Annotated in this window: 53 protein-coding genes, 1 tRNA gene and 1 pseudogene (2 of these 55 running past the window's edge); 36 read left to right on the top strand and 19 right to left on the bottom strand. The window is 72.4% G+C overall.

Annotated features, from left to right (window positions below; all coding sequences use genetic code 11):
* On the bottom strand, nucleotides 1–150 hold the 5' end (the start) of the coding sequence (locus tag Athai_RS00800; RefSeq protein ID WP_203959677.1) for a hypothetical protein. Its footprint begins 540 nt before the window's first position; only the first 150 of its 690 coding nucleotides appear in the window; it begins with the start codon at nucleotides 148–150; the stop codon falls past the left edge of the window.
* A gap of 231 nt (nucleotides 151–381) precedes the next feature.
* Here Athai_RS00800 and Athai_RS00795 point away from each other — a divergent pair, with 231 nt between their 5' ends.
* The 6 genes from Athai_RS00795 to Athai_RS00770 all read left to right on the top strand — a co-directional run bounded on the left by Athai_RS00795 (nucleotide 382) and on the right by Athai_RS00770 (nucleotide 8,571).
* Nucleotides 382–726, top strand: a complete 345-nt coding sequence (locus tag Athai_RS00795) for a hypothetical protein (RefSeq protein ID WP_239156628.1) — start codon at nucleotides 382–384, stop codon at nucleotides 724–726.
* A gap of 7 nt (nucleotides 727–733) precedes the next feature.
* Nucleotides 734–1,096, top strand: a complete 363-nt coding sequence (locus Athai_RS00790; protein ID WP_030446944.1) for a hypothetical protein — start codon at nucleotides 734–736, stop codon at nucleotides 1,094–1,096.
* A gap of 1,090 nt (nucleotides 1,097–2,186) precedes the next feature.
* Nucleotides 2,187–4,766: an ATP-binding protein gene (locus tag Athai_RS00785; RefSeq protein WP_420829754.1), complete on the top strand. Its 2,580-nt coding sequence runs from the start codon at nucleotides 2,187–2,189 to the stop codon at nucleotides 4,764–4,766.
* Nucleotides 4,767–4,769: 3 nt separating this feature from the next.
* On the top strand, nucleotides 4,770–6,830 hold the full coding sequence (locus tag Athai_RS00780) for an MFS transporter (protein WP_203959676.1): 2,061 nt from the start codon (nucleotides 4,770–4,772) through the stop codon (nucleotides 6,828–6,830).
* A gap of 26 nt (nucleotides 6,831–6,856) precedes the next feature.
* Nucleotides 6,857–7,405, top strand: coding sequence for a hypothetical protein (locus Athai_RS00775; protein WP_203959675.1), 549 nt, complete (start codon nucleotides 6,857–6,859; stop codon nucleotides 7,403–7,405).
* Nucleotides 7,402–8,571: a M23 family metallopeptidase gene (locus Athai_RS00770; protein ID WP_203959674.1), complete on the top strand. Its 1,170-nt coding sequence runs from the start codon at nucleotides 7,402–7,404 to the stop codon at nucleotides 8,569–8,571. Before Athai_RS00775 ends, Athai_RS00770 begins: the two co-directional genes overlap by 4 nt.
* 81 nt (nucleotides 8,572–8,652) lie before the next feature.
* Here the strand turns inward: Athai_RS00770 and Athai_RS00765 are convergent, their stop codons facing one another.
* A complete protein-coding gene (locus Athai_RS00765) occupies nucleotides 8,653–9,180 on the bottom strand; it encodes a GNAT family N-acetyltransferase (RefSeq protein WP_203959673.1) in 528 nt (175 codons plus the stop codon).
* Nucleotides 9,181–9,256: 76 nt separating this feature from the next.
* Between Athai_RS00765 and Athai_RS00760 the strand changes: the two genes are divergently transcribed.
* From Athai_RS00760 to Athai_RS00735, 6 genes are all read left to right on the top strand, one after another.
* Entirely contained in the window at nucleotides 9,257–9,991 is a 735-nt protein-coding gene (locus Athai_RS00760) for a hypothetical protein (protein WP_203959672.1), read from the top strand.
* A gap of 165 nt (nucleotides 9,992–10,156) precedes the next feature.
* Nucleotides 10,157–10,744 carry a hypothetical protein gene (locus Athai_RS00755; RefSeq protein ID WP_203959671.1) on the top strand — a complete coding sequence of 196 codons (588 nt, stop codon included), beginning with the start codon at nucleotides 10,157–10,159 and terminating at the stop codon, nucleotides 10,742–10,744.
* A gap of 2 nt (nucleotides 10,745–10,746) precedes the next feature.
* Nucleotides 10,747–11,280, top strand: coding sequence for a hypothetical protein (locus tag Athai_RS00750; RefSeq protein ID WP_203959670.1), 534 nt, complete (start codon nucleotides 10,747–10,749; stop codon nucleotides 11,278–11,280).
* A gap of 56 nt (nucleotides 11,281–11,336) precedes the next feature.
* On the top strand, nucleotides 11,337–11,702 hold the full coding sequence (locus Athai_RS00745) for a YbaB/EbfC family nucleoid-associated protein (protein WP_203959669.1): 366 nt from the start codon (nucleotides 11,337–11,339) through the stop codon (nucleotides 11,700–11,702).
* Nucleotides 11,699–12,889, top strand: a complete 1,191-nt coding sequence (locus tag Athai_RS00740) for a hypothetical protein (RefSeq protein ID WP_203959668.1) — start codon at nucleotides 11,699–11,701, stop codon at nucleotides 12,887–12,889. Before Athai_RS00745 ends, Athai_RS00740 begins: the two co-directional genes overlap by 4 nt.
* Before the next feature lie 111 nt (nucleotides 12,890–13,000).
* A complete protein-coding gene (locus Athai_RS00735) occupies nucleotides 13,001–14,185 on the top strand; it encodes a hypothetical protein (protein ID WP_203959667.1) in 1,185 nt (394 codons plus the stop codon).
* A gap of 71 nt (nucleotides 14,186–14,256) precedes the next feature.
* Here the strand turns inward: Athai_RS00735 and folE are convergent, their stop codons facing one another.
* The 4 genes and pseudogenes from folE to Athai_RS00715 all read right to left on the bottom strand — a co-directional run bounded on the left by folE (nucleotide 14,257) and on the right by Athai_RS00715 (nucleotide 18,239).
* A complete protein-coding gene (gene folE / locus Athai_RS00730; RefSeq protein ID WP_239156627.1) occupies nucleotides 14,257–14,907 on the bottom strand; it encodes a GTP cyclohydrolase I FolE in 651 nt (216 codons plus the stop codon).
* A gap of 202 nt (nucleotides 14,908–15,109) precedes the next feature.
* Nucleotides 15,110–17,131, bottom strand: a pseudogene (gene ftsH / locus Athai_RS00725) (ATP-dependent zinc metalloprotease FtsH); the annotation flags it as partial.
* 333 nt (nucleotides 17,132–17,464) lie between these two features.
* Nucleotides 17,465–18,031: a hypoxanthine phosphoribosyltransferase gene (gene hpt / locus Athai_RS00720; RefSeq protein ID WP_203959665.1), complete on the bottom strand. Its 567-nt coding sequence runs from the start codon at nucleotides 18,029–18,031 to the stop codon at nucleotides 17,465–17,467.
* Nucleotides 18,032–18,095: 64 nt separating this feature from the next.
* The gene (locus tag Athai_RS00715; protein ID WP_203959664.1) at nucleotides 18,096–18,239 is read right to left on the bottom strand and encodes a hypothetical protein; all 144 of its coding nucleotides are present in this window, start codon (nucleotides 18,237–18,239) and stop codon (nucleotides 18,096–18,098) included.
* Nucleotides 18,240–18,399: 160 nt separating this feature from the next.
* On the opposite strand from Athai_RS00715, the gene Athai_RS00710 reads away from it, so the two are divergent.
* The 5 genes from Athai_RS00710 to Athai_RS00690 all read left to right on the top strand — a co-directional run bounded on the left by Athai_RS00710 (nucleotide 18,400) and on the right by Athai_RS00690 (nucleotide 22,080).
* Complete coding sequence (locus Athai_RS00710) at nucleotides 18,400–19,374, top strand: GlxA family transcriptional regulator (RefSeq protein WP_203959663.1); 975 nt, start codon at nucleotides 18,400–18,402, stop codon at nucleotides 19,372–19,374.
* Nucleotides 19,375–19,514: 140 nt separating this feature from the next.
* Nucleotides 19,515–19,835, top strand: coding sequence for a WXG100 family type VII secretion target (locus Athai_RS00705; protein ID WP_203959662.1), 321 nt, complete (start codon nucleotides 19,515–19,517; stop codon nucleotides 19,833–19,835).
* Nucleotides 19,832–20,593, top strand: coding sequence for a hypothetical protein (locus Athai_RS00700; RefSeq protein WP_203959661.1), 762 nt, complete (start codon nucleotides 19,832–19,834; stop codon nucleotides 20,591–20,593). The genes Athai_RS00705 and Athai_RS00700 overlap by 4 nt, the downstream gene beginning before the upstream one ends.
* Nucleotides 20,577–20,945 (top strand): YbaB/EbfC family nucleoid-associated protein, encoded by a 369-nt coding sequence (locus Athai_RS00695; protein ID WP_203959660.1) that lies wholly within the window; start codon nucleotides 20,577–20,579, stop codon nucleotides 20,943–20,945. Before Athai_RS00700 ends, Athai_RS00695 begins: the two co-directional genes overlap by 17 nt.
* A 283-nt stretch (nucleotides 20,946–21,228) precedes the next feature.
* Entirely contained in the window at nucleotides 21,229–22,080 is an 852-nt protein-coding gene (locus Athai_RS00690; protein WP_203959659.1) for a PSP1 domain-containing protein, read from the top strand.
* Between the two features lie 49 nt (nucleotides 22,081–22,129).
* Here Athai_RS00690 and Athai_RS00685 read toward each other — a convergent pair whose 3' ends face one another.
* A complete protein-coding gene (locus Athai_RS00685) occupies nucleotides 22,130–22,360 on the bottom strand; it encodes a DUF1737 domain-containing protein (RefSeq protein WP_203959658.1) in 231 nt (76 codons plus the stop codon).
* Nucleotides 22,361–22,530: 170 nt separating this feature from the next.
* Nucleotides 22,531–23,217 carry an SGNH/GDSL hydrolase family protein gene (locus tag Athai_RS00680; protein ID WP_203959657.1) on the bottom strand — a complete coding sequence of 229 codons (687 nt, stop codon included), beginning with the start codon at nucleotides 23,215–23,217 and terminating at the stop codon, nucleotides 22,531–22,533.
* A gap of 251 nt (nucleotides 23,218–23,468) precedes the next feature.
* Between Athai_RS00680 and Athai_RS00675 the strand changes: the two genes are divergently transcribed.
* Nucleotides 23,469–24,236 (top strand): hypothetical protein, encoded by a 768-nt coding sequence (locus tag Athai_RS00675; RefSeq protein WP_203959656.1) that lies wholly within the window; start codon nucleotides 23,469–23,471, stop codon nucleotides 24,234–24,236.
* Nucleotides 24,237–24,341: 105 nt separating this feature from the next.
* Here the strand turns inward: Athai_RS00675 and Athai_RS00670 are convergent, their stop codons facing one another.
* Nucleotides 24,342–25,334, bottom strand: coding sequence for a sugar-binding transcriptional regulator (locus tag Athai_RS00670; protein WP_203959655.1), 993 nt, complete (start codon nucleotides 25,332–25,334; stop codon nucleotides 24,342–24,344).
* A 105-nt stretch (nucleotides 25,335–25,439) separates the two neighbouring features.
* On the opposite strand from Athai_RS00670, the gene Athai_RS00665 reads away from it, so the two are divergent.
* The 6 genes from Athai_RS00665 (at nucleotide 25,440) to Athai_RS00640 (ending at nucleotide 31,367) form a co-directional block, all read left to right on the top strand.
* Nucleotides 25,440–26,483: a carbohydrate ABC transporter permease gene (locus Athai_RS00665; RefSeq protein WP_203959654.1), complete on the top strand. Its 1,044-nt coding sequence runs from the start codon at nucleotides 25,440–25,442 to the stop codon at nucleotides 26,481–26,483.
* A 74-nt stretch (nucleotides 26,484–26,557) separates the two neighbouring features.
* Nucleotides 26,558–27,340 (top strand): carbohydrate ABC transporter permease, encoded by a 783-nt coding sequence (locus Athai_RS00660; RefSeq protein WP_203959653.1) that lies wholly within the window; start codon nucleotides 26,558–26,560, stop codon nucleotides 27,338–27,340.
* A 38-nt stretch (nucleotides 27,341–27,378) separates the two neighbouring features.
* Nucleotides 27,379–28,752 carry an ABC transporter substrate-binding protein gene (locus Athai_RS00655; RefSeq protein ID WP_203959652.1) on the top strand — a complete coding sequence of 458 codons (1,374 nt, stop codon included), beginning with the start codon at nucleotides 27,379–27,381 and terminating at the stop codon, nucleotides 28,750–28,752.
* On the top strand, nucleotides 28,749–29,444 hold the full coding sequence (locus Athai_RS00650; RefSeq protein ID WP_203959651.1) for a glycerophosphodiester phosphodiesterase: 696 nt from the start codon (nucleotides 28,749–28,751) through the stop codon (nucleotides 29,442–29,444). Before Athai_RS00655 ends, Athai_RS00650 begins: the two co-directional genes overlap by 4 nt.
* Entirely contained in the window at nucleotides 29,441–30,136 is a 696-nt protein-coding gene (locus Athai_RS00645) for an HAD family hydrolase (RefSeq protein WP_203959650.1), read from the top strand. Before Athai_RS00650 ends, Athai_RS00645 begins: the two co-directional genes overlap by 4 nt.
* Nucleotides 30,137–30,299: 163 nt before the next feature.
* Complete coding sequence (locus Athai_RS00640; protein WP_203959649.1) at nucleotides 30,300–31,367, top strand: hypothetical protein; 1,068 nt, start codon at nucleotides 30,300–30,302, stop codon at nucleotides 31,365–31,367.
* Between the two features lie 98 nt (nucleotides 31,368–31,465).
* Here the strand turns inward: Athai_RS00640 and Athai_RS00635 are convergent.
* Nucleotides 31,466–31,539 (bottom strand) — tRNA-Thr (locus Athai_RS00635).
* Nucleotides 31,540–31,645: 106 nt separating this feature from the next.
* Between Athai_RS00635 and Athai_RS00630 the strand changes: the two genes are divergently transcribed.
* Entirely contained in the window at nucleotides 31,646–32,605 is a 960-nt protein-coding gene (locus Athai_RS00630; RefSeq protein WP_203959648.1) for a bifunctional helix-turn-helix transcriptional regulator/GNAT family N-acetyltransferase, read from the top strand.
* Nucleotides 32,602–32,793 (top strand): hypothetical protein, encoded by a 192-nt coding sequence (locus tag Athai_RS00625; RefSeq protein ID WP_203959647.1) that lies wholly within the window; start codon nucleotides 32,602–32,604, stop codon nucleotides 32,791–32,793. Before Athai_RS00630 ends, Athai_RS00625 begins: the two co-directional genes overlap by 4 nt.
* Nucleotides 32,794–32,893: 100 nt before the next feature.
* On the opposite strand, the gene Athai_RS00620 is transcribed toward Athai_RS00625, so the two are convergent.
* Nucleotides 32,894–34,189 carry an MFS transporter gene (locus Athai_RS00620; RefSeq protein ID WP_239156626.1) on the bottom strand — a complete coding sequence of 432 codons (1,296 nt, stop codon included), beginning with the start codon at nucleotides 34,187–34,189 and terminating at the stop codon, nucleotides 32,894–32,896.
* A gap of 168 nt (nucleotides 34,190–34,357) precedes the next feature.
* Between Athai_RS00620 and Athai_RS00615 the strand changes: the two genes are divergently transcribed.
* Complete coding sequence (locus Athai_RS00615) at nucleotides 34,358–35,995, top strand: long-chain fatty acid--CoA ligase (protein ID WP_203959645.1); 1,638 nt, start codon at nucleotides 34,358–34,360, stop codon at nucleotides 35,993–35,995.
* Nucleotides 35,996–36,135: 140 nt separating this feature from the next.
* Complete coding sequence (locus Athai_RS00610) at nucleotides 36,136–36,786, top strand: hypothetical protein (RefSeq protein WP_203959644.1); 651 nt, start codon at nucleotides 36,136–36,138, stop codon at nucleotides 36,784–36,786.
* Nucleotides 36,787–36,856: 70 nt separating this feature from the next.
* On the opposite strand, the gene Athai_RS00605 is transcribed toward Athai_RS00610, so the two are convergent.
* Nucleotides 36,857–37,390 (bottom strand): inorganic diphosphatase, encoded by a 534-nt coding sequence (locus tag Athai_RS00605; protein ID WP_203959643.1) that lies wholly within the window; start codon nucleotides 37,388–37,390, stop codon nucleotides 36,857–36,859.
* 2,093 nt (nucleotides 37,391–39,483) lie between these two features.
* Between Athai_RS00605 and dacB the strand changes: the two genes are divergently transcribed.
* The 5 genes from dacB (at nucleotide 39,484) to Athai_RS34655 (ending at nucleotide 45,257) form a co-directional block, all read left to right on the top strand.
* On the top strand, nucleotides 39,484–41,334 hold the full coding sequence (gene dacB, locus Athai_RS00600) for a D-alanyl-D-alanine carboxypeptidase/D-alanyl-D-alanine endopeptidase (RefSeq protein ID WP_203959642.1): 1,851 nt from the start codon (nucleotides 39,484–39,486) through the stop codon (nucleotides 41,332–41,334).
* Between the two features lie 188 nt (nucleotides 41,335–41,522).
* Nucleotides 41,523–42,590 (top strand): zinc-dependent metalloprotease, encoded by a 1,068-nt coding sequence (locus Athai_RS00595; protein WP_203959641.1) that lies wholly within the window; start codon nucleotides 41,523–41,525, stop codon nucleotides 42,588–42,590.
* Between the two features lie 6 nt (nucleotides 42,591–42,596).
* Entirely contained in the window at nucleotides 42,597–43,568 is a 972-nt protein-coding gene (tilS, locus tag Athai_RS00590; RefSeq protein ID WP_203959640.1) for a tRNA lysidine(34) synthetase TilS, read from the top strand.
* Between the two features lie 54 nt (nucleotides 43,569–43,622).
* Complete coding sequence (locus Athai_RS00585) at nucleotides 43,623–44,264, top strand: L-threonylcarbamoyladenylate synthase (protein ID WP_203965240.1); 642 nt, start codon at nucleotides 43,623–43,625, stop codon at nucleotides 44,262–44,264.
* A gap of 138 nt (nucleotides 44,265–44,402) precedes the next feature.
* Nucleotides 44,403–45,257 carry an Rv0361 family membrane protein gene (locus Athai_RS34655; RefSeq protein ID WP_275422356.1) on the top strand — a complete coding sequence of 285 codons (855 nt, stop codon included), beginning with the start codon at nucleotides 44,403–44,405 and terminating at the stop codon, nucleotides 45,255–45,257.
* Between the two features lie 73 nt (nucleotides 45,258–45,330).
* Here the strand turns inward: Athai_RS34655 and Athai_RS00575 are convergent, their stop codons facing one another.
* The 3 genes from Athai_RS00575 to Athai_RS00565 form a co-directional block, all read right to left on the bottom strand.
* Complete coding sequence (locus Athai_RS00575; protein WP_203959639.1) at nucleotides 45,331–47,013, bottom strand: FUSC family protein; 1,683 nt, start codon at nucleotides 47,011–47,013, stop codon at nucleotides 45,331–45,333.
* Nucleotides 46,938–47,291 carry a hypothetical protein gene (locus tag Athai_RS00570; RefSeq protein WP_203959638.1) on the bottom strand — a complete coding sequence of 118 codons (354 nt, stop codon included), beginning with the start codon at nucleotides 47,289–47,291 and terminating at the stop codon, nucleotides 46,938–46,940. The genes Athai_RS00575 and Athai_RS00570 overlap by 76 nt, the downstream gene beginning before the upstream one ends.
* Before the next feature lie 125 nt (nucleotides 47,292–47,416).
* Entirely contained in the window at nucleotides 47,417–48,910 is a 1,494-nt protein-coding gene (locus Athai_RS00565) for a potassium/proton antiporter (protein WP_203959637.1), read from the bottom strand.
* A 243-nt stretch (nucleotides 48,911–49,153) separates the two neighbouring features.
* Here Athai_RS00565 and Athai_RS00560 point away from each other — a divergent pair, with 243 nt between their 5' ends.
* Nucleotides 49,154–49,816, top strand: a complete 663-nt coding sequence (locus Athai_RS00560) for an ACT domain-containing protein (protein ID WP_203959636.1) — start codon at nucleotides 49,154–49,156, stop codon at nucleotides 49,814–49,816.
* A 135-nt stretch (nucleotides 49,817–49,951) separates the two neighbouring features.
* Here Athai_RS00560 and Athai_RS00555 read toward each other — a convergent pair whose 3' ends face one another.
* On the bottom strand, nucleotides 49,952–51,619 hold the full coding sequence (locus Athai_RS00555) for a S53 family peptidase (RefSeq protein WP_203959635.1): 1,668 nt from the start codon (nucleotides 51,617–51,619) through the stop codon (nucleotides 49,952–49,954).
* 227 nt (nucleotides 51,620–51,846) lie between these two features.
* The gene (locus Athai_RS00550; RefSeq protein ID WP_239156625.1) at nucleotides 51,847–52,590 is read right to left on the bottom strand and encodes an AraC family transcriptional regulator; all 744 of its coding nucleotides are present in this window, start codon (nucleotides 52,588–52,590) and stop codon (nucleotides 51,847–51,849) included.
* A gap of 64 nt (nucleotides 52,591–52,654) precedes the next feature.
* Between Athai_RS00550 and Athai_RS00545 the strand changes: the two genes are divergently transcribed.
* Complete coding sequence (locus tag Athai_RS00545) at nucleotides 52,655–53,224, top strand: TIGR03086 family metal-binding protein (protein ID WP_203959633.1); 570 nt, start codon at nucleotides 52,655–52,657, stop codon at nucleotides 53,222–53,224.
* A gap of 170 nt (nucleotides 53,225–53,394) precedes the next feature.
* On the opposite strand, the gene Athai_RS00540 is transcribed toward Athai_RS00545, so the two are convergent.
* On the bottom strand, nucleotides 53,395–55,179 hold the full coding sequence (locus Athai_RS00540) for an MDR family MFS transporter (protein WP_275422355.1): 1,785 nt from the start codon (nucleotides 55,177–55,179) through the stop codon (nucleotides 53,395–53,397).
* Nucleotides 55,180–55,357: 178 nt separating this feature from the next.
* Here Athai_RS00540 and Athai_RS00535 point away from each other — a divergent pair, with 178 nt between their 5' ends.
* On the top strand, nucleotides 55,358–55,915 hold the full coding sequence (locus tag Athai_RS00535) for a TetR/AcrR family transcriptional regulator (protein ID WP_203959631.1): 558 nt from the start codon (nucleotides 55,358–55,360) through the stop codon (nucleotides 55,913–55,915).
* 126 nt (nucleotides 55,916–56,041) lie between these two features.
* Here the strand turns inward: Athai_RS00535 and Athai_RS00530 are convergent, their stop codons facing one another.
* Nucleotides 56,042–56,115 carry the 3' end of an MFS transporter gene (locus tag Athai_RS00530; RefSeq protein WP_203959630.1) on the bottom strand. 2,530 nt of this gene lie beyond the right edge of the window, so only the last 74 of its 2,604 coding nucleotides appear in the window; its start codon lies beyond the right edge, outside the window; its stop codon occupies nucleotides 56,042–56,044.

The raw sequence follows: 56,115 nt of genomic DNA, 5'->3' as shown, positions 1-56,115 counted from the left end.
GACCGCGGCCAGCCCACGCCCGATCCGCGGGCGGGGTGCGGAGGGCCACTTGCGCGCCGCGCGCACCACCCCGAGCTGGTGCACGCCGAGGCCGGTGAGCACGACACCGAGGACGACGAGCAACGCACCGGTCGCGAGCGTCCGGATCATGCCGCGCCTCCCTCCGGCTCCGCGCCGCGGCGTGAGCGCACTAATGTTACATGCAACTTGCCTTGTCGCATAGTTGAGTGCAATGTACAGTCAGGGACACTTTACGCGTTACTACGAGACACACCGTGATCACCTAGTACCACTAAGTGGGGATATCGAGGAAGCTGGAAGCAATGAGACTCGTGACGAACACGGAGAGCGACGGGGGACGGGTCGATGATTAGCGACCTCATGAGCGCCGGACTGGGCACGTTTCCGCTCAGCGCCGCGCTCGGCGCCCTGCCGCTGTCCGCCGCAGACGCCCACGTGCTCCACCTCGCCGGAGGCGCCCTCTCCGGCGGCCTCGCCGCCCCCAAGACCGTCGACACCAGCGGCATCATCGAGTTCCTCGCCACCAAGATCGCGCCGATCCTGCTCGCCGTGCTCGGCCTGATCTTCATCGGCCGGGCGAACAAGGGCGAGGTGTCCCGCGTGCTCACCAGCTCCGTGATCGCGATCGTCGGGCTGGTGTTCATCGGCGGCGCCGTCACCCTGCTGTTCCTCGGCGGCTACCTCGTCGACCTCATCTTCAAGTGAGGTTTCGATGCGGCTGCGGACCGACGACGACATCTACCGGGCACGCCTGCTCTACCTCGGCCCGCCCGGCTACACCCTGCCGTTCCAGCTGCCGTACGCGCAATACGGGCTCTTCGCCCTGCTCGTCCCGGTGTTCATGCTCATCCACTACGCCTTCACGCTGACCGTCGACCTGTTCCCGGCCTGGGAGATCGCGCTGTCGATGGTCGCCACCTCGCTGGTCTTTCGGTACGTGGATCCGGACCGGCCGGCCCGGCAGGTGCTGCGCACCGCGCTCACCGACTGGCGCCGCACCCGCGAACCGCACACCGAACGGCCTGAGCCGTCGCTCGTCGCCAGCCGGGTCCGCGTCCGCCAGGAGTTGACATGACCACCACCCCGTCCCGGGCCAACCAGGCCCGCCAGTCCAGGTCCGACGCCACCGCGCCGGACGAGCCGGCGCCCACCCGAGCCGACCAGGAGCGCCCGGAACGACCGCCCGGCAGTACCGGCGGTCCCGCCGGCGGCGCCACGACGGGACCAGCACCGCTCGCGGTCTTCCGCGCTCCCGGCGCCGCTCCGACACCCCCCAACCCGGCGACCCCGGGTACGCGACCGGCCCCCGCCGGTCCGGGTGGCCAAGCGGCCCCACCGACCTCCCGTCCCGCATCAGAACCGCCCAGCGGCCAGTACCCCACCGTGCCCCCGGCCGCCAGCCAGCCGAGCGGCCAGTACCCCACCGTCGCGTCGCGCACCGACCCACCCAGCGGCCAGTACCCGACCGTCCCGCCACGCACCGATCCGGCCGGCGGGCAGCGCCCGACCACCGGACAGCCCAGCGGGCAGTACCCGACGGTCCCGCCCCGGGCCGATCAGCCCAGCGGCCAGTACCCCACCGTCGCGCCACGCACCGACCCACCCAGCGGCCAGTACCCGACCGTCCCGCCACGCACCGATCCGGCCGGCGGGCAGCGCCCGACCACCGGACAGCCCAGCGGCCAGTACCCGACGGTCCCGCCCCGGGCCGATCAGCCCAGCGGCCAGTACCCGACCGTGAGACAGCGGCCGGGCCAGGGCAGCGGCGCCTACCCGACCGTGCCGGGGCCGGCACCCGGCGCGAACCCGCGGGCCGCGGCAGCCGGGACCGGCCGCACCGCGCCGACCGCAGCGGCACCGCCCGCCACCCCCGACCCGCAGCACCGGGCCCGGCGGCACCGCCCGCCACGCCCCCATCCACAGCAACGAGCCCGGCGGGAGCGCCGACCGCCGGGAACGCGCCTGCACGCCCGGCGCGTCCTGCGCAGCCGGCGCCGGCCCCGACCGGTGGCCGGCCGTCGAACGCGCCGGCCGCGACCGCGACACCGTCGGTCGGCGCGCCACCGGCCGCACCGGTACGACCGGGCAGCCGTCCGGCCGCCCCGGGCAAGCCGGCGAAGCAGCGGAAACCGGCGCAGCGCAAGCAACCCAGGGCGACCGGGCCGGTGGCCCGCAACCGCACCCCGAAGCACAAGGACCGGCCGGCGCCGGTGGAGCTGGCGATCACCGAGATCGCCGGGCACCTGACGTTCACCCCGACCAGCGTCACCGCCTGGTACTGGCTGCCCGAGATGCGGTGGGCGTTCCGGCCGGACACCGAGCGCGAGGCGATGATCGTCGCGATCGCCGAGCAGTACGCGGGGCTCGCCGGGTTCCGCTTGCACCTGCGGCGCACCACGAAGCCGTTCCCGGCCGACGCGTGGGCGCAGACGATCAACGCGAACACCCCGCACCCGCTGCCCACCCCGCCCGGCGCGCCGACCTGGTCGGACCACCTGGTCAACGCGCAGCGGCACCTGTTCCAGGTCAACCACGCCGAGGGCCAGACCTACCTGGGCATCACCTTCGCCCGGCGGACCTTCAAGGACAACCTGGCCGAGCGGCTGGGTGCGTTGCGCGGCAAGGGAACCGGCACCGCCGAGCGCAAGCGGGTGGCGCGGATGGTCGGCCAGTTCGACGAGGTGCTCGGCGCGTTCGGGATGCGCGGCCGGCGGGTGACGCCGACCGAGCTGGAGTGGCTGATCTACCGCAGCGTGGCGCTGTGCATGGACCCGCCGCAGCTGCTCTCGTCGGTACGGCAGTCGGAGTGGGAACGGTCCGACCTGCTGGCGCTGACCGAGCAGATCGAGCGGTACCGCACCCCGTACGGGTCCACGGTGAAGCTGGTGAACCGGCTGACCGGCGAGGAGCGGCACGCCTGCGTGCTGACCGTCGGCCGGATGGAACCGCTGGAGATCCCGGAACGGCACGAGCCGTGGATGCACTTCCACGAGCGGCTGCCGTGGCCGATGGAGATCTCCTCGCACGTGGACGTGCTCGGCCCCGGCGACACGTTCCGCAACCTGGAACACCGGCTGCGGATGATCCGCTCCCAGCAGAGCGACTACGTCGAGCACGGCATGGACGTACCGCCGGAACTGGAACGGCTCGCCCGCCGGGCACTGGTCGTCGGCGACGACATGACCACCGGGCTGCCGCTGGACGCGTCCCGGGTGCACGGCTGGCACCGGATCGCGATCGGCGGCAGCACCCGGGAGGAGTGCCTGGAGCGCGCCCGCGCGCTGACCAAGATGTACTCCCGGGACATGCGGATCTCGTTGCAGCACCCGAAGAACCAGGACTGGCTGGCCCGCGAGTTCATCCCGGGCGAGCCGATCGCGAACACCGGGTACGTGCGGCGGATGCCGGTCAAGCTGTTCGCCGCGGCGCTACCGCAGGGCGCGTCGAACGTCGGCGACCGGCGCGGCGACCTGATCGGCCGGACCGCCGGCACCTCCCGCCGGCCGGTCTTCCTCGACCTGCACTTCCCGATGGAGGTACGGGAACGCTCCGGCCTCGCCGTCTTCGTCTCCGAACCCGGCGGCGGCAAGTCCACCCTGGTCGGCGGCCTCGGCTACCTGGCCGCCCGGCGCGGGGTGCAGACCACGCTGCTCGACCCGTCCGGCCCGCTGGCCCGGATCTGCGACATGCCGGAGCTGAAGCCGTACTCGCGGGTGCTCAACCTGACCGGCTCCCAGGAGGGCACGCTCGCGCCGTACGGCCTGATCCCCACCCCGATGCGATCGCACTTCGCGACCGGGCCGGGCGGCGACCGGGAGTACGAGATCGGCGTGTCCAACGCCCGCGCCGAACGCCGGATGCTGGTCCAGGACATCTGCTCGATGCTGATCCCGCCGCAGGTGACCCGGGAGGCCTCCACCGCGGCGCTGCTGCGGCACGCCGCCCGGCAGGTACCGGCCGAGGAGACGTCGTCGCTGGACGACGTGGTCGCCGCGCTGCGCGGTACCGACGACGACGGCGCCGAACTGGCCAACCTGCTGATGGACGCGGCCGAGATGCCGCTGGCCCGGCTGTTCTTCGGCCGCCCGCCCGAGTCGCTGACCGACCCGGAACACCGGGACGTGCTCACCGTCATCACCATGGCCGGGCTGCGCCTGCCCGACCTGAAGATCGAACGCGAGTACTGGTCGGCCGAGGAACAGCTGGCGCTGCCGATGCTGCACACCGCGCACCGGCTCGCGGTCCGCCGCTGCTACTCCGGCGACATGAACGCCCGCAAGATGGTCGGCCTGGACGAGGCGCACTTCATGGAGGGCTGGCGGTCCGGCCGCTCGTTCCTGGTCCGGCTCGCCCGCGACTCCCGGAAGTGGAACATCGCCGGCCTGGTCGCCTCGCAGAACCCGAAGGACATCCTCGGCCTGGACGTGCAGAACCTGGTCTCCACCGTGTTCGTCGGCCGGATCGCCGAGGACCCGGAGATCGCGGCCGAGGCGCTGCGGCTGCTCCGGGTGCCACGCGGCGTCGGGTACGAGGCGATCCTCGGCACCCTGTCCACCTCGGACGCCGCCTCCGACCAGCGGCTGCCCTACCGGGAGTTCGTGATGCGCGACGTGGACGCCCGGGTGCAGCGGATGCGGGTCGACCTGGGCTACGTGCCCGAACTGCTCACCTACCTCGACACCACGCCGACCCAGGCGGCACCGGTCGAAGCCACCTCCGTACCAGCAGCCAGTCGGGAGGCGTGAGTCATGATCGCCCGGTTGGCCCGCGGCGCGGGCCTCGATCCCACCCGGCCGGCACACCGCCGGGAGCGCCTCGTCTCGCTGGTGCTGACGATCCTGGTCGCCGCCACCGCCGTACTCTTCTGGCCCGCCCAACCCGCCAGCGCCGCACCGGACCAGTGCAGTGCAGCCGATTGGCTTCGGGCGGGGAAGAACGGTCAACTGCAGCACTGCATCAACAAGCTGCCCGCAGCGTCGTCCACCATCAGTGACTGCATGGGCATTCCGACACCGAGCGCGCCGGACAGCGGTTTCGGCGGATGGTTCGCCTCGAATCCGAAGGTCAAGCCGGGCGTGACCGGGCTCTACTCGTCCTACGGCTACTCCGGCTACGACTACCCGCTCTACCACCCGGACTGCAACGGTTCGGTGCTGCCGTCCTCCGCCTCCACCACGACCACCATCGCGAACGGCGAGATGATGGTGGCCACCGGCATCGTGGGCGCCGCGGATGCCTTCCGGGAGAAGGCGTACGACCCGGGCAGCATGTGGGGCTGGGCGGACAAGCTGGTGACCAGCGCGACCAAGGCGATCTACCAGAAGGTGTTCACCGTCTTCGGTGTCGTGACGATCGCTATCGTCGGGCTCTACCTGCTGTGGCGCTCCCGGCAGGCGAACATGAGCGACGCGCTGACCACCGCCGGGTGGGCGGTACTGGTGATGGTGGTGGTCACCGCGGTCGCGGCGTGGCCGATGGTGTCCGCGCACCTTGCCGACAAGACACTGCTGACCTCGCTGGGGATCGTGCACGACGCGGTCGGCCCGCAGGCGAAGAACCTGTCGCCGGCGCAGTGCCCGAACGCTCAGCGGGACCGCCCGCCGGGCGTCCCCTACGACCCGGATCTGTGCAAGGACCACCGGGAGCCGGCGGTGCGGGCCAGCGACACCGCGACCCAGGCCGTGCTGTACAACAACTGGCTGCGGGGCACGCTCGGGTCGGCCACCAGCCCGACGGCCGAGAAGTACGGCATGGCGCTGTACGAGTCCTCCGCCCTGAGCTGGCAGGAGGCCAAGGACATCCAGCGGCATCCGAGCCAGCGGCAGACGATCCTGAAGCAGAAGGCGGAGAACTTCCAGCGGATCGCTCAGCAGATCAAGACCGAGGACCCGGACGCGTACGACTACCTGCAGGGCAAGGACGGCAGCGCCCGGGTCGGCGCCGGGTTGATCGCGATCATCAGCGCGTTGGCGTTCGCCTTCTTCGACATCGCGGCGTCCTTGCTGATCATTCTCGGGTTCCTGATCTTCCGGTGGGCGGTGGTGGCGATCCCGGTGATCGGCACGATCGCGATCCTGCGGCCGGCCAGTGCCGGGTTCAAGCGGCTGATCAACATCGTGGTGGCGGCGATCTTCAACATCGTCATCTTCGGTGCCGGCGCGTCGATCTACCTGTTCGCGGTGGATCTGATCATGAACACGGCGACGTTGCCGGGGTGGTTGCAGATCACCCTGGTCTGGCTGTGCGGCGTGGTCGGCTGGTTGCTGCTGCGGCCGTTCCGGCGGATCACCCAGCTCGGCGGCAAGTCGCCGATCGGCGAGATCGCGCACATCGGCTCGTGGCACCGGCGGTTCTTCTCGGACCTGAAGGGTGTCGCGATCGGCGCGGCGGGGGCCGCGGTGATGGGTGACATCGAGGCCCAGGACGACGAGGGGCAGGGCAAGCGCAAGCGCGGCAAGCCGGCGGAGGCGGACGGCGACGGCCAGCAGCCCGCGGCGCCCGGCGCGGTACCCGATGCGCCGAGCAACAGCCCGGATCCGGCGGGTGCGCCGCCCGGTGGTGCGCCGGACCGGTCGACGGACGCGCCCCGTACCCCGGAACCGGCGGGTGCGCCGCGCGGCGCGGGCCGGCGGGACAGCCAGGTGTGGGTGCCGGAGACCGGCCGGTACGCGGACGGCAGCGACAGCTACGACGACCTGGCGGCGAGCGTCGGTCGCGCCGATGCCCGGATCTCGGAGAGCACCGGGTCGGTGGACCGGGAACTCGCCGGCTACGAGCGCGCCGACGCCAACCGGTCCAGAAACCCGTGACCAGCAGATCCTGACGGGAGTTCCAGATGCGCCGGGTGCTCGCGTTCGTCACCAGCCGGTACGGTCTCGCCGGGCTGGTCGCGCTGCTCATCATCGTGATCGTCGTGGTCGGCCGGCTCGCCGGGGTGGTCGGCGGCGGATCCGGCAACGACGGCGGCGCACCGGTGGCCGGCGGTGCGCCGGCGGGTGCCGGCGCCACCGAGTCCGGCGCGCCGAACGACGGACCGACCGGCGCCCGCCCGACGCCGAGCCCGGTGGTCCCGGCGGGCAAGGCCGGGCCGGTGGCGGTCGCCACCTCGTTCAGCACCGCGTACCTGGACTCGAACGGGGCGGCGAAGGCCTGGCGGGCCGCGCTGCGGAGGTACGCCACCGAGAAGCTCGCGGGCGAGCTGGGCACGATGGATCCGGCCACGGTACCGGCGCAGCGACGCACCGGCGCGGCGAAGCTCGGCGCCCACGGCGCGCACTGGGCGCAGGTCGCGGTGCCGTGCGACTCCGGCACCCTGACCCTGCGGCTGCTCGGCGACGGCAACGGCTGGCTGGTCGACGGCATCGACTGGGCGCCGGCGTCATGAGCCGGCGCAGACGCGGGGCCTGGGTGGTCGCCGGGATCGCCGCCACCTGCGTCCTGCTGTGTTGCGGGCTGGGCGGCGCGGTCGCGCTGTCCGGCCTGTTCAACCAGCCGGACACCCCGGCGGTGAACCTGACCGGCTGCGGCCAGCACCTCCGCGCGTACCGGGACCTGCCCGCGGTGTCCGGCTACACCGACGCGCAACGCAGCCGGGCGTACGACATCATCAAGGCCGGCGTCGCGATGAAGGTGCCGCCGCGCGGCTGGGTGATCGCGGTGGCGACCGCGCTGCAGGAGTCGGGGCTGAAGGTCTACGCGAACGACAACCCGCTGTACCCGCTGGTCAAGGCGCACAGCATGGCCCTGCCGCACGACGCGGTCGGGCACGACCACGACTCGGTTGGGCTGTTCCAGCAGCGGCCGAAGCCGCCGGAGGGCGCCGGCGGTTGGGGGACCGTCAAGGAGCTGATGGACCCGGCCACCTCGGCGAAGAAGTTCTACCGCAAGCTGCTGTCGACCAGCGGCTGGCAGCAGGACTCGCTGACCGTGGCCGCGCAGGCGGTGCAGGGCAGCGCCTACCCGGACGCGTACGCGAAGTGGGAGGGCGACGCGACGAACCTGGTGAACGCGCTGACCGGCGGCGCGGCCCGGACCGCGGCGGACGCGTCCGGCAGCCAGTCCCCCGGTACCTGCGCGGCGAACGGGCAGATCGCCGCGTCCGGCTGGGTGCAGCCGGTCAGGGCGCCGATCAGCTCGGGGTTCGGTCCGCGCGGCGGCTTCTTCCACTACGGCGTCGACCTCGCCGCACCGCGTGGCAGCGACATCCGGGCGGCCGCCGGCGGCCTGGTGATCACCGCGGAGTGCGAGCCGAGCACCGGCAACTGCGACCAGGACGGCAGCGCCGGCACGCCGGGCTGCGGCTGGTACGTCGAGATCAGGCACGCCGACGGGGTGAACACCCGGTACTGCCACATGGTGTCCCGGCCGTTGGTGCACGTCGGGCAGACGGTGTCGGCGGGCACCGTGCTCGGCCACGTCGGGATGAGCGGCAACGCGGACGGGCCGCACCTGCACTTCGAGGTACACCTGCACAACGACATGTCGTCCAACGGCGCGATCGACCCGGTGCCGTTCATGCAGGACAAGGGTGCTCCGCTGGGGAAGTCCTGAGTCACGGGTCGAGCGGGACCGCACCCTCGGTGGCGCCGGGGATTCGCCCGCCCGCTCGACCGGAGGCCCGCCGCTGGCCGCTCAGTCGGTGGCGGCCGGGTCGATCAGCTGCCACAGGACGTGGTCCTGCCACCGGCCGGCGATCTTGAGGTAGTCCGGCGCGGTGCCGATCCGGACGAAGCCGCAGTGCGCCAGCACCCGCTGCGAACCGGCGTTCGCCAGCAGCGTCTCGGCCTGCACCCGGTGCAGGGCCAGCTCGTCGAACGCCACCCGGATCATCTCGCGCAGCGCGGCCGTCGCGACGCCACGGCCGTTCTGCCCGGCGTCCACCCAGTAGGCCACGCTGCACGACCGGAACGCCCCGTACACGATGCCGTTGAGGTAGCTGCGACCGATGACGGCACCGTCGTCGTCGACGATCAGTCGCGGCAGGGTAGCGCCCCGTGCGTACCGGTCCAGCTCGTCCTCGATCATCGCGCGCTGGCCGGCCTCGGTGAAGAACTCCGGGGCGCGCAGCGGCATCCACGGGGCGAGGAAGTCCCGGTTGCGGACGACCAGGTCGGCGAGGGCGGCGGCATCGTCGGTACCGACGAGTCGGGTGCTGGGCATGCGCCCATGATCCGCCATCGGACGGCACCGCCGGAACTGCGTTGTCGGTGCGGCGCCCGCTCCGTACTCTGCGGGCATGGTCTTCGAGGTGGTCACCAGCGCCGATACCCCGGAACTCGACGACCAGACCGCCGAGGCGCTGCGCGAGGTGTGGCCGGAGTTCATCTTCCACGACCCGACCTCCCGCGCGTACGTCGGCCGGGTGGAGACGTACTTCCCCCGGTTCGACCTGCGGCTGCTGGACGACGGCGCCGTCGTCGCCGGCGCCTGGGGCGTACCGCTGCGCTGGGACGGCACCGTCGCCGACCTGCCGGACGGTTACGACGGGAGCCTGGTGCGCTCCGTCGAGGACCACGAGCGCGGCGTCGCACCGAACACGCTGAGCATCATGGCCGCCGCGGTCGCCGCCGGCCGGCAGGGCGGCGGTCTCGCCGGCCGGGTGCTCACCGCGCTGCGCGAGCGCGCCACCGAAGCCGGGCTGACCGCGGTGATCTGCCCGGTCCGGCCGACGCTCAAGACCCGCTACCCGCTGCAGTCGATGGCCGACTTCGCCACCTGGCGGCGCGACGACGGGCTGCACCTCGATCCGTGGATCCGCACCCACCAGCGACTCGGCGCGACGGTACTCGTCCCGGCGCTGCGCTCGATGATCATCGAGGGCACCGTGGCCGAGTGGGAGTCCTGGACCGAACTGGCGTTCCCGCAGTCCGGCGACTACGTGGTCCCCCAGGCGCTCGCCACGGTGCACATCGACCGGGACGCCGACCACGGCCGCTACCAGGAACCCAACCTCTGGATGCGGCACCGCTGACCGTTCCGGCTGCTCGCCGCGCCCGGCACGGGCACGCACCGCCGCGCCCGGCATGGTCACGCGCCGCGGCCTCCGGCACGGACACTCGGACTCGTACCGCCGAAGGCACCGGGAAACCGCCTAGGATCGCGGGGTGACCAGTACCGACCGGACCGTGCCGGCGCGATGACCGGCCCGGCCGACTCCGACCTGTGGTTCCCGACCGCGCCGGGGCCGGTCCGCACCGTGCCCGCGGCGCAGCGTGGGGCGCTGCGCGGGCAGCGGGTCGTCACCGGCACACCCGGCCGCGGCTGGCGGTACGACCTGCGCGCCGACGACCCGGTCGAGCGGGACGGCCGCCGGTTCGTTCCGGTGCTCGCCGAACACGACTGGTACCGCGCCGAGCTGGACGACACCGACGTGTTCGCACCGCTGGTACCGGTGGAGCGGGTCTGGGTCGAGCAGCCCGACACCGGCGCCGGCACCGCCGACCCGCCGGCCAACCTGCTGTCCCGGCTGGTCAGCCTGGACGCGCCGCCGCTGCGCATCCCGGTACCGGCCCGGGACGTGCCGGCGCTGACCGGACGCCGCCTCGTCGTCGTCTCCCCCGAGACGGCCCGCCGCGACGTGCGTGCCGTCTCCGAGCCGTACGAGAACGACGACGGGACGATCTGCCTGTCGGTCTGCGCCGAATCCGACTGGTACCGCTGGGCGTTCGCCGGGCGCCCGGCCGACTGCACCGAGGTGCCCGTCTACCTCGCCTGGGCGGAGTGAGCATGACCCAACCCCCCACCACCAGCGCGCCCCCGTCGACCCCGCGCCGGCTCAAGCCACCACTCCGCCGTACGCCGGTGTCGCTGCTGCTCTTCCTGCTCGCCGGCTTCGGGTGCCTGATCGCCGTCCTCGCCGCCACCATCGTCATCTACATCGGCCGGAGCGCGTACCAGGCCGGCCATCAGGTGAGCCCAACACAGGCAGTGGACGGGCTGTTGGACGCAGCGCTGAACGAGCACGATGCGTCCGCGACCGACAAATACCTCTGCGGCGACGCTTCGGTCCGGAGCAAGGTCCACGGCGTCGTCCGACGGATCAAGACGTTCGAGAAGAAGAATCCGGGGACGTTCCTCACCTACGAGTGGTCGGTGCGGAAGGTGTGGCAGCGCCGGGGCCGGGCTTTGGTGGCCGCGCAGGTCCGGGCGAAGACGACGGCGTCGGGCTCGTCGACGAACAACCCCGAGCAGAGGTGGAGCTTCGCGATGCGGGACCAGGGCGGGTGGAAGGTCTGCGCCCTCACCATTCCGGAGAACTGACCGCGCTGGCGTGTGTTGACCGGTGTCGATACCGTCACGGCCGGCAACGAGACGTCGTGGAGGTGGCCGTGCCCGAGGAAGACCCGCTGACCCGGATCGAACGCACCGCGAAGGACACCATCGCGCGCTACCAACGGTTCCGGGCCGGCACCGACGGTCTCACCGCGTCGGCCACCTCGCCCGACAATGCCGTCGAGGTCACCGTGACACCGGCCGGCACGCTGCGCGACCTGAAGCTCAACCCCAAAGCCAAGCAGTACCCGCTGGACAAGCTCGCCGCCACCATCCTCGCCGCGAGCGCGGCCGCCACCGCCGCGGCATCCGCCAGCTACACCGACAAGGCGGCCGAGTTTCTCGGGCCGAAGCTCGCCGAACACGTTCGGGCGGGTCTCCCGCAGCAGCTCTGGAAGGAGCAGCAGTGACCTCACCGCTCGGCGTCGACCTCACCGAACTGTCCCGCGGCGTGCACCACTTCACCGGGTTCGCCACCCAGGCGACGGGCATCCGCCGGCACGCCCGCGGCGCCGACCTGTCCGACGGGTACGGGAACTGGGGTCTGATCGGCAAGACGGCCGGGATCGACGAGCGCTACGCGGACGTCGCCTCCGCGGTCGAGACGCACACCCAGATGATCGAGAAGTTCCTCACCGACTGTTCGATCAACGTCGTCGGGGCTCGGCGAAGCTACGCCGACGCGGACCTGGACAGCCAGGACTCGGTCACCGCGGCCGGTGCCCCGCTGTCCGGCGGGATCGGCCGGGACGGCGTCGGTGCCGACGGCGTGACCCGCTGGAACGCCGACACCGACCTGCCGGTCTGGGCCGACTTCGTCGCCGGCGCGGGGGCCATCGACAACCCCGACGTCGGCGCGCTGCTGGGTGCCGTCGCCGACCTCGGCTTCAACGTCGGTACCTTCCTGGCCGATCCCGAGGCCTGGGTGCTGAGTTCGCTGGTGACCGTGGTGATCGACCTGATCCAGCCACTGGAGGACCTGCTCTCGTACGTGACGGGCAACGCGGAGCGGATCTCCGACCATGCCGGCGCCTGGGCGAAGGTGCAGAGCGAGCTCGGTCAGCTCGGTGGCGACATCAGGCACGCGACGCGGGCCGACTTCGCGCACTGGACCGGCGATGCGGGCAGCAAGGCCCGGCACAAGCTCGGCACGTTCGTGGTCGGCCTGGACGACACCGGGAAGGAGATCGGCACCGTCTCGGCGATCCTGACCGCGAGCGCCGCCATCATGCAGGCGCTGCAGGCGCTGGTGGTCACCGCGATCACCGAGTTGCTGGAGTTGGTGATCAACCGGCTGATGATCGGGGCGGCGGCCGCCCCGATCACCGGCGGCGCCTCGGAGGCCGCGGCGGTGACCGAGGCGGCGGTCGAGGCGGCGGTGAAGACGGAGCAGACCGTGGCCGAGGTGTCCCGGATCGCGAAACTGCTGGACGACGTCGGAGACCTGCTGAAGACGGCGGCGACGACACTGAACGACGCGTCCACGATCGGTGCGCCGGCGGTGATGACGGCCGGCGGCCTGGTTTCGGGCGGTCAGCAGTGGGCCGGCGGGAGCGGGAAGGCGCCGGCGGTCGTCTCCACGGAACTCGCCGAGTGACCGGGGCGGGCGGTCGACGGCGGAGCGACCTGCGATACCTGTTGCGGCGCAACGGGTCTCGCCGGTGTCCGACTCGGCGACACGATGATGTCCGGGTACGGAGCGATGCTCGTGGCTGATGCGCGGCAGCCGGCGTTCGCGGCGGCGGGTCCGTGGGCGGCGACCCCGGTCACCGAGGGGTGCGAGACGCCGGACCTACCCGACGGCTGTGGGGCGGTGCACCTCGACGTGCTGCTGTTCCGCGCGATCTGGCATCGAACGCCCGGCCCGTACCGGCCACGTCGCAAGACGCTCGTCCGCCGCGCCGTGGTCGTTGGCGGTACCCGCCGGACGAGAGAGGCCGCCGCCCGGTCGTTCGGCGCGCAGTTCCGGTTCACCGCCATCACCGCCGCCGCCGGTACGACGCTCTCGCCGGAGCAACGGGCGGTCGTCACCATCGACGGTTGCCGGTGCACGCTCGGGTACGGGCAGTGGCTGGTGCCGCTCCCCGCCGGCCGCCACGAGTTCCGCCTGATCGCCGGGGACTGGACGAGCAGCGTTCCGGTCGACGTCGACGTCGAGGCCGCTGTCACCGTCGCGGTACACGGCCGGCACGCGTTCGGCCCGCACTGGCCGCACTGGAACGCGGCCCGCATGTCCACCGTGCACGGCGCCGCCGACCCGGATCTGGATCCGGGGTCCGACCTCGAACCCGGCCTCGGGCCAGACCCCGACTCCGACCTCCCGCCCGCCCCGGCGCCGGGCGTGCCGCCCGCGCCGTGCCCGGATCCGGCCCGGCAGTCCGACCTGGCGCGAGATCCGGAGCCGGTGTCCCGGCCGTTAGCGGAGTCGGTGCGCGTCGCGCGCGAGGTGCCGTGGGGCGTCGCCATCCCGGCGCCGCCGGCCGGTCAGGGCATCATCGAGCTGCGCGGGTACTGCCTGTGCCCGTCGGAGTCGGACTGCGTCGGCACCCCCGCCGTGACGATCGACGGCTCTGCCGTGCACGGCGGCCGGGGCCGCTGGCTCTATCCCTGCCGGCCGGGCCCGCACGAGGTCGCCGCAACGTGCGGCGACACCACGATGTCGTTCCCGGTGCGGGTCGCCGCCGGTTCGTCGGTGGCCCTGGAGCTGTTGCATCGACCGGACGTATCGCTCCCCTTCGTACTGGGACGCGCCGGCGACAGTGACCCCAAGCCCCGTGACGATTCGCCGTCGGTCGCGCCGCTGCCGGGCAAGCTGCGCCGCTCGCTGGTGTTTCTGGCCTTCGCGGTCGGCATCATCGTGGTGATCTGGCTGGCCCAGCGGGGCGCGCTCTGACGACCCGGCGAGCACGGCCACGGTTCGGGACCGCGCCGGCCACGACGACTCCACGCAGCGGTCGGCGGTGCTCAGTGGCGAAGGATCAGAGACATGGCCTCGTTGCGGGCGGCGGCGGAGCGCTCGAAGTGCCCGCGGACGGCGGAGGTGACGGTGCGGGAGCCCGGCTTGCGGATGCCACGCATGGACATGCACAGGTGCTCGCAGTCGACGACCACGATCACCCCGCGCGGGTCGAGCACCTCGGTGAGCGTGTCGGCGATCTGGGAGGTGAGCCGCTCCTGCACCTGCGGCCGGCGCGCGTACACCTCGACCAGCCGGGCGAGCTTGGACAGCCCGGTGATCCGTCCGTGCGCCCCCGGGATGTACCCGACGTGCGCGACGCCGTGGAACGGCAGCAGGTGATGCTCACACTGGCTGTACACCTCGATGTCGCGGACCAGCACGAACTCGTCGTGGTCGGCCTCGAACGTGGTGGTGAGCACCTGCGTCGGGTCGATCCGCAGCCCGGCGAACATCTCCGCGTACGCGCGGGCCACCCGGGCCGGTGTCTTGCGCAGCCCGTCGCGATCGGGGTCCTCGCCGATGGCGAGCAGGATCTCGTGCACCGCGCGCTCGATCCGGCCGAGGTCGACGGTGTTCTCCACCGGCCCGCCACCCAGGCCGCCGCCGATCAGCCGGGCCGCCAGGTGGTCGATGCCGGGTTGCAGATCCTCGCTCACCGCGTTCTCCCCTCGACATGGTTCGAGCCCGGCAGTGCCTGCCGGGCTCGAACCTGTGCGGTGGTCAGTGTTGCTCGCCGAGCCCACCGGACTGGCCGAACTGCCGGCCGGTGCGGCCCCAGTCCGGGTCGGTGCCGGCGGCGGGCTGGCCGCCGTGGGACTCGCCGGGGACGTCGTCCTGCGGCTCCGCGTCGCGCGGGGTCCCGGTGGCGTTCATGGACGGGTCCTGGGAGGCGCTGCCGGCCAGCGCCGCGGCGCCGTCCGCCTCGGCCTGCGACTTGAGCGCGACGACCTCGGCCGGGGTGAGCACCGGCGGCTTGTCCGACGGGCGCCGCTTGCCGAACCCGTTGTACGGCGCGAGCTGCGGCCGCTTCTTCACCCGGGCGCAGATGCGGGCCATGTCCGCGTTGGTGATGGTCTCCTTCTCGACCAGCTCCAGCACGATGTTGTCCAGCACGTCGCGGTATTCGGTGAGGATCTCCCACGCCTCGTCGTGCGCCATCTCGATGAGCGAGCGCACCTCGGAGTCGATCTCCGCCGCGATCTCGTCGGAGTAGTCGCGGGTGTGCCCCATCTCGCGGCCGACGAACGGCTCGGAGTCCTTCGTGCCGTACTTGACGGCGCCGAGCTTGGCGCTCATGCCGTACTCGGTGACCATCGCGCGGGCCATCCCGGTGGCCTTCTCGATGTCGTCGCCGGCGCCGGTGGTGGGCTCGTGGAACACCAGTTCCTCGGCGGCCCGGCCACCCAGTGCGTACGCCAGGGTGTCGATGATCTCCGAGCGGGTCTGGTTGTACTTGTCCTCGGTCGGCAGCACCAGGGTGTGTCCGAGCGAGCGACCGCGCGGCAGGATCGTCACCTTGTGTACCGGCGCCAGCTCGGGCATCGCCCAGCCGACCAGCGCGTGCCCGCCCTCGTGGTAGGCGGTGACCTTCTTCTCCTTGTCGCTCATCACCCGGGTCTTGCGCTCCGGCCCGGCGATGACCCGGTCGATGGCCTCTTCCAGGTTGGCGTCGGAGATGGCCTTCTCGCCGGCACGGGCGGTCAGCAGCGCGGCCTCGTTGATCACGTTGGCCAGGTCGGCACCGGTGAAGCCGGGGGTGCGCCGGGCCAGCGTCTCCAGGTCGACGTCCGGGGTGAACGGCTTGCCGCGGGCGTGCACCCGCAGGATCGCCTTGCGGCCCTCCATGTCCGGGGTGTCGACGGCGATCTGCCGGTCGAACCGGCCGGGCCGCAGCAGTGCCGGGTCGAGGATGTCGGGCCGGTTGGTCGCGGCGATCAGGATGACGCCGCCCTTGGTGTCGAACCCGTCCATCTCGACGAGCAGCTGGTTCAGCGTCTGCTCGCGCTCGTCGTGGCCGCCACCGAGGCCGGCGCCACGGTGCCGGCCGACCGCGTCGATCTCGTCGACGAAGACGATGGCCGGCGCGTTCGCCTTGGCCTGCTCGAACAGGTCGCGCACCCGGGAGGCACCGACCCCGACGAACATCTCGACGAAGTCGGAACCGGAGATGGAGTAGAACGGCACGCCCGCCTCGCCGGCGACGGCGCGCGCGAGCAGCGTCTTACCGGTACCGGGCTGGCCGAACAGCAGCACGCCCTTGGGGATCTTGGCGCCGAGCGCCTGGTACTTGGCCGGGTTCTGCAGGAAGTCCTTGATCTCTTCCAGCTCTTCCACGGCCTCGTCGGCGCCCGCCACGTCGGCGAACGTCGTCTTGGGCATGTCCTTGGTGAGCTGCTTGGCCTTGGACTTGCCGAAGTTGAGGACCCGGCTGCCGCCGCCCTGCATCTGCGACATGAACAGGATCAGCAACACCACCACGACCGCGACCGGCAGCAGGCTGATCAGCAGCTGCATCCAGATCGAGTCCTGGGTGACCTTCACGTTCAGGGTGTCGACCTTGCCGGCCTTGACCTGATTCTCGATCTGGTTGTAGATCCGGTCCGCGGACAGCGCCGGGAACTTGGCCTCGATCTTCGTCGAGTTGACCTTGTCGTTCCCGGAACCCTTGTATTCCTTGCGCAGGTTCAGCTGCAGAACCTGCTCTTTGTCCTCGAAATTGACGCTCTTGACGTTGCCCGAGTTGATCTGGGCGATCGCTGTCGAGGTGTCGACTTTCTTGTAATTGTCGCCACCGGTGATCAAAGAGCTGAGTAGGATCGCGCCGAGGATCACCAAGACGACCCAGAACAGCGGCCTACGAAAGAATCGAGTTCGCTCCATGCCGTTGCGGGCCCGCCGAGCGCGCCCCGCCCCTCCCGCTCTCACACCGACGTTGCGACTCGCCGGTCGACGACCGGCGTGAACCAGTTAGTCCCCGGTCATTCGACGGTACACCGTGAAGCCCACCAACGCGGAGCCAGAGGGCCCGGACCGGCCCCGAAGCGGGATATATCGCGCGTGTGACCAGCGCAACTTCCGCCAAATCCCCAGGTCAGACCGCATCTCACCGACTGAGGGTGTGCTGTGAATGACCTGCCGGCCGGTCAGAGGCCGGGCGGGTCGAACGGCCGGCGAGGCCGGGCCCGGCCGGTGAGACCGGGCCGCGCGGACCGGTCAGCGCTCGTAGACCTCCGGGCGAAGCAGCCCCACGTACGGCAGCTCGCGGTAACGCTCGGCGTAGTCCAGCCCGTACCCGACGACGAACTCGTTCGGGATGTCGAACCCGAGGTACTTGACCGGGATGTCGACCTTGACCGCGTCGGGCTTGCGCAGCAGCGCCACCACCTCCAGCGACGCCGGCCCCCGGCTGGTCAGGTACTTGAGCAGCCAGGACAGGGTCAGCCCGGAGTCGACGATGTCCTCGATCACCAGGACGTGCTTGCCGCTGATGTCGCGGTCCAGGTCCTTGAGGATGCGCACCACGCCGGAGGAGGTGGCCCGGGTGCCGTACGACGAGATCGCCATGAACTCCAGCTCGACCGGGTGGTCGAGGGAGCGGGCGAAGTCGGCCATGAACATGACCGCGCCCTTCAACACCCCGACCAGCAACAGCCCGTCGACGTCCGCGTAGTCGGCCGCCACCTGCTTGGCCAGCTCCGCGGTCTTCTCCCTGATCTGTTCCTCGCTGACGATGACCTTGGAGATGTCGTCGGCGTACCAGTTGCCTTTGCCCGCAGCCATGTATCCAGCCTGCCCGACGGCGCCGATCGTGGCGCCGCCGGGGTGGGCACGGCCGCGGCCCTGGTCACGCGGCGTGGCTGTGCCGGGGGTCCGGCCTCTCCTCCGGGGCGTGCCAGTCGTTGGAGTCCCGGCTGTCCCGGGTCCAGCCGAGCAGTTGGGCGGCGCCGAGGGCGAGCGCGAAGACGACGATGAACAGCAGTGCATGCATGACGATCCTCTTCCGGGTCGGTCCGGCGCTGCAGCGAGCGCCGGTGGGATTTCCGCACTGCCGATGGCCATCGACAGGTCCATGTTCGGCCCATGCCGGACCGTCGCCCAGTGGCAGGAATGCCATTGACCATCGATTTTCTGCCGGTACGCTGGCGGTCATGCTGCGCACGATCGCGGCGGTGGCCCTGGACGGCGTCGCCGCCTTCGAGTTGGGCGTGATCTGCGAGGTGTTCGGCGTCGACCGCACCGCGCAGGGCTTCCCGCCGTACGAGTTCGCGCTCTGCTCGCCGGGCGGGCGGCCGGTGCGCTGCAAGTCCGGGTACCAGATCGTGCCGGACCACGACCTCGCCCCGCTGGCGGACGCGGACGTGGTGGCGGTGCCCGCGATGGGCCACGCCAGCAACCCGCCGGCCGGCCCGCTGCCGGTTCCGGCCGAGCTGACGGCGGCGCTGCGCGCCGCGGCGGCCCGGAACGCCTGGGTGGTCAGCGTCTGCTCGGGCGCGTTCGTGCTGGGCGAGGCCGGGCTGCTGGACGGCCGCCGCTGCACCACGCACTGGATGTACGCGGCGGATCTCGCCGCCCGCTACCCGACCGCGAAGGTCGACCCGGACGTGCTCTACGTCGAGGACCGGCCGATCCTGACCAGCGCCGGTACCGCCGCCGGCATCGACGCCTGCCTGCACCTGGTACGGCAGGAGCAGGGTTCGGCGGTCGCCACCGCGCTGGCCCGGCGGATGGTGGTGCCGCCGCACCGGGACGGCGGGCAGGCCCAGTACATCGAGACGCCGGTCCCGGTGGCCGCGGCGGCCGAGTCGTTGCAGCCGCTGCTGACCTGGATGCAGGCCCACCTGGCGGAGGAGCTGACGGTGGAGGCGCTCGCCGCGCGGGTGCACCTGGCGCCCCGGACGTTCGCCCGCCGGTTCCGCGCGGAGACCGGTGCCACCCCGCACGACTGGCTGGTCGGCCAGCGGGTGCTGCTGGCGCGCACCCTGCTGGAGGAGACCGAGCTGGGGGTGGAGCAGATCGCCCGGCGGGCCGGTTTCGGCAACGCGGCCGCACTGCGGCACCACTTCACCCGGCGGCTCGGGACCGCACCCGTCGCGTACCGGCGCCGCTTCTGCGGCCAGGACTGACCGATCGTCCGCATCTGACGACTTGTCAAGTGTTCTGTCGGGAATTTACAAAGGGTGGCGCCTGCCGCAACCGTTTCCGTACGCTCAGCGATCATTCGCGGGGGCGCGGACGGTGACGACGCGGGCGTGAGGAGTGCGCGGTGGGCGAGTCTGGCTCGGTCGGCCTGGGTACCTTCGGCGGCCGGCTGATGGCCGCCGCCGACCAGGTCCGCGCCGCCGCCGGCCCGGACACCGGGCCCGCCCCGGCCTGCTGCACGGCACCCGGTTCGCTCGGTGACGTCGCCGCCGACCTGCACCGGCGCTGGGGCGTCGTGGTGTGGCAGGCGCACGAGGCGGCGGCCGGCACGGCCGACCGGCTGGCCGACCTCGGAACCGACCTGCGCACCGCCGCCGGCCGCTACCGCGACGCCGACGAGGAAACCGCGCGGGTGATCCGGCGCGCCGGGGAACCGACCCGGTGATCGCCGGGCCGGCACGATACGGAACGCAGCAGCCGGACTGGCGGCCGGCATCGCTCCCGCCCGATCGGCTGGCCGGGCTCGCCGAGGTGGTGACCGACCTGCTGGCCACGGTCGACCGCGCCCTGCGCCGGTACGGTGTGCCGCCGCAGCATCCGGTCGTCGCCGATCTGCGCGAGTTTCGCGCGCTGCCCGGCGCGCTGGCCCGCTCCATCGTGGACACCGATCCGGAGCCGGTGTGGCAGCGCTCGGTCGAACTGGCCCGGCACCGTACGGCGGTGCTCGCGGCGGCCGAACCGGTCCTGGCCGACGGCGACGACCTGCGCTGGTCCGGCGCCGGGCAGCGGGCGTACCAGACGGTGTGGGCGTCGGTGTCGGCCGCGCTCGGCGCCGAACTGCCGGCGCAGCTGCTCGACACCGCCGAGCACGGTGCCCGGCTGGCCCGCTGGTACGGCGAGCTGCGGGCCGCGCTGGTCTCCTTCTTCCTGCGGTACGGCAACTCGCCGGCCGCGGTCACCCTGCGCGGCGGCCCGGCGGCTACCGAGCCAGGCAGCGCGGACGAGCTCGACCGGGCGCCGGCCGGTGCCGCCGCGGCCGCCGACCTGGCCGCCGCCTGCTTCGCGGCGCTGCGACCCGTGCTCGCCGCCGGCCGGGAGCTGCACCCGGCCACCACCAGCGCGCGGCCGGCGCTGCCGACCGCGCGCACCCCGGACCACGACACCGGTACCGACTCGGGAGCGTTCCATGCCGGCCACGACTGACCACGAGCCCGCGACGACGGCACCGCCACGCGAGATCGACGAGGCGTGGATCGAGGAGGCGGTGGCGCACTACCGGCGGCTGGAACGGCGCCGGACCGAACTCGCCGACCGGGTCGCGCACGCCGACGTGACGATCCGCTCCGGCGACGGGCTGGTGGAGGTCGTGGTCGGCGCCGACGGCGCGTTCCACGACGTGCGGATCGCGGACGCGGCGCTGCGCACCCTCACCGCACGGGACCTGTCCCGGACCGTCCTGGGCGCCTGCCAGCAGGCGCGTACCGCGGCCGACTGGGCCCGGCAGAAGCTGGCCGAGCAGGAGTTCGGCGCCGACCCGTTCGGCGGCCGCGGGTAGTCCCGCCAGCGGTGCGGCGCCGCACCGCGGCCCGGTCCCGGCCGGCGACAAGCGGAAGGCCGGGCTCACCCGAATCGTGCGCCGCTCGGGCGGCCCGGCCTACCTGCACCCCCTGTGGGCCTGGTACGAACCCGTGGTACGAACTCCGGCCTCTTCGGCGAAAACATCCTTCCACCGACGTTACGGGTAACTTTCCGGCGGCGCGCCGGTGACGCGCGTTCACCCGTACGGAGTACCCGATCGGATGCCCCGCGGCAGCGACCCGGCGTCGTAGGGTGCTCGCGTGGGCATGCTCTGCGCGGTCAGCTTCAACCGGTACGGCCGGCTCTACTACCTCGACCCCGGCGAGTTCACGCCGCAGGTCGGCGACAAGGTGCTGGTCCCGACCGAGGACGGCACCGAGGTCGCCGAGTGCGTGTGGGCACCGCAGTGGGTCAGCGAGGACACCGCCGGGTTTCCGCGGCTCGCCGGCCCCGCCGGGGCGGCCGACCTGGACCGGGACGCGCTGGTCCGGCGACGCAAGGCCGAGGCGAAGGTCGCCGCGAAGAAGCTGATCCGGGAGCACGAGCTGCCGATGAAGGTGGTCGCCGTCGACCACCTGACCGGTCCGGAGCCGAGCACCGGGTCGGTCGAGGACGGCGCGCACACCACCATCTACTTCACCGCGCCGCACCGGGTCGACTTCCGGTCGCTGGTCCGCGACCTGGGCGCGACGCTGCGCTGCCGGGTCGAGCTGCGGCAGCTGTCCGCGCGCGACTCGGCCCGGGTCCAGGGCGGGATCGGCTCCTGCGGCCGCGACCTGTGCTGCGCCACGTTCCTGCGCGACTTCGAACCGGTGACCATCCGGATGGCCAAGGACCAGGACCTGCCGCTCAACCCGCTGCGGATCTCCGGCGCGTGCGGCCGGCTGATGTGCTGCCTGAAGTACGAGCACCCGCTGTACCAGCGGTTCCAGGAGACGGCGCCGGCGGTCGGCAGCCGGGTCGACACCGAGCAGGGGCCGGGCCGGGTCGTCGGGCACAGCGTGCCGCGCGACGCGGTCACCGTCCGGCTGGACGCCGACGGCAGCCGCTGCTCGTGCAGCCGGGCCAGCGTCTGCGGCTCCCGCCAGGCCTACGAGCAGCAGTACGAGTAGCCCGCGCCAGCGGGAGCGGGCCCCGCGCCCGGGTGCCGCCCGACCCGGTTCAGCTCACCGGGTCGGCGCTGGCGGCGCTCTTGCGGATCCGCACCGCCTCGTACGCCGGGAGCACCACGGCCTGCGCGGCCACCACCCGGCCGTCCGCGCGGGCGGTGATCGACGGCGACCCGTACAGCTCGTAGCCCTCGTCCAGGGCGGCGCTGACCCGGGCGCAGAAGTCGTCGTCGTCCGGCCCGGTGAGCAGCCGGTACCGCATCCGCTCCGTCAGGTGATCCATCGGCCGTCCCAGCTCGCGTGGTGAGGCGGGTCGGTGGCCGGCTCGGTGGGCCGACACGGGCACCAACCCGCAAGGTCATGACGCGCCGAAGATACCTGCCGGTCGGTTCCGGCGGGCGACCGCGGCGAGCCGGCCCCGCGCGCTGCGCGCGGGCGGCCGGCCCGGCTCGGTCAGTTGACCGCCTTGTGCACCGCGTTCGCCACGGTCTGGGCGAACATCTGCTGGCCCTGGGCGTCCGGGTGGACCCCGTCGACGAGCAGCGCGCCTTCCTTGCCGGCGATGGTGGCGTGCCAGTCGGCCAGGCTCACGTTGGAGTGGCTGCGGACCGCCTGCTGGATCGCCTGGTTCATCGACGCCGTCCACGGCCGTTCGCAGTCGGTGTTGACCAGCACGATCTTGCGGTTGCCGGCCTCGCTGATCGCGGTGTTGAAGTCGGACAGGCCGCCGTTGCCGTTGGTACCGAGGGCGATGACCAGGACGTCGTTGCGTCCCATCGAGGGCAGGTGCGCCTGCACCAACCCCGGCGCGGTGGTCAGCTGCCGGCCGACCTGGCCGTCGATGGTGATCCCGGGCATCGCCGCCTGCAACGACGGCGTGGAACGCACCGTGATCGAGTCGCCGATCATCGTCACCTTCGGGTTGGTGACGCGCTTCTTGTCGCGGCTCGCCGGTTGCTGCGCTCGGGTCGGCTTCTTACTGCTGGGGGACACGCTCGGTGACGGCTTCTGGGACTGCTTGGTCGCCTGGGTGGTCGGGTGCGCCGCCGCCTTGGTGTCCGGCGACTCGCCCTTCCCACACGCTCCAAGCAATCCGACGACCACGGCCAGGGCCCCGGTCGCGACTGCCGTACCTCGCATCAGTCGTTGTCGATCGCTACGCACAGCAACGAACGTAGGGGGAAGCCCTCCGTGATCGCGAACGTTTGTGCCTGCCCTCACCCGCATCCGGACACACCCGGTACGGAACCTCGCACCACGCCGCCGGGTCACCCACCCGCACGGGTTCCCCCGTTCGTACCGGTGGCCCGCCGGTACCGCCGGGGCGGCTGACGCCGCGGACCGGGCAACTCGATCGACGCCGGAATCGCCCATCGGTAGCGTCGGCGGGCATGCGGGTACTGGGCATCGACGTGGACGCCGACCTGCGGCACCGCTGGCGTGGCTGGCTGATGCCGGACGCCCAGCCGTACCTGGTGCCGCCCGAGGTCGCGGCCACGCTGGGGTTGGCCGACGAGCCGGCACGGCTCACGCCCGAGCTGCGGGACTCGTTCGAGCTCTACCAGCCGGCCGGCGCCGCGGTCGCCTGGCTGACCAGGCGAGAGGCCAGGCTGCTGCCGCCGGCGGTACGGGCCGGGCAGCCCGCCGCGCACCGCTGGCCGTCCCGCGACGAGGACCGGACCGAGGCCCGGGTCGTCCGGTACGTGGAGTTCGGCCGGCGGGCGAGTCGCCACCGCGACGTGGCCGCCGCGACCTGGCGCGCGGCCGGTGCCGTCCTGCCGGGGGCGCGGGCGCTGGCCGGGCGGTTCCCGGCGCACAGCGGGCCGAACTGCTTCGGTGCGGTGCTGGCGGCCGCCGGGGTGGCCGGCGCGGAACGGATCTGGATGCAGCGGGAGCCGTTCGAGGCGTGGCTGGCCGACCGCACCCGGCCCGGCGGCAGCGACGACGACCTCGGCACGGTACTGGTGTGGCGCAGCCAGGATGGCCTGGTGCAGCACGCGGCGGTGACGCTCGGCGACGGGTGGGCGCTGCACAAACCGTCGCAGGGCTGGATGTCACCGACGAAGGTGCTGCGCGTCCGGGACGTCAAGCTCAGCTCGCGCACCCCCGGCCGTCACCTGCACCGCCACCGGCTGCTGGCCGCGCCCGGCCGGCCCTGACCGGCCCGGGGGCAACGGTGGCCGGTGGGGCGGGAGGCGCCCGCGCGGGTGGGCGCGAAGCCCCCCGCAGGCGGCGGGCCCCGGCCGCGGTGCGCCGGGCCCGGGTCAGGCCTCCTCGACGAGGATCGCCTCGGCCAGGCCGCGGTCGATCACGATGCCGTTGATCAGGCCGGACGCGAGCGTGGCGCGCACGGCTTCGCTCTTGCGGGCGTCGAACGCGATGCCGATCCGAGTCGGCACGGATCGAAGCTGCGCCTCCGAGATGCCGATCATTCTGCCGTCGAGTGGGGTGTTCAGTCGGCGGCCGTCCTGGTCGAGCAGCAAGCCGACCACCTCGGCGACCGCTCCGGACTCGTCCGCGATCCCGCGATCGCGTTCCGAGGCGGCCTCATGGACCGTCGACAGCCCGTCACCCCAGGCGCCGATGCCGAGCGCGCACACCGTCAGCTCCCCGAACAGGCGTTGGCAGCGAACGAAGTCGGGCTGCTTGGAGTAGATGCCTGAGTCCGATTTGTCGGGGCAGAGCATCGGCGCGTAGTACAGGTAGGCGGGACCGCCGCCGACCCGGGTGAACCGTCGCACGGCCTCCATCACGTCCCAGGCATCCGTCCGGGACACCGCGCCGGTGATCTGCACGACGGGGCACCTGCTGAAGCCGGACGGCGGTTCGGCCAGTCCCATCAGGGCTCGGGTCGAGGAGATGCCCAACACGTCCCGGTCGGTGACGACCTCTTCGAGCAGCGCGGTGGCCGCCTGGCCGACGCTGGTGCGCAGCGCCTGGAGCGACTCGTCGGGCGCTTCGGTCACCGCGCAGTAGCGCAGCCCGAAGCGCTCCTGCAACTGCCCGGACAGGTCGAACTCGACGTCGTCCGGCAGCCCGATCTCGATGCGGACCAATCCGGTCTCTCGCGCCCGCTCCAGCAACCGCCCGACCTGGAACCTGGAGAGGCCGAGCTCCTCGGCGATCTGCACCTTGGTGCGTTGGTCGAGGTAGGCGCGTCGCGCGACCCGAGCCATGAGCAGCGCCTGGCTGTGCTTGCCGCGCAGTCGTCGGCGATCCACCCGGGGCGCATCCGGGCCGTGCCTCGATTCGCTCATCTGAGCACTTTAGCGCGCGGTTGCCACAACAAGGCGCCGCGCATCTTGCCCGCGATCGCGCAGGTGTGTGTTAATCGGTGGACTCGACGCTGACCAACCGATCAGATGAGCGATAACGAGGCGCTGCATGAACCGAGGAGCAACGATGTTCGAGCGGGCCGGCAACGGACCACCATGGTTGGCCAGCCGATGACCGGCGCCCTGGCCGACCGCACAACCCGGTCACCGGCTCCCGTGACGAACCCGCCGCGGCAGCGGTTGCGTCGCGCGCTGCGTCGGCACGGCAAGGAGTACCTGCTGTTCGCCGCCCTGGCCGGCCCCAACCTGGCGCTCATCCTGGTCTTCTCCTACTGGCCGGTGATCTACAACCTCTATCTGAGCTTCACCTCGTGGGACATGATCTCCCCGGCCCCGAGCTGGGTCGGCCTCGATGAGTACCGCCAGCTCTTCACCAGTGCGGACTTCGGCCACGTCCTGCTGAACACCGCGAAGTTCGTCGTCCTCATCGTGGTGGGCGCCATCGTGGGCGGACTTGCCACGGCCCTGGTCCTGAACCAACGGCTGGCCGGTCGGGGACTGGTACGAACCCTCAGCTTCGCCCCACACATCGTCTCGGGCGCGGCGATCGCAGCGCTGTGGCTGTTCATGCTCGATCCGAGTTTCGGGCTGCTGCGCGCCCTTCTCGAACCGCTGGGAATCTCGTCGCCGCAGTGGACGACCAGCTCGCACTATTCGCTCTACGCGCTGGTGATGGTCTACCTGTGGAAGGGCATCGGGTTCTGCGCGATCATCTACGTCGCCGGAATGCAGAACCTGCCAACCGACCTTTTCGAGGCCGCCACGCTGGACGGCGCGAACCGCTGGCAGCAGTTCCGCCACGTGACGTTCCCCCTGCTGTCCCCGGTCACCTACTTCCTCGTCGTGACATCGATCATCGGCGCGTTCCAGGCGTACGACGTCACGGCAGTCATGACCGGCGGCGGCCCGGGACAGTCCTCGACCACGCTGAGCTGGTTCATCTATCAACAGGCGTTCCAGGCCTCGAATGCCGGACTGGCCGCCGCCGCCGCAATGGTCATGCTGGTCGTTCTCCTGACGATCACCATTCTGTTGGCCCGGTACGGAGAGCGGAGAGTGACCTACCAATGAGGGCCGAAACATCCACCCGACCGAATCCCGCGGGCCGGACCGCGGTGCGCAAGATCCTGCTGTACGCGGCGTTGGTGCTGATCGCCGCCGTGTTCGTCATGCCGCTGTACTGGCTGTTCAGCTCGGCCGTGAAACCGAGTGGCGAGATCTACCAGTTCCCGTTGCAGTGGATCCCCCGCCAGCTTCATTGGTCGAACTTCACCAACGCCTGGCACGACGCACCGTTCGGATCCTTCTTCGTCAACTCGATCATCGTCACCGTCGTCGGCACGGTGATCAAGATGGTGTTGGCGACAGGCTCGGCCTACGCGTTCACGTTCCTGCCCTTCCCGTTCAAACGGTTCATCTTCCTGCTGTTGCTCGGCACCCTGATGACGCCGGGCACGATCACCCTGCTCACCAACTACCTGACCGCCTCCGATCTCGGCTGGGTGGACACCTACGCGGGCCTGATCGTCCCCGGCGCCGGCTCGGCATTCGGCATGTTCCTGCTGCGCCAGCAGATGATGGCGCTACCGCGCGAGGTGTTCGAGGCCGCCCGGGTGGACGGGGCGAGCCACCTGCGGATCCTGCTGCGAATGGTCGTTCCGATGTCGCGCCCGATGATGATCACCGTCAGCCTGATCTCCGTCATCGAGGTGTGGAACGACTTCATCTGGCCGCTCATCATCACGACGACCACCGAAATGCGCACCCTGCCGATCGGACTGCTCTACCTGAAGTCGCAGGAGGGCTACAACGACTGGGGCGCCATCATGGCCGGCACCGTCATGGTCGCCGCGCCGATGTTGGTCGTCTTCCTCCTCGCCCAGCGATACATCGTCGCGGGCTTCTCCGGCGGCGCAATCAAGGGCTGATGCCCGCGCGCCGTCACCACGGAAAGGACTTCCACCAGATGTCAGAACAGAGACTCGCGCCGATATCCGGCGCGGCCCTGAGCCGCCGGTCACTGCTCGGGCTCGTCGGCGCCGGTGCCGTCGTGGCGCCAGCCCTCGCAGGGTGCTCGCATGGCGGCGGGAACGGCTTCGCGCAGGTCGACGTCAAGGTTCCGAAGAAGTACAGCAACCGCAAGCACAAGGTCGTGCTCTGGAGTTCGTGGAACGCTTCGGCCGGGAAGGTACTGGACGGCTTGGTCGCGAAGTTCAACGATTCGCAGAACGAGATCTATGCACAGGCCCAGTACCAGGGGAACTACTTCGACGCGACCGCCAAGGTGACCGCCGCGCTCCGCGGCAAGGCGGTACCGGACATCATGGCCTTCGGCCAGACGGCCTGGCAGATCTTCTTCCTGAACGAGACGCTGGAGGATCTCAGCGGTTACGCGGACGAGAAGTTCAGCTCCTCGTTCTACGCGAACCTCTACGGCGCCGGCGTGATCAAGAACAAACCGTACTGGATCTCGTTCGCGCGCAGCACTCCCATCATGTACTACAACAGGGATCTGTTCGCCAAGGCCGGACTGCCCGACCGCGGCCCCAAGACCTGGAGCGAGCTGCGGGACTGGGGTTCGGTACTGACCAAGCAGAAGGCCGCCGGCAAGCCGGTGAAGGCGACGGAGCTGTCCGGCGGCGACAGCTGGGAATTCGAGGCGAGCGTCTGGGAGTTCGGTGGCCGAATTTCCAACGGGCTCGACGTCGTGGTGAACAAGGACGGCGCGGTCGAGTGCGCGGAGTTCATGCGCAAGCTGATCTTCCAGGACAAGATGGCCATTCTGGCCAGCGAGTACGGGACGAACTTCAACAACGGTCTGGTCGGGACCTACATGAACTCCACCGGCGCGCTGGCCGGCACCTACGAGGCGGCGAAGTTCGAGGTCGGCTGCAGCCCACTACCGACCCAGGTGACCCGCGGTGTCCCGACCGGCGGCGCGGGATTCTCGATCTTCAAGGGCGTACCGAAGGAACGCAAGCAGGCCGCCTGGGAAGTCATCAAGTTCCTGTCCTCGCCGGAATCGTCGGCCACCTGGTCCTTGGGTACCGGGTACCTGCCCGTCGTCAAGGCCGCCGTGAACCAGCCGGACTACGAGAAAGCGATGCAGAAGGATCCGAACCGCGGCGTCGCGGTGGCACAGCTGGCGCACGCCGGCCGGCTGGACGAGGTCGATGCCTACGTGCAGAACGCCTCGCCGATCATCTACGGCGGGCTGCAGAAGATCTACGGCGACAATCGACCGTCGCAGGGAGTACTGGACGACGTGGCGAAACAGCTCACCGCCGGTGAGAAGAAGATCAAGCCGATGTACGACAAGCTTGTCGGTGGCGCTGGGTGACCAACCTTCGAACCTTTCGGATCACCGGCCACCGAGGCGCGATGGGCTACATGCCGGAAAACACCCTCGCTTCCTATCGCCGGGCCGTCGCCGATGGTGTCGACGAGGTCGAACTCGACCTCCGCCTCAGCCGGGACGGCGAAATCGTGCTGATGCACGATGCCACCGTCGATCGGACCACCGACGGGCACGGCGCCGTGGCGGAGATGACGCTGGCCGAGCTGCAACGCCTGGACGCGGGCGACGGCGAACGGATCCCGACCCTGTACGAGGCGATCAATACCATCGACGTCACCATTCTGGCCGAGATCAAAGCCGATGCCGCAGTGGCAGCACTGGGGCGGATCCTGACCGATCGACCCGACCTGCACAAGCGAATCCAGCCGATGAGCTTCCACGCCCGCCACCTCACACCGCTACTGGCCGAATTCGACGATCTGCGGTGCGCGTTGCTTTCCGATTCGGGGTCCGACCAGCTCATCGAGCAGGCCATGGAGCTCGGTGTCGGGTGGCTCGGAGTCGGTTGGAAGGGCACCAGCCCCGAGCTCATCGAGCACGCGCACCGCCACGGCCTGGAATATTGCGTGTGGCCGGCCCCGACCACGGTCGAGGTCGAGCGGGCCAGATCCTGGGGAGCGGATGGGGTGACCACCGACTATCCGGCCGATGTGATCGTTGGAGAAACCCCATGACCGCCACCGGCATCGAGGCTGTTCTGTTCGACATGGACGGCACCCTTTTCGACAGCGAGCGGATCTGGGACGTCAGCCTCGCCGAACTGGCTCGCAAGCTCGGCGGCGAGTTGTCGCCCGCTGCTCGACACCGGCTGGTCGGAAGCAACCTGCTGCGAACCGTTCGGATGGTGCAGGACGACCTCGGTGTCGAGGAGGACGACCGGCTGCTGGCCGACTGGTTGCTGGAACGCACCTGCGAGCTGTTCGCCGCCGGCGTGCCCTGGCGACCGGGGGCCCGGTCCCTGGTCGAGTCCGTTCGGTCCCGCGGAATCCCGACCGCGCTGGTGACCACCAGTTACCGCGTCTTGGTGGACGTGACGCTGGCCGAGATCCCGGCCGGGATGTTCGAGTTCACCGTCTGCGGTGACGAGGTCGAGCACCCCAAACCGCACCCCGAGCCCTACCTGACAGCGGCTGCGGCGCTGGGCGTCGACCCCGGACACGGTATCGCGATCGAGGATTCCCTGAACGGGATCACCTCCGCGGTCCGAGCGGGATGCCTGACCGTGGCGGTCCCCGAGGAGCCAACCACGCTGCCCGACCCGCACGGCGCGGTCGTGATGGCGCTGGACGACGTCACCGTCGACGGGTTGGCCGCGTTGCTGAGCGGTCGGCGGCGGCACGACGAGCCGGAAGGGGTTGATAGCTGACCGTTGCTCGACGTCAACCAGGAGGCCACTGAACAGTAGGGAGAACACGATGTTCGGTCACCGAAGCGCGTGGCGTCCCCGTCGGTTCGGCAGACGATCGGTCGCCACAGCATGCCTGGCGCGATCGGTCGCCACAGCATGCCTGGCGGTATCCGCCCTGGTCATGACGACCAGCCCAGCCATGGCGGACACCCTGCCGGCTTCCCACAGCTTCGATCTCAGTGCCGAGGTCGCCAAACAGCCGGTGCTCCTGAAGGAGGAGATGCAGCATCCGTACTGGGGTGGCCCGGTCCAGGCGTTCGCCTTCGACGACGTGCACCACTACCTGTTCGTCGTGCAGAACCACAACATCTACGACTCCTACACCGCCGATGGCGTGTTCCAGGGCTACACCGACACCCTGGTCATCAACCGCATCCCGCTGACCGGCCCCGACGCTGGCCAGGTGATCGACAGCATGACCGTGCCGGATGCCGGCCACGGCTCGATCGGCGTGGTGCCCGTCGGTTCGCAGTCCCAGATCTGGCTGGAGGGCGATCCGGACGGCCCGGCCAGCGGACCGTGCGCGGGGCAGCACACGTGTGCTGCCTCGAACGAGACGGAGATCTTCGGTACCGAGATCGACAGCTTCATGTACGAGCCGAACGCGATCACGACGACGACCCGCCCGGCCGGGCTGGTGGCCCATTTCGTCGGCAACTACCACATCTCGGTGTCCTCCGACCCGGTGCACCAGCGGCTGGCCATCCGGTACTGGAACGCGTCGTTGTCCTCGTTCCGGGTCGCGGTCTACGACTGGAACGACGTGCACGATCCGGCCCTGCTCCGGGTGTCCATCCCGCAGACCAGTTTCGCCCAGGGCTTCGCCCTCTACGGTCAGTACTACTACGTGCTGAACGGGTCGTGCCTGCCGACCGACAGCGGCTGCACCGACTCGACCCAGTTGTTCGAGATGGACCTGAACAGCGTCGGGTCGCAGGGCTCCTCGACCCAGGCGCAGATCAGCCAACATGCCCACACCGCGGCGCTGGGGACCACCCTGCAGGGGCTGAAGGCCGAACCGGAGGGCATTGCCGTGCACGCCGACGCGCAGGGAACCATCGGCCTGTTCTTCGGCTTCAACTCCCGGCTGGTGGCCGACCACAACCTGCCCAAGGTCGTCAGCATCGTCTGCAAGATCGGCTGGCTGCCACACGTGGCCAGTCCGCAGCCTGACCAGTGCCCGATCTGATCCCAGCGGGCGCCGCCGCGCTTCCCCGGTGTCGCCGAGCGACGAAGCGCCCCACCGAAGGATTCTTCGGTGGGGCGCTTTCCCTGTGTTGCAAGCTGAGCCGCCTGTGGGAATCGAACCCACGACCTACGCATTACGAGTGCGTCGCTCTGGCCGACTGAGCTAAGGCGGCAGCGCTGGTGAGTGTACGCGATGACGCGCGAGCGGCACGAAGTGGTTGCGGCGGCATCCGGGAAGTGTTTGACTGAGTCAAAGACCTCCGGGACCCGGGAGCGGACATGATCGACTCGTCGCGGCAGCGCGTCGCCGAGGTACGCGCGTTCAACCGGTTCTACACCGCCCTGCTCGGCCTGCTGGAGAACGACCACCTGCACCTGCCGTACACGCTGACCGAGGCCCGGGTGCTGTTCGAGCTGGGTCAGGCCGACCAGGTGGACCTGCTGGAGGTGCGGCAGCGGCTCGGCCTCGACGCCGGCTACCTGACCCGGCTGGTGACCAAGCTGGCCCAGGCGGGGCTGGTGACACGGGAACGCTCCGCCACCGACGCGCGGCGCCAAGTGGTGCGGCTCACCGAGGACGGCCGGGACACCTACCGCGAGCTCAGCAGGCGCTCGTCGGACCAGATCGGCGAGCTGCTCGGCAGGTTGCCGGAGCCGGCCCAGCAGCGGCTGCTCGCCGCGATGGGTACGGTCCGCGACGTGCTCGGGGAGCCCCGCGCCGGCGACGGCGGGGCCGGCGCCGAGGCGGCGGTACGGCTGCGGGCGCCGGAACCAGGCGATCTCGGCTGGGTGGTGTCGCGCAACGGCGCGATCTACGCCGCCGAGTACGGCTGGGACGCCGACTACGAGGCGCTGGTGGCGCGGATCGTCGCCGACTACGTCGAGCACCGCGACCCGGCGCGGGAGACCGCCTGGATCGCCGAGCGCGACGGGGTGCCGGTCGGCTGCGTGTTCTGCGTCCGCGCCGACGAGCCGGACACCGCGAAGCTGCGGCTGCTGCTGGTCGAGCCGGCCGCCCGGGGCCTCGGCGTCGGCGGCCGGCTGGTCGACGAGTGCCTGCGGTACGCCACCGAGGTCGGATACCGCCGGATGGTGCTGTGGACCAACGACGTGCTCACCTCCGCCCGGCGGATCTACGCCCGGGCCGGCTTCGAACTCGTCGACAGCGCGAAGCACCGCAGCTTCGGGCACGAACTGGTCGGTGAGACCTGGGCGCGACCGCTCGGCGGTGCCCGATGACCGCGCTGGTGTTCATCGTGTCGTTCGCCGTCCTGCTCGCGGTGGCCCAGCTGCTCGGGTTCACCCACGACAGCCGGGACGGGCAGGACTGGCACCCGCCCCGTCCCCGGCACCGGCCGCCCCGGCAACCGGCCGACAACGTCGTACCGCTGCCACCGCGCCGGCATCGGCACCGCCCGGCCGCCTGACCGCCGCCCGAGCGGCGCCGGTGCCGGCCTGGCTCCGGCCTGCGGCAGTGCCGGCCGGGGCGCCGGGGGCGCCGGTACCGGGAAGGCTCTGCCGGCGGCGTCAGTCGGCCAGGGCGGCGGCGTTGGCGGCGCGGGCCGCGTCCACCTGCTGCTTGTGCGCCAGCCCGTCGCGACCGTCGTACCGGCGGAACGCGGGCAGCGCGACCGCCAGCGCCACCGTGGTCAGGACGCACAGCACGCCGCCGGACACGATCGAGCCGGTGACCCCGGTGAACCGGGCGACGACACCGCCGCGCAGGTTGCCCAGCGACGGCCCGCTGGAGTAGCTGAGCATCTCGACGCCGGCGAGCCGGCCGCGCAGGTGGTCGGGGATCGTCTGGTTCCAGACGATGCCGCGGAACATGCCGCTGATCTGGTCCGCGGCCCCCGCCAGGGCGAGGCACAGCAACGCCAGCCACAGCGTCGGCGCCAGGCCGAACCCGGCGATCGCGAGCCCCCAGGTCGCGGCCGCGACGATGATCATCACGCCGTGCCGGTGCACCCGGCCGGTCCAGCCGGAGCTGACCGAGGCGACCAGGCCGCCGACCGACTCGGCCGTGTACAGCATGCCCAGCACCGTCGGCCCGCCCAGCCGGTCGGCGACGAACGGGTACAGCGCGAGCGGCATGCCGAAGAACATCGCGTTGATGTCCACCAGGTAGGTGCCGAGCAGTTCCTTGCGGCTCGCCGCGTACCGCAGGCCGGTGAGCACGCCGCGCACGCTGGGGCGGTCGGCGTCCGGCGGCGGCGGTACCGCGCGCACCGCGACCAGGCAGCCCAGCGACGCCGCGAACGTCACCAGGTCCAGCCCGTACGCGGCGGGCAGGCCGGCCCAGGCGATCAGCGCACCGCCCAGCAGCGGGCCGATCAGCGAGCCGATCGTGCTGCGCATCGAGTTCAGCGCGCTGGCGGCGGGCAGTTCGGCCGGGGTGACCAGCCGCGGCATCATCGAGTCCAGCGCCGGCCGTTGCAGGCCGTCCAGGGTGGCGCTGATCGCGGCGATCGCGTACAGCAGCCACAGCTGCGGCGCGGGCAGCAGCGCGTTGCCGACCAGGATCGCGGTGAGCAGGGTGAAGCCGACCTCGGCGCCGAGTACCAGCTTGCGCCGGTCCAGGTAGTCCGCGAGCGCGCCGCCCAGCAGCGCGGTGACCAGCAGCGGCGCGAACTCGACGATGCCGAGCAGGCCGACCAGCAGCGGCGAGTCGGTGAGCGTCGCCACCTGGTACGGGATGGCGATGTAGGTGACCATCGAGCCGAGGAACGACACGCCCGCCGCGAGGTAGGTGAGCCGGAAGTCCCGGGAGGTACGCAGCGGGGTCACATCGAGCGCCCAGCGACGCCACGGAATCACGGCCACGCCCGAATCGTGTCGGTACCGCTGCCGCTCCGCGACGCATTTTCCGGTGCGGCGGCGCCGCGCCGGGGGCCCGGGTCGAGGCCGGCACCGGCCGGGCGGGCGCCCTGATCGGCGGGTCGAACTCATCGACGGGTACCGAATTGTGACGGCGGCCACTAGCGTGTGATCATGCGGAGCACGATGCAGGAGTGGCCGCTTCGGCTGAGCCACGTCCTTGACTACGGCAGCACGGTGCACGCCGACACCGAGATCCTCACCTGGACCGGTAGCGGCGCGCGGACCACCACCAACGCCGAGATCGGCCGGCTGGCCGCCCGGCTGGCCAACGGGCTACGCGAGCTGGGCGTGCGCGGCGACGACCGGGTCGCCACCTTCTGCTGGAACAACGCCGAGCACATGGCCGCGTACCTGGCCGTACCGGCGATGGGCGCGGTGCTGCACCCGCTCAACATCCGGCTGCCCGCCGACCACCTGGCGTACTCGGCGAACCAGGTGGCCGACAAGGTCGTCCTGGTGGACGGCACGCTGATCCCGGCGCTGGCCCCGATCCTGCCCCGACTGTCCACAGTGGAGCATGTGGTCGTGATCGGGGACGGCGACGCCGAACCGCTCGCCGCCGCCGGCAAGCCGGTACACCGGTTCGACGAGCTGACCGGCGCGCAGCCGGACACCTTCGACTGGCAGTACGACGGGGACGAGACCGACGCGGCGGCCATCTGCTACAGCTCCGGCACCGTCGGGCTGCCCAAGGGCGTCGCCTACTCGCACCGCTCGATCTGGCTGCACTCCATGCAGATCGCGTCGGCCGGCTCGTTCGGCTTCGCGCCGGCCACCCGATCGCTGGTGGTGGTGCCGATGTTCCACGTGATGGCGTGGGGCATGCCGCACGCGGCGTTCATGACCGGCGCCGGCCTGCTGATGCCGGACCGGTTCCTCACCCCCGAACCGCTCGCCGCGATGATCGCCGCCGCGAAGCCGACCCACGGCGCCGCGGTCCCGTCGATCTGGACCGGCCTGCTCGCGTACCTGAACGCGCACCCCACCGACACCTCCACGCTGAAGGAGGTGGTGGTCGGCGGCTCCGCCTGCCCGGAGTCGCTGATGCGCGGGTTCGACGAGCACGGCATCCGGATCGTGCACGCCTGGGGCATGACCGAGACCTCACCGCTCGGCTCCATCGCCCGGCCACCGGCCGGGGTCACCGGCGACGAGCTCTGGCGGTACCGGCTGAGCCAGGGCCAGATCCCGGCCTCCGTGCAGGCCCGGATCGTGGCACCGGACGGCAGCGTCGCGCCCCGGGACGGTCAGACCGTCGGTGAGCTGGAGGTCGCCGGGCCGTGGATCACCGGCCGCTACCTCGACTCCGACGAGCCGGACCCGGACCGCTTCGACGACGGCTGGCTGCGCACCGGCGACGTCGGCACCCTGAGCGCCGACGGGTACCTCACCCTGACCGACCGGGCCAAGGACGTGATCAAGTCCGGCGGCGAGTGGATCAGCTCGGTCGAGCTGGAGAACCACCTGATGGCGCACCCGGCGGTACTGGAGGCCGCAGTGGTCGGTGTGCCCGACGCCAAGTGGGAGGAACGGCCGCTCGCCTCGGTGGTACTGCGGGACGGCGCCAGCGCCACACCCGAGGAACTGCGCGACTTCCTCGCCGACCGGATCCCGCACTGGCAGCTGCCGGAACGCTGGACGTTCCTCACCGAGGTACCGAAGACGACGGTCGGCAAGTTCGACAAGAAGGTGATCCGCCGCCAGTACGCCGACGGCGACCTCGCGGTGCGCAACCTCAAGGAATCCTGACCGCCGGCCGGGCCCGGGCGGCCCCGGCGGCCAGCGCGGTCCGGACGGCAGGCTCAGGGGAACACCCGACTCCGGCACCGGTGCTTTTCGGGGTCGTCACCGATATCGGTGACGACCCCGCCGTTCCTACGCTTCCTGCCATGACCGGAACCCCGCTCCCCCCTGCCGAGAAGACCACGCCGCCGGCCGCCGCCCGGCCGGGACCGCCGCCGGTCGCGCTCACCGTGCTCGTCGCCGCGCCGGCAGTCTGGTTCTTCGGCTGGGTCATCATGCGGATGCGGACCGACCACGGGCCCGGCGCCGCCTGGACCACCGCACACTCGCTCTGGATCGTCGCGTTCGCCATGTTCGGCGTCGGCTGCGTCGGGCTGGCCCGGCTGGCCGGGCGGCGTTCCGTGGCGCTCGTCGCCGCGACCGCCGTCGCCCTGGCCGGCGCCCTGCTCACCACCGTCCAGATGGTGCTCGACCTGATCGTCGGGCTCGCTCCCACCGCGGCCGCGATGGACGCGCGGTACGACACGGTGTTCGCGGTGCCCGGCGTGCGGCTGGTCTTCTACACCCTGGCGCCGGTCGTCTTCTACGTCGGACTGCTCGCGCTGCTGGTGCTCGCCGCGGTGCGGCGGACCGCGCCGGTGGCGCTGGTCGTACTGGCCGGGTGCGGGATCCTCGCCAGCGGCATCGGGCACGGCCTGCCCGGCCTGCTGCGGCTCGTCGAGGGCGGCGGCGCGCTGCTCATCCTGGGCGCACTCGCCGGCATCGTCCGGACCCGCCGCGGCACCGCGGCCGGCTGAACGACCACCGGCCCGGGCATGCCGAAGCCCCGTCGACCGACGGGGCTTCGGACGGGTTACCAGCCGCGGATCAGGCGCCGGGGAACGGGTGCACGCCCGGGTCGTGGTACTCGCCCGCCGCGACGGCCTCCTTGTACCGGGTGAAGGAGCGCTCGATCTCGGCCTCCGCCTCGATCCGGCCGACCCAGTCGGCGCCCTCGACGCTCTTGCCCGGCTCCAGGTCCTTGTAGACCTCGAAGAAGTGCTGGATCTCCAGCTTCTCGAACTCCGGCATGTGATGCACGTCGCGCAGGTGGTCCTGGCGCGGGTCGCCGGCCGGCACGCACAGCAGCTTGTCGTCCGGGCCGCTCTCGTCGGTCATCCGGAACATGCCGATCGCGCGGCACCGGATCAGGCAGCCCGGGAACGTCGGCTCCCGCAGCAGCACCAACGCGTCCAGCGGGTCGCCGTCCTGGCCCAGCGTCAACTCGACGAACCCGTAGTCGGCCGGGTACTGAGTCGCCGTGAACAGGGTGCGGTCGAGCCGGATGCGGCCGGTGGCGTGATCCACCTCGTACTTGTTGCGCTGACCCTTGGGGATCTCGATGGTGACGTCGAACTCCACGCCCCGGTCCTCCAGTTCGCTCCCGGCAGCGTGGGCCACCGGCGACAATGACTTCTTGCTCGGCCGGTCGGTGCGGGGCGTTGCGCCTGCCCGAGTCGGCGATCCACGACGCCGGCCCCGGTGCCGGCTGTCACGCGGTACTGGTCCAGTAGTCTCGCGCAGGTGCGGCGGGGAGGCAGCGGGAGGGGCTTGTGACGGGAGATTGCACACACCCTAACGACCATTCTTCGGACTCTTCACCCGCGTCGGATATAAACTCCCCGGCCGAACAGAACGGGAAAGAACACCCCGGAAACGGCGCGCCGACCAAGGGTCCCGACCCCGCCACCGACGCCGCCGAGCCAGCTGTCGAGCCTCCCGCCGGGGCGACCGTGAGCCCGGAGCCGCCGGACGCGACCGCGGGCCATGCGACGCCCGGCGAACGCACCGCCGCGGAGACTCCCGAAACGACGTCGACCGCGGAGGCTCCCGAAACGGACGCGGGCCCGGACGCGACCACCGCACCTCCGCCAGCCACCGAGCCCGACGCCAAGGCCGCCACCGAACCGACCGCCGCCCCGGACGCGACCGCCGCGCCCCCGCCAGCCACCGAGCCCGACGCCATGGCCGGCACCGAACCGGACACCGAAGCGACCGCCGCCGTCGTCGCCGCGCCCGACGACGTGCTCGCGGCCGAACCGGACGCCGGCGCGGCGACCGACGCCGACCCGGGTACCGACGCCCCGCCGACCGCCGGTCCGGGCAGCGCTACGGAGCCGGCCACCGGCACCGAGGCGGATCCTTCCGGCGCCAACGGCACCGGTACCGGCGCGTCCACCGATGGCGCGTCCACCGGTCGCGCGGACAGCGGTCGCGCGGACAGCGGTCGCGCGGACAGCGATCGCGCGGACAGCGGTGCAGACGGCGGTCGAGCGGACAGCGCTGCGGACAGCGGTCGAGCGGGCACCGGTGCGGACGGTGCCCCCGGCGCCGCCGCGAGCGCGGCACCGACGGCGGAGGTGCCTGCCGCCCCCTCCTCCGCAGCGGCAGGCACCGGCACGCCCCCGGCCGCGGCCGGCACGGACGGACCGGCACCGGGTACGGACGCAGCGGCACCGGGTACGGACGGCCTCGCGGCCACGCCAGCGGGCGGGGGCCCGGACGACCCCGCCGCCGCAGCCGGCCCGGCTGGCGCCGCGGCCGGGCCGGATGACGCTGCGGCCGAGGCGGCCCACGCCGAACCGGCGGAGCACGCCACGGATGTTCCGGCGGACCGCGATACGCCGCCGGATCGCGCCACGAGCGGTCCGGCCGAGCACGGCCCTGCGCAGGATCGCGCCAGCGGTACGCCACCGGCCGGCACCGACAGTACGCAGATCCTGGACCTGTCCGGTCTTCGCTGGGCGGGCCCGAACGAGCCAGCGGCGCCCCGCCCGCCCGACACCGGATCCACGACGGCGGGATTCGCGCCGGCTGAGCCCGGGGACGCGGCACGGCCGGCGGTCGCTCCGCAACCGGGCGACTCGGCGGGCGCCGCGCCCGCGAAGCCGACCGAGACGTTCGAGCCCGCGCGAGCGGACCAGGCGGCCGAGCCCGGGCGACCCGACGAAGCGGTGCGCACGCACGAGTCGGCCGGTGCGGCGCCGACGCCCGAGCCGACCGAGTCGGCGCGAGCGGACCAGACGGCCGAGCCGGCGCGAGCGGACCAGACGGCCGAGCCGGCGCGAGCGGACCAGGCGGCCACGACGGCGCGAGCGGACGGGACGGGCGAGCCCACGCGACCGGACGGGTCCGCGGATTCGGGACGACCGGACGAGGACGGGCCGTCGACCGGCGGACGAGCCGCCTGGCCGGACTGGCCGATCGAGCCGACGCCGTCGCTCGGTGCACCGCCGCCGGCCGAACCGATCGCCCGGCCGGCACCCTTCCGACCCGGCGCCGACGCGCCGACGCCACGAGGGCGGGCGACGGTGCGGCCACCGGCAGCGCCACCGGCCCGCGGTACCGCATCGGTGCCACCCGCCGGCCCGACCCCGCCGCCCGCCGACCCGGCACCGGCACCGGCTGAGCCGGCCCCGTCGCCCCAGTTCCGTCCGGCAGCCGGGACCGCCCGGGTGCCGGGAAACGCACCCGCCACCGGCACCGCGCAGGTGCCCGCGGCCGGCACCGACCAGGTGCCCGCACCGCCGTTCGACACCGACGCCACCCGGTCGATCCCCAGGGCGAGCGCGGAGACCGCCCCCGGGCGAGCCAGCCGTGAGACCGCGACCGGGCGGGCCGGCGGCGAGACCGCGGCCGGGCACGCCGCTGCCGGCGCCGGCGCCGGTGCCGGACACCCCGGTACGGCCAACGGTGCCGGGCCCGGTACGGCCAACGGTGCCGGGCCGGGTGCGGCCAACGGTGCCGGGCCGGCTACTGGTAGCGGGCCGGGCGCGGCCGACGGTGCCGGGCACCCCGGTACGGCTGGGCAGGCCGCTGACGCGGAAGCTCCACCGGTACCGGTGGAGCCGCCGACGTTGCGGTTGCCGGCACGTCCGCCGACTCCGCCGCCACCGCCGGCGGAGGTACCGGCGCCGGCCCGCAGCAGGCCGGGCCGGCCGAACCGGATCCTGATCGGCGCGCTCGCCGCGTTGGGGGTCCTGGTCCTGATCGCCGGCGGCCTGGTGGTGTTCCGGCCGGGCCCGGTGGAGAAGCTGTTCGCCGACGGTGCGACGCCGTCCCCGTCGCCGTCCACGGCGGCGCCGAGCCCGGTACTCGCGCCGGTGTCCGGTGCGGCGGCGCCGACGCCGGCCGGGGTGGCGCGGGCGCTCGGCTCGAAGCTCACCGACCCGCGTCTCGGCGCGCGTACCGCCGTCTCGGTGGTCGACGTGGCGACCAACAGCGCCCTGTACGGGAAGACGCCGAACGCGATGGAGGTCCCGGCGTCGGTGACGAAGCTGGTCACCGCGTCGGCGGTGCTGACCGTGCGCGGCCCCACCTACCGGCTGACCACCAGCGTGGTCGCCGGTTCGAAGCCGGGCGAGGTGATCCTGGTCGGTGGCGGCGACCCGACGCTCGCCACCAACGGCCACAGCACCTACCCGGAGGCGGCCCGGCTGGACAAGCTGGCGGACCAGGTCAAGAAGGCGCTGCACGGCACCAAGCCCACCCGGGTACTGGTGGACTCGTCGCTGTTCGGCGGCGCGGGCACCGGACCGGGCTGGGACGACGACATCGTGTCCGGCGGGGACGCGGCACCGATCCGGCCGGTGATGCTGAACGCCGGCCGGGTCGACCCGAACGGGGCCACCGCCGTTCGCAGCACCGAGCCGGACCTGGACGCCGGCCGCAAGCTGGCGCAGCTGATCGGCGCTCCCACTAGCACGGTGGCGCACGGCACGGCGCCGTCCGGCGCCCGCCGCCTCGGTGCCGTCAAGTCGCCGCCGCTGCTGCACCTGATCGAGATGATGCTGCAGCGCAGCGACAACGTGATCGCCGAGACGATGGCCCGCCAGGTGGCGCTCGCCGAGGGCAAGCCGGCCACCTTCGCCGGCGGCGCGGCGGCGACCACCGAGGTGATCGAGCGGCTCGGCCTGAACACCAGCGGGTTGCGGTTGCACGACGGCAGCGGGCTGTCCCGCAAGGACCGGATCTCGCCGTCGTTCCTGACCAGCCTGCTGACGTCGATCACCGACGGGAAGCATCCCAAGCTGTGGCCGGTGTGGACCGGGATGCCGGTCGCCGGCTACACCGGCACGCTGATGAACCGGTACACCCGGGCGGCCGGGGACGCCAAGGGCGCCGGCCTGATCCGCGCCAAGACCGGCAGCCTCAACGGCACCAGCACCCTTGCCGGGTTGGTACTCGACTCGGACGGGCGGCTGCTCGCGTTCGCGATGATGGCCGAGGGGGTGACCGACTGGGGTGGCGCCGAAGCCGCCCTCGACGAGGCCGCCACCACCCTGGTCGGCTGCGGCTGCCGCTGACGGTGACCCGGCGGCGAAGCCCCGCCCCCCATTTCCCCCACGTGGGGCGAAAACAGCGAACAGAGGTGGTCCTCACCCCATCGCCGCGGGCGCGCTGGGGCGAACAGGGGTGGCGTTTCTCCGCAGCGCGAAACGAACGAGGGGGTCGATGCTGGGCGGCCCGGCCGCCAGGCACGTACCGTTGGACCATGACGCAGTTTGTGGACTGGGATCTTGCCATCAGCACGGCCGGGACCATCTCGAAGGCGGGTCCACGGGTCAGCTTCGACGAGGCGGCCGAGGTGGTGGGCGATCTGCGTCAGCTGACCGACGAGGCGGCCAGCCACGTCATCGCCACTTCCGGCCTGGGTTCGGCGGCCGGTGCCGCACCGGCCGGGCATCCGCCGGTGCGGGTGGTGGACAGGGCAGACTGGGCCGCGGCGAACCTGCGCGGCCTGCGCGACGTGATGACCCCGCTGATGGAGCGGGCGCTGGCCGGGCGCGTCCCGGGCGCGTTCGCCCAGCAGGTCGGGTCCCGGCTGACCGGCGTGCAGGCCGGTACGGTGCTCGGCTACCTGTCCGGCAAGGTGCTCGGGCAATATGAAGTGTTCTCCGGCGAGCCGGGCAACCTGCTGTTGGTGGCGCCGAACATCGTCGAGGTGGAGCGCAAGCTCGGCGCGCCGCCGCGCGATTTCCGGCTGTGGGTGTGCCTGCACGAGGTCACCCACCGCACCCAGTTCACCGCGGTGCCGTGGCTCCGGCAGTACTTCCTGGATCAGGTCGGCGAGTTCGTCGACGCGTCCCGGGCGGACACCGAGCAGCTGGCCGACCGGCTGCGGCATGCGATGGAGTCGCTGGCCGACGCGGTGCGGTCGCCGGACAGCCGGTCCAGCGTTCTCGACCTGGTGCAGACGCCGGCGCAGCGCGAGGTGGTCGACCGGCTGACCGCGCTGATGACGCTGCTGGAGGGGCACGCCGACTACATCATGGACGCGGTCGGGCCGCAGGTGGTGCCGTCGGTGGAGGAGATCCGCAGCAAGTTCAACCGGCGCCGGGAGACCACGAACCCGGTGGAGCGGGTGATCCGCAAGCTGCTCGGCATCGACGCGAAGATGCGGCAGTACGCGGAGGGCAACAAGTTCGTGACCGCGCTGGTGGACCGGGTCGGCATGGACGGGTTCAACCAGGTGTGGGAGTCGGCGGAGACGCTGCCCCGGCTGGCCGAGATCACCGACCCGGACGCCTGGCTGCGCCGGGTGCACGGCACCGAGATCTGAGCGTCGATGGCGCGGTTGCCGCCGGCGGTGGCGGCGGTCCGGGTCGCGGTGCGCCGGTCGCTGGCCGACCTGCCCGGCGGCGGTACGGTGCTGGTCGCCTGCTCCGGCGGCCCCGACTCGCTGGCGCTGGCGGCGGCGGCCGGGTTCGTGGCACCGCGGGCGGGGCTGCGGGCCGGGCTGGTGACCGTCGACCACGGGTTGCAGCCGGGGTCGGCGGCGCGGGCGGCGGAGCTGGCCGGGTGGGCGACGGCGGCGGGGCTGGCCCCGGTCGAGGTGGCGACGGTGACGGTCGGCGCGGCGGGCGGGCCGGAGGCGGCGGCGCGCGCCGCGCGGTATGCGGCGCTGGACGAGGTGGCCGACCGGTACGACGCGACGGTGCTGCTCGGTCACACCCGGGACGATCAGGCCGAAACGGTACTGCTGGCGCTGGCTCGCGGCGCCGGGCCGCGCGGTGTCGCCGGCATGCCGGCGGTCCGTGGACGCTATCGGCGACCGCTGCTCGGGCTGCCCCGCGCGACGACGATCGCGGCCTGCGACCAGCTCGGCCTGGCGCCGTGGCAGGACCCGCACAACACCGACCCGGCGTACGCGAGGTCCCGGCTGCGGTCCGCGCTGGGCGAGCTGGAATCGTTGCTGGGCAAGGGTTTCCGCAGCAACCTGGCGCGGACCGCGGAGCTGGTCGCGGCGGACAGCGAGCTGCTGGACGAGCAGGCCGGCGCACTACTGTCCACAGTAGACAAGGACGATGGGCTGGTGGTCGCCGAGCTGGCCGCCGCACCCCGGGCGCTGCGGACCCGGGCGCTGCACGCGTACGCGCGGCGGCTCGGGGCGCCCGGCACCGACCTGACCGCCGGGCACGTGGCCGCGCTCGACGCGCTACTGACCGACTGGCACGGCCAGGGCCCGGTGTACCTGCCGGGCGCGATCACCGTGCGTCGCGGCGACGGCCGGCTGACCCCGCCGCTACCCCGGGTGTGACGCCGTACCGGCCGGTTCCCTCCGCGGCGCCGGCGTGGGAGACTCCGTGACGTGATGAGCTACGACTGCCGCACCCTGGCCGAGCGCGACCAGGGCATTGCCGCCGCGGTGGAGGCCGTCAAGTCCGGCCAGCTGGTGGTGTTCCCCACCGGCACCATGTACGGGCTGGGCGCCGACGCGTTCGACGAGGATGCGGTGGCCGAGCTGCGCCGCCTCAAGGATCACGGCCGGGACGTGGCGTCGCCGGTGATGGTCGGCTCGCAGCAGACGCTCGACGGGCTGGTGCTGGTGCTGCCGCAGGCAGCCCGCGAGCTGGTCGAAGCGTACTGGCCGGGTGAACTGAGCGTGATCGTCGAGCACGCGCCGAGCCTGGCGTGGGACATCGGCGACACCGACGGCACGTTTCTGGTCCGGCAGCCGCTGCATCCGGTGGCGCTGGAGCTGCTGCGCGAGACCGGCCCGATGGTGGTCGTCGGGGCGTCCCTGCCAGGGAAGACCCCGCCGACCACGGCGGACGAGGCGCAGGAGCAGCTCGGTTCGGCGGTCTCGGTGTACCTGGAGGGCGGTCCCGGCGGGGACCCGGTGCCGTCGACGATCGTCGACTGCGCGGAGGAGCCGCCGATGCTGCTGCGCGCCGGGGCCCTGTCGCTCGACACGCTGCGTACGGTGGTGCCGGAACTCGTCGAATCGGACTGATCGGCCACCCCACGGCCGGACGCTTGCCAGCGTCGGCCACGATAAGTAATCGAATCCTAGGGCGTGTCTGGTGGATCTTGGCTCGCCCAAGATCCACCAGACACGCCCTAGGCAAGACTGCGACCCGCGGAGACCCTCGTGACCTATCCCCCTGGCCAGTACGGCCAGCCCGGCGGCAACGACCCCTACGGTCAGCAGCCGCCCTATGGCCAGCCCCAGCAGCCGTACGGCCAGCCGCCGGCGAGCGGTCAGCCCGGGTACGGCCAGCCCGATCCGTACGGCCAGCCGCCGGCGAGCGGCCAGCCCTACGGCCAGCCGGCCAGCGGTCAGCCCGCCTACGGGCAGCCGCCGGCGAGCGGCCAGCCGTACGGCCAGCCCGGGTACGGGCAGCCGGCCAGCGGCGTGCCCTACGGGCAGCCGTCCGCCGCGCCTGACCCGTACGGCCAGCCGGCTCCCGACCCGTACGGCCAGCCGGCGGCCCAGCCGTACGGCCAGCCCGGCTACCAACCCGGGTACGGCGGCATGCCGCCGGTCCCGCAGCAGCCGAAGAAGTCCAAGCTGCCGATCATCCTGGGCGCCGGCGGCGGTGGCCTCGCCCTGATCATCGTGATCATCATCGTGGCGGTCGTCGCGTTCAGCGGCAGCGGTGGCGCGAAGGACCCGGCGACGGCGGTGCAGAAGTACCTGACCGCGGTGTTCAAGGACAAGGACGCCGGCACCGCCAAGGCGATGCTCTGCAAGGCGGAGCAGCACACCACCGACGCGGACCCCGCCGAGGTGCAGAAGCAGTTCAAGCAGGGTTCCACGACGGTCTCGGTGGACTGGACCACGCCGGTCGAGTCGAGCCGCTCCGGCAAGAACGCCGAGGTCAAGAACGATCTGAAGATGTCGTACAACGGGCAGCACGTGGACCTGCCGGTGACCTGGAAGGTCGTCGACGAGTCCGGTTGGAAGGTCTGCGACCTGGAGACCGGCACGCCGAAGACCGGCTGACCGGGTCGGCGAGCGTCCAACGCCGGCCGGGGCCTGCCTCGGCCGGCGTTGTGGTGTCCGGTGCCGGTACCGGTCAGACGGCGCCGAGGGAGCGGTCGGCGGGCTCCGGGCCGGCGGCGATGCGCCGGGCGGTGCGCACCCGGGACGCGATCGGTTGCAGCGCCTCGTCGGCGGGGGACGGGATCTCGTCCGGCGAGCGCCGACCGCGCAGCGCGCCCGCCAGGTCCCGGAGATCGGCGACGAGCAGGTTGATCGCGTCGGCGGCCGGCGGCCGGCCGGACTCGGTGCGTACCGCGTCGCGCGACTTGATCGCCGCCGCCGTGGTGGCGTCCACCGCGTACTCCAGCTCCACGATCATCGGCCACCACGCCGCGGCGCTGGTACTGACCGGCGGCGGTTCGGCGAGCTTGCGTTGCAGCGAGGTCCGCACGTCCGACATGGTCTGGTAGGTCCGGCGACGTTGCCGCCGCGCCGCACCCACGTCGGTGCCGAACGCCGCCCGCAGGTAGTCGGCCAGCTCGTCCACCGCGTCCGCGACCTGCGGCCCCAGGTGCACCCGCCACGTCTCCGGCCACAGCAGGTACCCGAAGATCAGCGCGACGGCGCAGCCGGTGGCGGTGTCGATCAGCCGGGTCAGCAGGATCGACGGCCCCTGGTGGGTGCTGAAGTCGATCAGCAGCGACACCAGTGGGGTCAGGAAGATCGCGAACATGCCGTAGTTGCGGCCCATCACGATCGGCAGCACGCCGGCGGCGACCGCGATGAACGGCAGCAGCCAGGCGCCGTTCGGCGCGATCGCGAGCAGCGCCGCGCCGATCAGCACGCCGCCGAGGGTGCCGAGGGCGCGCTGCACGCCGCGGGCGAACACCGAGCCGAAGTCCGGTTTCAGCACGATCGCCACGGTCAGCAGGATCCAGTACGACCGTTCCAGGTGCAGCACGCCGCGCAGGATCTCGGCCAGCGACATGCACAGCACCAGCCGCATCGCGTACAGCCAGGTGGCGGGGCCGGTGAGGATCGTGTCGCTCCACCGGACCAGCCGCTCGCGCATCGACGGCGGCAGCAGCGGTGCGGTCGGTACCGTCTGGTGCTCGGGCTTCAGCAGTTCGCGCACGTCGTTCATGCCGGTGCGCAGCGCCCGCAGCCGGTACGTGTCGGGATGCCGCAGCGACTCCGGCATCGGTGGTGGCGGCCGGTCGTTGCGGATCGCCTCGGCCACCGCGCGCATCCCGGCCGGGATCTCCGCCGGTACCGGCTTGCCCAGGTGCGCGATCGTCACCGCCGCCTCGGTGACCGGGGTGGCGGCGTTGAGCAGCGCGGTCAGTTCGCGGAACGTCGGGCTGCGGCCGGCCGAGCGGGACCGGACGGACAGCAGCGCGTCGTAGCCGGCGTTCATCGCGTCGGTGACCGCCTGCCGGGCTGCGACGGCCCGGTCGGTACCGGTGTCGGCGAGCAGGTCGGCGATCGACCGGTACACCGCCGCCACCGCCTCCCGTTCCGGCGCGCGAACCCCGCCGACCAGCGACACCAGCGCCGAGAGCAGCAGCGCCCACAGCGCGCCGACCAGGTACAGCGCCGGGATGACCCACGGCGCGAACGGCTGCGGCAGGCCGGACGCGATCGCCACGTAGACGAGCAGTTGCAGCCCGGCGGTGGAGGCGGCGGCGTTGATCACCGACATCAGCGCCGAGGCCAGCGACGCGGCGGCCACCACCAGTACCGCCGCCCAGCCGGTACCGACGGCGAGGTGGCCCACGTAGAGACCGACGGCACCGGCGAAGCCGACGCCGACCTGGCGGGCCACCCGGAACCGGAGGGGCCGCCGCGGTCGGCGAGCGCGGTGGCCATCGCGCCCATGCCGGCGAAGGTGCCGAGGCTCGGCGCGCCCAGCGCGAGGAACACCGCCAGCGGGGTGGGGACCGAGACGGCCATCCGCAGCACGTCCAGCCACGAGATGGCAGCCGGTTTCAGCCGCACCAACTCGACGATCCAGTCCGGTGCGGACAGCTCGAACCGCCGCGCCTCGACGGCCATGTCCCCCATGATCACAGAAACCGGCTGCGCACCGCGTCGTTGCCGGCCAGCCCGGCGGTACGGCCGGGTCGGTGGCTGGCAGCGGTGGCCGGCGGCGCGGGCAGGGGGCGCGGGCAGCGGCGCGGTCAGCGGCGCTGGTCCGGGTCGCGCCAGCCCGCCTGCGGGCCACGCTGGCCGACCGCCGCGAGCCGGCGCTCCACGTCCGGCCGGACCCGGTTGGTGGTCATCACGAGCAGCTCGTCCCGGGCCCGGATCGGGGTACGCAGGTCCGGCACGAACGCCCGGCCGGCCCGGATCACCATCGTCACCACGGCCGGGTCCGGCAGCCGCAGCTCCCAGATCTCCACGTTGCGCAGCCGGGACCGGGGCGAGACGACGACGTGGATCAGGTCCGCGTCCAGCACGTCCAGCGGCGCGGACTCGATCTCCAGGTCCCTGGTCGCGTCGGCGGACACCAGGCCGAGCCGGCGGGCCACCGGCGCCAGAGTCGGCGCCTGTACCAGTGTGAACGCCACGACCAGCACGAACACCACGTTGAACAGCCGCTCCGAGCCCGGTACGTGGGCCACCACCGGGAAGGTGGCGAGCACGATCGGCACCGCGCCGCGCAGCCCGGCCCAGGACAGCAGCACCGCCTCCCGGCGCGGTACCCGGAACGGCAGCAGCGACACCGCCACCGACACCGGCCGCGCCACCAGCAGCAGGACCAGCCCGAGGAGCAGCGCCGGGACGATCGCCCCCGGCAGGTCGGTCGGCGTCACCAGCAACCCCAGCGACACGAACAGGCCGATCTGCGCGATCCACCCCACACCCTGCGCGAACGAGCGGACCGCGTGCCGGTGCGTGCGGCCGGTGTTGCCCAGGACGATCGCGGCCAGGTACGCGGCGAGGAACCCGCTGGCGTGCGCCGCGCCGGCCGCCGCGAACGCGATCAACCCCATCGCGAACGTCGCCAGCGGGTACAGCCCGGACGACGGCAGCGACAGCCGGCGCAGCCCGAGCGCGCCGAGAAACCCGGCCGCCAGGCCGATCGCCGCGCCGAGCCCCAGCTCGTACCCGAGCGCGACCAGCGCACGGGGCGCCGTACCGGCGTCGATCGGTACGGTGAACGCCAGGACCAGGATCACCACCGGCGCGTCGTTGAACCCCGACTCGGCCTCCAGCAGCCCGGCGATCCGGTGCGGCAGCGGCAGCGCCCGCAGCACCGAGAACACCGCGGCGGCGTCGGTGGACGCCACCACCGCGCCGAGCAGCAGCGCCAGCTGCACCGACACGCCGAGCAGCAGCCAGGCGCCGAGCGCGGTGACCAGCACGCTGACCACCACGCCGAGGGTGGCCAGGGTCGCGGCCCGACCGAGCACCGGCCGGATCAGCCGCCAGTCGGTCGACAGCCCGCCGTCGATCAGGATCACCGCGAGCGCGCCGATCCCGATCGCCTGCGCCACCTGGTCGTTGGAGAACCGCACCCCGAGGCCGTCCTCGCCCAGCACCAGCCCGATCGCGAGGAAAGCGAGCAGCACCGGCAGGCCGACCCGGCTGACCAGCCGGGCCGCCGCGATGCTCGCCACCACCACGAATCCGCCGACGAGCACCACCAGGTACAGCTCGTGCAGCGTCATCGCGGGTGCCCTCGCCTCCCGTTCGGCGCCGCGGCGCGGGCGGTGCGTGACCGCCGGGACCGACCGCCCGCAACGGCCGTGGATCAACGGTACGCAACGCGGTGCCCGGATCGGGCCCCATCGGGCGATCGGACGCGCCGCGACGCCGGGTTTCACGGCGGCTCAACAGGGCCGAAACATCGACCGGCCACGCTGCGTACCGAGGCCGCGGCGAGGGTACCGGCTGTCGGAAGGAGCGTCGTGATGCTGACCAGGTTGCGGGTACGGATGCCGGACCGGCCCGGCACGCTCGGCCGGATCGCCGCCGCACTCGGCGCCGCCGACGTGGACATCCGGCAGGTACGGGCGCTGGACGTCGGATCGGGCCGGGCGGTGGTCGACGTCCTGGTCGCGCTGCCCGCCACGATGCTGCCCGGCGCGGCGGCCCGGATGCTCACCGGCATCCCCGGGGTACGGCTGGACGGTTGCTGGCAGACCAGCGACTCGCTGGAACTCGAACTCGGCCTGGAGGCGCTGGCCGAGACGCTCGCCACGCCGCAGCGCGCGCTGCCGGTACTGGTCGAGGCGACGCCGCGGGTGGTCGCGGCGCACTGGTCGATCGCGCTCGCGGTACCGAGCGGTCGGGCCGTCCGGGCCAGCTGGCGGGCACCTCGACTGGCACCGAGCCCGCTCACCGACGTCCGGCCGCACACCTCGACCGCCGCGGACGGCACCCGGCTCGCGGTGGTACCGCTGGGGCAGGACCACGCGCTGCTCACCGGCCGGCGCAACGCGCCACCGTTCCATCAGTCCGAACTGCGCAGCCTGACCACGCTGGCGCGGGCGGCGGCGCGGCTGATCGACCTCACCGGCGCGACCCGGCCGGCGCGCCCGAGCCTGTCGCTCGTCGGTACCGACGACCGCTGACCCGACCGGCGCCAAGGCGGTGCCGTTCAGTCCGCGCCGGTCCAGGGCGGCGCCGGTCCAGGACGGTACCGGTTCGGGACGGCGCTGGTCCAGGCGGCGTCGGTTCAGGACGGCGTCGGTTCAGGACGGTGCCGGTCAGGCGGCGCCGGCCGCGCCCGGAGCGAGCGGCGTGCTGCCGCCGGGCGAGGCGGGGCCGGCCGGCGGCGCGGTGCCACCGGGCGGGGTGGCCTCGCCCCGCGAGGTGAGCACGTGCGCCAGCGAGGCGGTGGGCACCCCGAGGCCGGTACAGGCGTCCCACCCCGGGCCCGCCTCGTAGGCGCCGTTGCCGCCGGTGGTGATGTCGCGGAACCCCGGCGCGACCGAACCGGCGGTGGTCGTCCCGTACAGGGTGGGCTGGAGCAGGCCGAACCCGCCGCCGGCCCGCTGCGCGAGCCGGGCCAGCAGCGCCGCCCACAGTGGGGCGACCGCGCTGGTGCCGCCGATCACCAGGTCCTTGCCGTCGACCCGAACCCGGTAGCCGGTGGCCGGGTCGGCGTTCGCCGCCACGTCCGGCACGCCGCGGCCGGTGCCGCCGTTGCGCCCGGCCGGCACGCCGACCTGCTGCTGCCAGGACGGCAGGTCGAACACGGTGCTCACGCCGCCGCCGGTCGCGCCGCCGCCGGAACCGGAATTCCACACCGTCTCGGCGTGCACCGCGCCGGTCGACGCGTCCGCGGTCAGGCTGGTACCGCCGCAGGCCAGCACGTGCGGGCTGGACGCCGGGAAGTCGGTGTGCGCGGCGCCGTCGGTGGCACCGTCCGCGCTGCCGCCGTCGCCGGCCGCGGCGGTGACGGTGACGCCGAGCGCGGCGGCGTCCGCGAGCGCCTGGTCGAAGCTGGTCCGGGCCTGCTCGGTCCACTGGTCCTCGCTGGCACCCCAGCTGATGCTCACCGCGACCGGCGTCGGGTCGGCGTGGATCGCGGTACTCACCGCGTCGAGGAAACCCTGGTCGGTGTTGGGCGCGAAGTAGACCACCTGGCGTGCGCCGGGAGCGAGGCCGCCGACCACCTCGATGTCCAGCAGCACCTCTCCGTCCGCGCCGTTCGGGTCGGCACCCGGCCGGTTCTGCCCGCCGTCCACCCCGACCGCGGTGACCGTCGGCGGCGTCAACTGCAACTCGCCGAAGTAGCTGTCCAGGTCGGCCTGGGCGAACCCGCCGCCCAGCTCGATGATCGCCACCGTCTGGCCGCTGCCGTCGGTGTCGGCCGGGAAGCCGTAGACGGCGCCGAGCTGGGGCGGCGAGTACGACGCGGCGGCCGCCTCGGCGGCGGCCACCCGGAACGCGGCGCGTGCCTGCGGCCGGTCGTCCAACCCGAGCACCGCGGTGACCACCCCGGCCAGCGCGGCGGGCACCCGCAGCTCGCCCTCCCGGTGCCGGTAGGCGACCGTACCGCCGGTGAACGGGTTCGGAGCGCTCATCCGGGACAACCGGGTGCCGAACACCTCGGTCTGGGCCGCCAGCGGACCGCCGACCACCACCCGGCGGCTGGCCGGGTCGACCGAGACGACGTCCAGCCCATGCCCGGCCAGCACCGCCCGGACCGCTTCGATGTCCGCCGGGTCCGCCCCGTACCGGTCGGTGAACTCGGTGCGGCTCACCGTCGCCGGACCCGTCACCAGCTCGGCCGGCAGCGGGTTCCGCCGACGCAGCACCAGCGTCGTCTCCAGCCGCTCGGTGCCGTCCAGGGCGCCGGACTCCTGCGCGTGCGGCAGTGCGGCGCCGCGCCGGCTGCCTGGTACCGGAACGAATGCCACGTCAGTCATGAACCCATCATCGCGCGTCACGGACGCCTCGTGCCGTACCGAACCCACCCGAGTGCTGACCCGGCACGCCTTTTTCCCAGAGCTTTGCTCTGCACACTCATACGCACCAGGCGGTGCCACAGGTGCGCAAGGCCGCAGCCGGGCGGCCGGGATCGCGGGCACCCCCTGGGGCGTGTCTTCATAGCCAGCCACCCGGCTGCTCCGGGGCGGAGCCATGAAGACACGCCCTAGTACCGCTGCGCGTACCAGGTCGGGGACTCGCCGAAGATGCTCGTGAAGTCGCGGATGAAGTGGCCCTGGTCGGCGTAGCCGAGGTCGGCGGCCAGCCCGGCCCAGTCGATCGCGCCGCCGGCGGCCATGCGTGCGGTCACCTCGTGCAGGCGGTAGCGCCGGATCACCCATTTGGGCCCGATGCCGACGTACTCGGCGAACAGCCGTTGCAGCCCCCGGATACTCAGCCCCAACTCGCCGGCAAGCTGCTCGGCCCTGGTCACGGCCCTGTCCTGGGCGATCAGCTCGACCGCCGCCGCCGCCCGCCGCACCCGCGGGTCGTCGCCCGGCAGGTGTGCCAGCAGGAACGCCTCCACGGTCGGCACGTCGAGCCTGCTGGGCAGGTCCGGGCCGAAGACCCCGGTCGCCGGGACGACGCGGTCGGTGATCGTGGCGACCGAGGCACCGAGGAAGGGGCGGAAGCCACCCGGCCGGAACGCGACACCGAAGACGTGGTCGCGGCCTTCCAGGACCCGGATCCGGTAGCCGCTGCACACGCCGTTGACGTCCGCCCGGCCGGCACCGAACGACAGGTGCACGTTCGGGTACGGCACGATCTTCTGCCGGTAGGGCTCGGCGTAGTCCCAGCGAGCCTCCCAGTACCGCGCCACCCATGGCGCGAGGGCCGGCGACGGATCGTGGAACGTGTGGCGCTGGTACCTGCTCCACGCACTCCGCAGCTCGCGGCCGTCCCGCCCCACGCGGCCGAGTCTATGTCGCCTTTGTTCAATACCCCTCCGACCGGCGGCACCTAGCGTCGGGGCCATGTCACACCTCTCCACCGCGGCCGAGGCCATGGCCGCCGTCACCCGCACCATCACCGACGACCAGCTCACCAACCGGACCCCGTGCCCGGCGTACGACGTGCGAGGACTGGTCAACCACCTGCTGTTCTGGGGCCCGTCGCTCGCCGGCGCCGGCCGCAAGGAGTCCGTGCCGCAGCCGGCCGCCGCCGAGTCCGAGGTGGAGCTGGCGGACGGCGAGTGGCGTGCCCGGCTGCTCGCCCTGCTGGACGACATCACGTCGTCGTGGGCGCCGGCGAGCGCCTGGGCGGGCGAGACGAGCATGGGCACGCCGCAGTTGCTGCCCGCGCCCGTGATGGGCGGCATGATCGTCGGCGAGCTGGCCGTACACGGGTGGGACCTGGCGGTCGCGACCGGGCAGCGCCTGGAACTGCCCGCCGACCTGCTGGAGTACCTGCACGGCACGGTGTTCGCCACCGTGGAGCAGGGGCGGGAGATGGGTATGTACGGACCGGAGGTCGCGGTCCCGGCCGACGCACCCACCCTGGCCCGCGTCCTCGGCCTGACCGGCCGTGATCCCGCCTGGGCGTAGCCACCACCCAAGGTCCGGCGCGGGCTGTCGAGGCGGGGGCGCGCGGCGTGCGGTGGTGCACCCGGGTGCGCAGAGCAAAGCGCCGCGAGAACCCCGCGACACCGCGACGACACCGGGGCGGGTCGGCCCCCTCGTGCCGACCCGCCCCGGTGTCGCCCGGCCGGATCCGGTCAGTCCACGCCGCCCGCCTCGGCGACCGCGGCCAGCGGCCGGATCGTGCCGGCCGGCGGCCCGGCCGGCACCGTGCTCACGGCAACGCCGGTACCAGCACCGATCCGCTCGGCCGGCTCGGCCGCGGCAGGGGCCCCGGCCGCGGCGCCGACCCGCTCGGCCGGCTGGCTACTGGCCGCACCGGAACCGGAGCCCGAGTCGGGGCCCGCGCCCCGCAGCGGTACCTGACGGATCAGCCAGGCGAGCGCGAACACCAGCGCGGCGATCGGTAGCGCGGCCCAGAAGACCACGCCGACGCCGTTGCCGACCGCGGCCAGGTACGCCTGATGCACGGCGGCCGGCAGCTGGTTCAGCGCGTCCGGGCTCATCCGGGCGCCGCCGGACAGCAGCCTGTCGCCGGCACCGGCGCCGAGCTGGTCGTTCAGCGAGGCGGTCAGCCGGGCGGTGAGCACCGCGCCGAACACCGCGGTACCGAAGGCGCCACCGATCGACCGGGCGAACGTGACGACGCTGGACGCCACCCCGATCTGCCGGATCTCGACGCTGTTCTGCGACACCGTCATCAGCGTCTGCATCAGCCCGCCCATGCCGAGCCCGAGCGGCACCATCAGCACCCCGGCGACGAGCCGGCTGGTGTCCACGTCCAGCTGGGCCAGCGCCACCATCCCGACGATCATGAACGCGCCGCCCAGGATCGGGAACAGCCGGTACCGGCCGGTCCGGGTGATGATCTGCCCGGAGATGAGGCTGACCACGATCATGCCGAGCATCAGCGGCAGCAGTGCGAGCCCGCTGCTGGTGGCCGAGTCCCCCTGCACGATCTGCTGGTACTGCGGCAGCGCCAGGGTGGCGCCGAACATCGCGAACCCGACCAGGAAGCCGAGGATCGACACCACCGCGAAGTTCCGGTTCCGGAACAGCCCGAGCGGGATGATCGGTTCCGCGACCCGCCGCTCCACCAGCACGAATCCGACCAGCGCCAGCACCGCGAGCACGCCGAGGCCGATGATCTGGGTGGACAGCCACGGGTACTGGCTGCCGCCCCACGTGGTGCCGAGGATCAGCGAGCCGGCGGCCAGCGCCAGCAGCCCGGCGCCCAGGTAGTCGACCCGGTGGCTGGTACGCACCCGGGGCAGCTTGAGGGTCGCGATGATCACCGCGAGCGCCGCCACGCCGACCGGCAGGTTGATGTAGAACGCCCAGCGCCAGCTGAGGTGGTCGGTCACGTACCCGCCGAGCAGCGGGCCGCCGATCATCGCCAGCGGCATGATCGCCGCCATGATCCCCTGGTACCGGCCGCGTTCCCGGGGCGGCACGAGTACTCCCATGATCGACATCGCGCCGACCATCAGGCCGCCGGCACCGAGCCCCTGGAAGGCGCGGAACGCGATCAGTTCGGTCATGCTCTGCGCCGCGCCGGACAGCGCGGAGCCGCCCAGGAACAGCACGATCGCGGCGAGATAGACCTTCTTCTGCCCGTACAGGTCGCCGAGTTTGCCCCAGATCGGCGTCGTCACCGTGGTGGCGAGCAGGTAGGCGGTGACGACCCAGGAGTAGTGCGCCAGCCCGCCCAGGTCGCCGACGATCCGCGGCAGCGCGGTGTTCACCACCATCTGGTCCAGCATCGCGAGCAGCATGGCGAGCATGACGCCGACCAGCACGACGTACATCCGGCCCCTGGACTGCGCCCCGGGCGGCGGCGCTGCAGCTGTCGGTGGGCTCGACTCGTCCGTTGTGGCGTGGGCCCCGACGTACCGGCTGGGGGTGTGCTTGCGAGCGGCCACGGGTACGCTCCTCTCAGAGGCCAGCAATTTACTTGCCGGCCGGCTAGTTGCCTTACCTGCTGTAAGGTAAGCTCGGTACTAGCCGGCCGTCAAGTAAGTACGCGAGTGACGAGGAGCGCACCAGAGACATGAGCACGGCGCAGCGTGTGTCGGAGACCCACCGGAGCGGGGAGCGGCGATGACGACTCGGGAACGCCCCCGCGACACCAGGGCACGCATCCAGCAGGTCGCGCTCGACCTGTTCGCCGAGCACGGGTACGAGAAGACCGCGCTGCGCGAGATCGCCGAGAAGCTCGGGGTCACCAAGGCCGCGCTCTACTACCACTTCAAGACCAAGGAAGACATCCTGGTCAGCATCTTCACCGACTCGGCCGAGCAGATCGACGAGCTGATCGAGTGGGCGCGCAGCCAGCCGCCGACGGTGGAGACCCGGCGCGAGGTGATCCGCCGCTACTCGGGACTGATGCGCGGCAACCGCAAGCTGCTGCAGTTCATGCACGAGAACCAGCCGACGCTGCGCGACCTCCCGATCGGCGAGACGATGAAACACCGGATGGCCGGCCTGTTCGAGGTGCTCACCGACGACGGCCAGTCGCTGCCCGACCAGCTGCGCGGCCGGCTCGCGGTGTTCGCGATCAGCTTCGGCACGATGGTCGCGATGGCCGACACCAAACACTCCCGCGACGAGGTCGCCGACGCCGCGGTCGAGGTCGCCCTCGACCTCATCCGCGACTGACCAACCGGCGCCACGAGCCGGCCCACCCGAGCCGGCGCCGCCCGGGCCGGCGCCACCCGAGCCGGCGCCGCCCGGACAGCAGGAGGGCCCGGCGGCACACCTGCCGCCGGGCCCTCGCCGTACCGGTCAGTCGGTCGAGTGGCTCAACTCGACGTCGTGCTCGTGCCGGTCACCGATGCTGAGCGTCAGTGAGCTGCGCA

This window comes from Actinocatenispora thailandica (assembly GCF_016865425.1).
GTDB classification, from domain to species: Bacteria; Actinomycetota; Actinomycetes; order Mycobacteriales; family Micromonosporaceae; genus Actinocatenispora; species Actinocatenispora thailandica.
This window is presented reverse-complemented; position numbering and strand designations above follow the sequence as displayed.

What these genes read in the sequence shown, in the direction of transcription:
- Athai_RS00545 (WP_203959633.1), top strand. Translation starts at nt 52,655, where the DNA reads ATGTCACACCTCTCCACCGCGGCCGAGGCCATGGCCGCCGTCACCCGC.
- Athai_RS00645 (WP_203959650.1), top strand. Translation starts at nt 29,441, where the DNA reads ATGACCGCCACCGGCATCGAGGCTGTTCTGTTCGACATGGACGGCACC.
- tilS (WP_203959640.1), top strand. Translation starts at nt 42,597, where the DNA reads ATGGCGCGGTTGCCGCCGGCGGTGGCGGCGGTCCGGGTCGCGGTGCGC.
- Athai_RS00770 (WP_203959674.1), top strand. Translation starts at nt 7,402, where the DNA reads ATGAGCCGGCGCAGACGCGGGGCCTGGGTGGTCGCCGGGATCGCCGCC.
- Athai_RS00755 (WP_203959671.1), top strand. Translation starts at nt 10,157, where the DNA reads ATGACCGGCCCGGCCGACTCCGACCTGTGGTTCCCGACCGCGCCGGGG.
- Athai_RS00665 (WP_203959654.1), top strand. Translation starts at nt 25,440, where the DNA reads ATGAGCGATAACGAGGCGCTGCATGAACCGAGGAGCAACGATGTTCGA.
- Athai_RS00715 (WP_203959664.1), bottom strand. Translation starts at nt 18,239, where the DNA reads ATGCATGCACTGCTGTTCATCGTCGTCTTCGCGCTCGCCCTCGGCGCC.
- Athai_RS00560 (WP_203959636.1), top strand. Translation starts at nt 49,154, where the DNA reads ATGCTGACCAGGTTGCGGGTACGGATGCCGGACCGGCCCGGCACGCTC.
- Athai_RS00675 (WP_203959656.1), top strand. Translation starts at nt 23,469, where the DNA reads ATGCGGGTACTGGGCATCGACGTGGACGCCGACCTGCGGCACCGCTGG.
- Athai_RS00595 (WP_203959641.1), top strand. Translation starts at nt 41,523, where the DNA reads ATGACGCAGTTTGTGGACTGGGATCTTGCCATCAGCACGGCCGGGACC.
- Athai_RS00610 (WP_203959644.1), top strand. Translation starts at nt 36,136, where the DNA reads ATGACCGGAACCCCGCTCCCCCCTGCCGAGAAGACCACGCCGCCGGCC.
- Athai_RS00570 (WP_203959638.1), bottom strand. Translation starts at nt 47,291, where the DNA reads ATGGCCGTCGAGGCGCGGCGGTTCGAGCTGTCCGCACCGGACTGGATC.
- Athai_RS00640 (WP_203959649.1), top strand. Translation starts at nt 30,300, where the DNA reads ATGACGACCAGCCCAGCCATGGCGGACACCCTGCCGGCTTCCCACAGC.
- Athai_RS00780 (WP_203959676.1), top strand. Translation starts at nt 4,770, where the DNA reads ATGATCGCCCGGTTGGCCCGCGGCGCGGGCCTCGATCCCACCCGGCCG.
- Athai_RS00765 (WP_203959673.1), bottom strand. Translation starts at nt 9,180, where the DNA reads ATGCCCAGCACCCGACTCGTCGGTACCGACGATGCCGCCGCCCTCGCC.
- Athai_RS00685 (WP_203959658.1), bottom strand. Translation starts at nt 22,360, where the DNA reads ATGGATCACCTGACGGAGCGGATGCGGTACCGGCTGCTCACCGGGCCG.
- Athai_RS00790 (WP_030446944.1), top strand. Translation starts at nt 734, where the DNA reads ATGCGGCTGCGGACCGACGACGACATCTACCGGGCACGCCTGCTCTAC.
- Athai_RS00585 (WP_203965240.1), top strand. Translation starts at nt 43,623, where the DNA reads ATGAGCTACGACTGCCGCACCCTGGCCGAGCGCGACCAGGGCATTGCC.
- Athai_RS00630 (WP_203959648.1), top strand. Translation starts at nt 31,646, where the DNA reads ATGATCGACTCGTCGCGGCAGCGCGTCGCCGAGGTACGCGCGTTCAAC.
- Athai_RS00680 (WP_203959657.1), bottom strand. Translation starts at nt 23,217, where the DNA reads ATGCGAGGTACGGCAGTCGCGACCGGGGCCCTGGCCGTGGTCGTCGGA.
- hpt (WP_203959665.1), bottom strand. Translation starts at nt 18,031, where the DNA reads ATGGCTGCGGGCAAAGGCAACTGGTACGCCGACGACATCTCCAAGGTC.
- Athai_RS00625 (WP_203959647.1), top strand. Translation starts at nt 32,602, where the DNA reads ATGACCGCGCTGGTGTTCATCGTGTCGTTCGCCGTCCTGCTCGCGGTG.
- Athai_RS00750 (WP_203959670.1), top strand. Translation starts at nt 10,747, where the DNA reads ATGACCCAACCCCCCACCACCAGCGCGCCCCCGTCGACCCCGCGCCGG.
- Athai_RS00535 (WP_203959631.1), top strand. Translation starts at nt 55,358, where the DNA reads ATGACGACTCGGGAACGCCCCCGCGACACCAGGGCACGCATCCAGCAG.
- Athai_RS00565 (WP_203959637.1), bottom strand. Translation starts at nt 48,910, where the DNA reads ATGACGCTGCACGAGCTGTACCTGGTGGTGCTCGTCGGCGGATTCGTG.
- Athai_RS00760 (WP_203959672.1), top strand. Translation starts at nt 9,257, where the DNA reads ATGGTCTTCGAGGTGGTCACCAGCGCCGATACCCCGGAACTCGACGAC.
- Athai_RS00670 (WP_203959655.1), bottom strand. Translation starts at nt 25,334, where the DNA reads ATGAGCGAATCGAGGCACGGCCCGGATGCGCCCCGGGTGGATCGCCGA.
- Athai_RS00710 (WP_203959663.1), top strand. Translation starts at nt 18,400, where the DNA reads ATGCTGCGCACGATCGCGGCGGTGGCCCTGGACGGCGTCGCCGCCTTC.
- Athai_RS00795 (WP_239156628.1), top strand. Translation starts at nt 382, where the DNA reads ATGAGCGCCGGACTGGGCACGTTTCCGCTCAGCGCCGCGCTCGGCGCC.
- Athai_RS00775 (WP_203959675.1), top strand. Translation starts at nt 6,857, where the DNA reads ATGCGCCGGGTGCTCGCGTTCGTCACCAGCCGGTACGGTCTCGCCGGG.
- Athai_RS00655 (WP_203959652.1), top strand. Translation starts at nt 27,379, where the DNA reads ATGTCAGAACAGAGACTCGCGCCGATATCCGGCGCGGCCCTGAGCCGC.
- Athai_RS00615 (WP_203959645.1), top strand. Translation starts at nt 34,358, where the DNA reads ATGCGGAGCACGATGCAGGAGTGGCCGCTTCGGCTGAGCCACGTCCTT.
- Athai_RS00695 (WP_203959660.1), top strand. Translation starts at nt 20,577, where the DNA reads ATGCCGGCCACGACTGACCACGAGCCCGCGACGACGGCACCGCCACGC.
- Athai_RS00555 (WP_203959635.1), bottom strand. Translation starts at nt 51,619, where the DNA reads ATGACTGACGTGGCATTCGTTCCGGTACCAGGCAGCCGGCGCGGCGCC.